A 56,357-nucleotide genomic window follows, 5' to 3' on the forward strand; every position below is an offset into this window, starting at 1 on the left:
CCTTTGCTCTCCTCGCAAAGGCCAAGAAGTGTTACCCATGTCTCCGGAATGAACTGTCACCCTTCTCTCGGGAAGGACATACAGAACTATGAACGCCGAACGCCGCCGATTGTCCGCTACAAGCGGCCACCAGCGTTCGCAGCAGTTCCGACTTCGATCCCATGATTCGGACTTCCTTGTCGGCAACCTCGACACGCTGCGCCAGAGCGCGCAGGTGATCGCGACGGTAGCCGCCGTTCTCCAGCCGAAGCCGTTCGCGGGCCTTGTGGGCGAACGCGCCTATCATCTCCGGGGTCACGACTTGGTTACCTGCGCTGCCCAATGCCGCTTCGATACGATCGGCGTCGCTCTGGGCCTGATCCCGTAGCGCCTTGAGCCCGGCGATGCGTTCTTTCAGGGCAGGATCGTCCAGATTGGCGACGCCCGATTCGATGGCGTCATAAAGCCGGTTGAGCCGCTGGTCGGTCTCGGTGATTCGTCTGTGGAGCTCGGCAAGGTGTTCGCGGCGGCGCTCGGTGCGCTCTTGGCGCCGGTCGAGGACACTGGAGAGGACGACTTCCAGCCGCTCCGGCTGGAGTTCCGGACTAGGGCAGACGACCGGGCCGTTGCTGCCGCGCCTGGGGCTCCATGCACGGACCATCGGCAGTTGCTGGATGTGGAAAGCTGTTCGGTTGAGGCCGCGTGGCAGAAATGCTGCACTTCTGCTAACATGATCAAACGAACCAGTTCCTGCATTGGGCCTTCCAAAGCAGAGCCGGGTTCGGCAGTCTGGTCTTCGAAGAGCCTTCTTCACGATCAGGACATGGCCGCAGCCTCATGGGACAGGTGGAGGAGCGGAAATGAAGAGCACTCTTGTGGCAGCCATTGTTTCGGCTTTCCTCGTGACCAGTGCATCAGCGCAGTTCATTGGGCCGAGCCATTATGAGGACATCACCACGGTTGAACAGGCTCAAGCCGCGCGCCGGGGCCAAGCCGTCACCCTCGACGGGTTCGTCGTAGAGCATCTGCGCGGACGCTACTACTTGTTTCGCGACGCAACGGGCGAGATGCGTGTCAAGATCGGCCGCCTTGTTTGGAGGGACCACAGGGTGACTTCGAGGACGCCGATTCGGCTCACGGGGCAGATAGACCGCGACTTCCGAGAGATTTACATTGACGTAGATCGCGTGGAAGTCCTGGGATAGTCTGTCCGCACTCCGGGGCTGGATTGGATGTTGTTCCTCGGGAGCCGGGGCTGCAAGTCTCCAGGAAATGGGAAGCGAAGAGCAGACGCAAATCCAGCGCGTCTGCTCAACGTCCAGATGCTTGCACTGGAGACAATCTCCCGTCGCATCTAATTTTTCATAGATCTTCCAATCAGATAAAACAAAAGTATTCCCGCAAGCGGCATCGACCAGAATATCAGCAGATCCATCGTCTCCTCGCATGGCAATCGAACAGGGCCGTGGTGCTATCTGCGGCGGCATATTGAATTGCGACAAGATCGCGAAACCAGCCGCAAAAGGAACGAAGGCCCCAGAACATGCCTATCAGTGTGTCCCGTTTTCGTTGCGCAGGCAGCAGCAGCAACAACTGGGCAACCCTACCTCAAATGGAAGATTTTCACACTCCGGACGCTGGCGTGGCAGGAGACAACCCACATTGCGTTGCCTTCGCCACTTCAGGGATGGGGCATTTCGTCTTGCAATACAGCCGCTTGCACGTCATAGTTTAGCAGGGTGGTAGTTGGACCTCTCAGGCGTTGCCTGCAGGTAAGGGATTTACCATATGGCGGCCAGTACCCCACAAAAGCTCTCCCTGTTTGCCCTCACAGGCATGGTTGTTGGCTCCATGGTCGGGGCAGGGATATTTTCACTCCCCCGCACATTTGGAACGGCCACCGGACCGTTTGGAGCAATCATCGCTTGGATAATTGCCGCCGGCGGCATGTACATGATGGCTCGCGTCTTCCAGTCGCTTGCCGAACGGAAACCCGATCTCGATGCAGGCGTCTTCGCGTATGCAAAGGCCGGCTTCGGCGATTATCCCGGTTTCCTTTCCGCATTCGGGTATTGGATCGGGAGTTGCATTGGCAACGTATCCTATTGGGTGCTGATCAAGTCGACGCTCGGCGCGTTCTTCCCCGTCTTTGGCGACGGAAACACTGTGGCAGCCATCGCAGTTGCATCCGTCGGCATCTGGATCTTCCATTTCATGATCCTGCGTGGCGTGCAGCAGGCGGCGTTCATCAACACCGTCGTGACGATCGCCAAGATCGTGCCCATCCTGGTGTTCATCCTGATCCTCTTCTTCGCCTTCAAGCTGGACCTGTTCCAGGCGAATTTCTGGGGAGGCGAGGGGATGCCCGAGGCGAGCCTGTTCGAGCAGGTGCGCGCCACAATGCTGGTGACGGTGTTCGTCTTCCTTGGCATCGAGGGCGCGAGCGTCTATTCGCGCTATGCGCGGGAGCGGTCCGATGTCGGCAAGGCAACCCTTCTTGGCTTCGTCGGAGTGACGGCCTTGATGGTTCTGGTCACATTGCTTCCCTACGCGGTTCTCGCCCGGCCGGAGATTGCCGATATGCGGCAACCCTCGATGGCTGCCGTGCTCGAGGCCGTGGTCGGACAGTGGGGGGCAGTGTTTGTCAGCATAGGGCTTCTGATTTCCGTGCTTGGGGCCTATCTCGCCTGGTCGCTGATTTGCGCCGAAGTCATGTTCGCGGCGGCGAAATCCAAGGACATGCCCGCAATCTTTGCGACGGAGAACAAGAACAAGGTGCCGGCGGCGGCGCTGTGGCTGACCAATATCGTCGTCCAGCTTTTCGTCATCAGCACCTATTGGTCGCAGGATGCGTTCACCCTGATGCTCAGCATGACGAGCGTCATGTCGCTGATCCCGTACCTCCTGGTCGCCGCCTACGGAGCACTGCTCGCCCGTCGAGGCGAGACCTACGAAGCGGGGCAGGGTGAACGGGGGCGCGATCGGGTCATCACCGGGATCGCTGTCTTCTACACCATTTTCCTGATCTTTGCCGGGGGGCTGAAGTTCCTCTTGCTTTCGGCCATTCTCTACGGGCCTGGAACTTTGCTCTATTTCTGGGCCCAGCGGGAACAGAACAAGGCACTCTGGTTCGAGAGGCCGATCGACTGGGTGCTCTTCATTGCGGCCGTACTGGGCTGTGTCGGCGGCATTTATGGCCTGGCCACGGGGAACCTCACGATTTGACCTGAATTCAGAACGCCACCGCGAGGAGAAGGCTCATGAGCTCGACCGAGACAACATTCGGTGTCCACTCCGAAGTGGGCCAATTGCGCAAGGTGATGGTGTGTTCGCCGGGCCGCGCGCACCAGCGCCTCACACCAAGCAATTGCGATGCGCTCCTTTTCGACGACGTGTTGTGGGTCGACGTCGCCAAGCGCGACCATTTCGACTTCATCACCAAGATGCGCGACCGCGGCGTCGAGGTCGTCGAAATGCACAATCTGCTCGCCGAGACGGTGGCGGTCCCTGAGGCCAAGAAGTGGATTCTGGACAACCAAGTGGTGCCAAACCAAGTCGGCATAATGCTCGTCGATGAAATACGTAGCTACCTCGAAGGGCTCTCGGACCGGGAACTCGCCGAAACCCTGATCGGTGGACTCTCCACCCATGACTTTCCCGAGGACGTCGACGGAGAGGTCCTGAAGCTGATCCGTGACGCATCGGGTGTGGCGGAATACCTGCTGCCGCCGCTGCCCAATACGCTCTACACGCGGGACACCACATGCTGGATCTATGGCGGCGTCACGCTCAATCCGCTGTTCTGGCCCGCGCGCCATGAGGAGACTATCCTTGCCGCAGCAATTTACGAGTTCCACCCCGATTTCGCGGGCAAGGCCAATGTCTGGTGGGGTGATCCGACCAAGGATTGGGGCCTTGCCACGCTCGAGGGGGGCGATGTCATGCCGATCGGCAAGGGCAATGTACTGATCGGGATGAGCGAGCGCACCTCGCGCCAGGCGATCGGGCAACTCGCCGCCCAGCTTTTTGAAACGGGTGCGGCCGAACGCGTTATCGTTGCCGCCATGCCCAAACTGCGTGCGGCGATGCATCTCGATACGGTATTCACCTTTGCCGATCGTGATTGCGTTCTTGTCTACCCGGACATCGTGAACGGTATCGAAGCCTTCTCGTTGCGCCGGGGTGACAAACCCGGTGCGATCGAACTGCATGAGGACAAGGGCTCCCTTGTCGACACTGTTCGGGACGCGCTCGGTCTCAAGAAGCTGCGCGTGGTGGAGACGGGCGGCAACGCCTATGTCCGTGAACGCACCCAATGGGACAGCGGGGCCAATCTCGTTTGCCTCTCCCCCGGCGTTGTGGTGGCCTATGACCGCAACACCTACACCAACACACTGCTGCGCAAGGAGGGCATCGAGGTGATCACCATCGCCGGAGCCGAACTTGGGCGCGGGCGCGGCGGCGGACACTGCATGACCTGTCCGATCATCCGCGACGCCGTCGATTTCTAGCTGAGGCAACGGAGACCACGGTCAACAATCGTGCCCATTGCTTGCAAGACCATCTGGGAGGTCCCTTATGGCCACAGACGATGAACTGTCCAGACCATTCGCCTACACGCTCGGCGCACTGGGGCTTGTTGTTCTGGGTCTTCTGCTGGTGGTGGCGGGTTTCAGGTACGGACAGACCTGGTATCTCGCAGGAGGGATCGTTTTTGTTGTCGTTGGCTTGTTCATTTTGGCGCGTACGTTCGTGCTACGCAATCGGGGCCGCCGGCGGTGATGGAGCGAACGTCCACAAGAATTGACGCAATGCCCGTCGCCGCGTTCCGCTCCCGTGATCGGGATCGCAATGCAATGTCCGATTGTCCGCAACGCCGTCGACCTCTGCCTCTACTGCCGGGCGACGCACAATGCGAGACGCGCCGATGACAGGCACTGAGCCGCTGGATCCAAGAAACAGCGCGGCAGTCCTGCAGTCGAAATGGGCATGGTTTCTTGTCCTGGGCCTGGTCCTTGCATTATGCGGCGTGGCCGCAGTCGCCTTGCCCGCGTTATCCACATTCGCCGCGAGCACCGTGCTGGGAGCAGGGCTGGTGATCGCAGGGAGTGTCAAAATGATACAGTCGCTTCAGGTCAAGGAGTGGAGCGGGTTCCTTTGGCAGGAATTCGCGGGCGCGGTGGAGGTGGTCGGCGGCATTCTGATCTACTTCTTTCCCTTCAAAGGTGCATTTGCGATCACCCTGCTCATTGCCCTGGTGCTTCTCGTCCATGGGATCCTGCAGATCGGCCTCGCCGTCAAGCTGCGCAATCAGGAGGGCTGGAAATGGTTGGCCGCATCGGGTCTGATTGCCGTGTTGGCCAGTGCCGCACTGACATTGAAGTTGCCGTATACCCGCTACTTTACGCCCGGTACCATTGCCGGGATCGCCCTGCTTATGGCCGGATGCGCCTACGTCGCAATCGCACTGACCATGCGCAGAGCCAAGCCATGACGTATTCGCCAGCAACATCCCCGAACACTTGCTTGGACCAACCTCGATGTCTGGAGTTCCTTCTGTCATTCGCTTGACGGCCCTCGGCCTGACTTCCGTCACCATCCTTTCCACCGGCTGGGCTGGTCTGGCACAACAACCGGGTCAGGCAATCCCGCCTCCCGCTGTCGTCGTGGAGGAGGTCGTGGTCGAGCTGGTGAACGATCCCATGACGTTCACGGCGCGCGTCGAGGCGATCGAGGCGGTTGACGTGCGGGCACGTGTCACCGGCTTTCTGGCCTCAGTTGGGTTCAGAGACGGACAGGCTGTCAATGCTGGCGATCTGTTGTTCGAAATCGAGCCTGACAGGCTGGAGGCCTCTGTCGCTTCGGCACGGGCCCAGGTTGTCCGCGCCGAGGCGACACGGGCATCGGCCGAGCGGACGCTGGCACGCAACCGCGACCTGTTTTCCCGAAACACGGTCTCACAAGCGGCCCTGGACGAGGCCCAGGCCGCGTTCGATGTTGCGACCGCCGATCTGCAGGTCGCCGAAGCGGCACTGAATACGGCAGAGCTGGATCTGTCCTATTCCCGCATCGCCGCGCCAATTTCCGGCAGCATAGGCTTGGCGACGTTCACGGTAGGCAACCTGGTCGGGCCGGACTCCGGGTCGTTGGCCCACATCGTCAGCCTGGACCCGATTCGTGTTGCATTTGCCGTGCCGGAGGGACTGCTGGTAACCATCCGACAACAGGAGGAGCACGGCGTCACAGTAGACCCGGACGAATTGAAGCTGGCGCTCCGTCTTGCGAACGGAACCGACTACGGCCCTGCAGGGCGTATCGAATTCATCGAAAACGAGGTAGACCCCCAGACCGGAACCGTTGCGGCGCGGGCCGTCTTTCCCAATCCCGACCACATACTGCTTCCCGGGCAGTTCGTGACGATCTATGTGCGCGAACGCGACATGCCCGAAAGGCCGATCATACCCCAGTCGGCAGTCCTGCAGGATCGCCAAGGCCGGTTCGTCTATGTCTTGAACGATGGCAACACTGTTTCGCAACGGCGAATCGAGACCGGCGCACGGGTGGAGAACGGATGGGCCACCACCGAGGGCCTGGAAGGTGGCGAGATGGTCGTCGTCCAGGGTGTCCAGCGCCTCACCGACGGAATGAACGTGCAGCCGAGTGCAGGCCAACCTGTCGGTGACGGCCTATGATCTCCGATCTCTTCATCTCGCGGACGAGGATGGCGATCGTCGTTTCGATCGTCATTTCCATCGCCGGCGCGATCTCGCTGCTTTTGTTGCCGGTCCAGCAGTACCCCCAGATCACGCCGCCGACGGTTACGGTTTCGGCAACCTATCCCGGAGCCAGCGCCGAGGTGATCGCTGATGTCGTCGGTGGCCCGCTGGAGACAGCCATCAACGGCGTCGACAACATGATGTACATGTCGTCGAACAGCTCGAATGCGGGGCATTATTCGCTTTCCGTGACGTTCGAGGTGGGCACGGACCCGGATATCGCACAGGTCAACGTGCAAAACCGTGCCCAATTGGCGATTTCGCAACTGCCGAATCCGGTTGCGCAACAGGGCGTGTCGGTACGGTCGCGGTCTCCCGATTTCGTGCTTGGAATCGCCTTCTACTCTCCGGAGGGCGCGCTCGGCGCGCTGGAAATCACCAATTTCGTTTCAACGAGCATCGTTGATGCGCTCGCCCGTGTGCCGGGCGTTGGCGAAGCATCGGTCGCCGGCGCGTCCGAATTTTCGATGCGCGTGTGGTTGAACCCGACCCGCATGGATGCACTTGGCATCACCGCCGACGACATTGCTGCCGCAATCGAGAGGCAGAACATCCAGGCCTCCCTCGGCCAGGCAGGTGCTCCGCCCGCGCCGGAAGGAACCGCATTGCAGTACACGCTTGTTGCCCAGGGCCGTCTGGCAAGCCCGGAGGAGTTCGGCGACATTGTCGTGCGGACTGGCGGGGCAGGGGCGGTCGTACGGCTGCGCGACATCGGCCGCATCGAACTGGGCGCTCTCAACTACTCCACCAGTGCGTACTTCGCTGGACACGAAACGGCCATGCTGCAGGTCAACCAAGCCCCCGGGGCGAATGCCATCCAGACCGCCAATGCCGTGCTTGCCGAGCTCGAGCGCCTGTCGCCCAGGTTCCCGCCGGGTCTCGAATACCAGGTGGTCTATGATGCAACGCGGTTCGTGCGGGCAAGCCTCTCGCTGATCGCCCAAGTCCTGGTCGAGGCTTTCCTGATCGTGCTTCTCGTCACATTCGTGTTCCTGCAGGATTGGCGGGCAACGGCCGTTTCGGCACTGGCCATCCCCGTCTCGCTGCTGGGTGCAATGGCCGTCCTCCTGGCGCTCGGTTACTCGATCAACACCATCTCGCTGCTGGCGCTTGTGCTGGCAATCGGACTGGTTGTGGACGACGCCATCCTGGTGGTCGAGAACGTCAAGCATGTCATGGAAGACGAACCCGAAATCGGTCCGGCCGATGCCACGCGCCGGGCAATGCGGCAGATCACCGGACCGATCATCTCGACAACTTTGGTCCTTCTGGCGGTGGTCACGCCGACGGCCTTCCTGCCCGGCATCAATGGCGAACTCTACCGCCAATTTGCCGTCACGCTTTCGGCCGCGCTTGTAATCTCTTCAGTTGTGGCCCTGACATTGAGCCCGGCGCTCAGTGCAACGCTGCTCAGGCACAGTCGTGACGGCCATCGGCGCGGGCCGCTCGCCTGGTTCACGCGCCTCCTGGATGCGACGCGCGATGGCTACGGGCGGGCGGTGGGATTCCTGGTGCGCCACTGGGTCATGCCTGTTTCGGCGCTTGCTCTCTGCTTCCTGGGTGCATTCCTGCTGTTCACCAACCTTCCGACCACCTTTCTCCCGGACGAGGACCAGGGAGCCTTGTTCCTGGACATCCAGTTGCCGGACGCGGCGTCTCTGGACCGTACGCGGGCGATCGTCAGCGAAGTCGAGCGTTCACTGGCTGCAACAGAAGGTGTGGAAAACGTCATAACCGTCGCCGGGTTCAGCATCCTGCAGGGCACTCTTTCCCCCAATGGAGCCATGGCCGTCGCGGCCTTGGAACCCTGGGGCCAGCGCAATGCACCCGAACTGCAGCTCCACGCCATATTGGCGAAGTTGCGCGCGCAGTTCTCCACCATTCCCGGGGCCAACATTGCCGTCTTTGCACCCCCTGCGATTTCCGGCATCGGGGCGGTCGGCGGCCTTGATCTGCGGCTCCAGGCGCTTGAGGGACAGCCCCCCGAGGAGATCGCCCAGGTGGTCCGCGCGTTCGTTGCGGAAGCAAACCAGCAGCCTGAGATCGGCGGGATGGCGACGACCTTCAGCGCGGACGTGCCGCAAATCTATATTGACGTCGACCGAACCCGGGCGGAGGCGGTGGGTGTAAGCGTCGCCGATGTCTTTTCAACAATTGGAGCCAACTTCGGATCACGCTACGTCAACGACTTCACGCTTCAGGGGCGTGTGTTTCAGGTCAACCTCCAAGCCGACGCCGAGCATCGTGCCGACGCTGAGGACATCCTCAGGCTCCACGTGCGCAGCCAGACTGGCGCGATGGTGCCGCTGCGGACCATTGTGTCAACCACCACTGTCCTCGCGCCCTTCGTCATCTCCCGCTACAACCTGTCGGCGGCGGCACCGATCAACGGGCAGGCCGCGCCCGGCGGCAGTTCCGGGGCGGCTATGGATGCCATCGAACGTGTGGCGGCTGCGGAACTGCCCGCGGGCTACGGATATGAATGGTCCGGGCTGTCCTTCCAGGAACGGCGCAGCAGTGGCCAGGAACCAATCATATTCGCACTGGCCTTTCTGTTTGCGTACCTGTTCCTGGTCGCCCAGTATGAAAGCTGGATGCTGCCCATCGCCGTCATCCTGTCGCTCGGGGCCGCCTTGCTTGGCTCAACGGCTGCATTGGCGCTGACTGGACTGCAAAACAGCCTTTATGCGCAGATCGCCATCGTGCTGTTGATCGGGCTGGCCTCGAAGAACGCCATCCTGATCGTGGAATTCGCAAAGGTGCGCCGGGAGGACGGGCGGCCGATCGCGGAGGCCGCCCGCCTCGGAGCCGAGCAGCGTTTCCGGGCTGTCCTGATGACCGCCTCCAGTTTCATATTCGGCATCATTCCTCTCGCTGTGGCGACGGGAGCCGGCGCGGGCGCGGGCCGGGCAGTGGGCGTCACCATACTTGGCGGCATGCTGGGCGCGACGACCGTCGGCCTCTTCATCATCCCGTCCCTGTTCGCGGTGTTCCAGCGGCTCGCGGAATTGGGCGATCGAGGCAGTCGAGTTGACAGCGAAGCAGACGCTGAAGAGAGGAGCAGGGCCTGACGAGGGCATTTGTTCGGTTCTACCGCTATTCCCAGCCGCTGCAATACAGGTCGAGTTGAGGTGGGCGGATCTTACAAGAGACCGTATTTGACGCGGCGCGACGGAAGGCGAGACATGAATCCTTCGTTCAATGCAGGCCGACGATGGCGCATGTAGATCCTCCGCTCAGGTTAGCGGGTTACTGTTGTTTCGGGACAGCAAATTCGTATTTGCCTTTTGCCTGCATCTTCGCCGTGATGCGGCCGTCTTTGGTGAGCCGCTGAAGGATCCCGTGGATGCTTCCCTTTGGCACTCCAGCGAGTTGCGCAAGGTTGCCTTTCGGCATCGGATTGGCCGGAGCACCCTTTTGCCCGATCCGCATTACGGCTTCCAGAACCTTCGCATCATTTTCGGCGGCGGCAACCACGGGGCGGCGGATGCTTTTCCTGGGCAGAGCCGCAGTCCGAGCCTTTTGGAGTGCTTCCGCCTTTGCTGCAGTCTTCCCGGATCTCATTCCTGTGGTCCGTCTGGCGATCCGTTTGCGGGGCAGGGTGGCCGTTGACGGTTTGGGCTGGCCAAATTTGCCGGGCGTGAATGTGAGGCTGATGTCGCCCCTGTCGGATGTCTCGATAATCAGAGGATGCGCCTTGGCAAGCGCCAGAAGCTCTGCCCAGAGACCGGATTCGCTCGTGGCGAGGCTGGCAGCGATGTCTTGCAGTGAACATCGTAACCGCCCTTCCTCGTTCACGGAGTTGAGCGTGAAGGCCGCGCCAATGATTTCATACAACCCCGAACACGTCATTCGGCATTCGGCACCAGACTGGAGAGCTGGGGGCGACCGTCCGAACGCGGCGGACACAGAGGTATGTCCTGATCGATGCAGGTCAGGTTTTCGCGGCATTAGGTAGCAATTGCGGGAATCGCAGTTTTCGAGGGGCTGGCGCTTTTGGTTTATCTGAGGATCACGCGTGATTTCGGAGCGACCTTTGTTTCGCATGCAAACTACATCTCCATGGTATTCGCAGCGATCCTCGGCGCGGTCTTGTTTGGAGATCGATTGACGTGGCTCTCGATTGGAGCCGCACTTGTTCTGGTGGTCTCGCTGACGCTAAACCAATTCGAGCCACGGAAGTAACCGCGGAAATTGTCTGCGGTGCTGTTGTTCAATGTGATTATGCCGGCCGTCCGCTCGCCGCCCATTGCAGTGGCCGTAGGAAGAGGTCCGGCGCATTGGACGGCCGAGACCACGGGCGTAGGAGGCGACGGCCCGCGCCGTCGTCCCTTTTCAGCGACCGTCAATGCATTTGCCTTCCAATCGGACCCAGCGACAGGGGCCGATCGTCGTGGGACCGTCCGAATGTCACGCCAACATCCGCTCCGACCGTACACGGGTTCATGCCTCGAGGATGCGCTTGACCTTGGCGCAATAGGCCGCGGACGTCTTGTTCATCCGCTTTGCGCCATGTCCTGCATTGTATTTCAGGATGGTACCGCATGTTGAACCGTCGGCCAGTTCGTGTGCCTTGGCGAGATATTTCATCCCGTACTTGATGTTGGTCTCGGGATCGTAAAGCCCCTCCACCGAACCGGTATAGCCCATCATGCGGGCTGTTGCTGGCTTGATCTGCATCAGCCCGACTTCACCTGCGCGCCCGCGCGCATTGGGTTTAAAATTGCTCTCGACGCTCACCACGGCATGTGCCAATTGCACCGGCACCCCATAGCTCGTAGCGTAGCGAGCAATGAGATCGGAGTACGTATCGTGCTCCCTCGATGCGCCGTTCGCGATCTCTTGCGGGTTTGTTGGATGGTGATTGCCTGCTGCTTTTGCCCCATAGCTTGCCATGCCCGCAGCCAATGCCGCTGCAAGTATTGTCAGTCTCATCATGCTTGGATTTTGTCTTTCCTTGTTGCCCACGTTCCGTGGACGTTGTTTTCTGACCACCCGGGCAACACGTAAACGGCCCCCGGAACTGCACGGCCCGTGCAACTGGGCCACGAATGCGTGCCATTCATGTCCACCTGCATTCACGTTTTTGTGAACGATGGTGTTGAGAGCGTACCCTTACATACTGTCAGGCGTCAGCGGGCCGGGGACCCAGTTCGGCAATGTTTCCGCGGTTGACGGTCTTCAATGCAACGGCGGCGCATTTTTGACCACATCTTGGAATGAGGGGGGCACTTCGACCAGGACGGCCGCGGAAGAAGTGATGCCGACCGCATGTCTTTCCGCCGCTGCGCAAAATCCGACGTTGCGGTCTTCTTTGCATCGTTCAATAGTGCACGCTGCCAGTCTTTCCGAAGCGGAGAGCGGTTACGGATTACAGACCCGGTTCCGAGCACCGACGCCAATCAGACCCAAGCTTGCCGCTTGGCGGCGAGAAGGAGCTGCGCTGTCCGAACACGGAGCCGCCCGAAACGTAAGGAGACTCCCATGCCCCAAATGGGTACAGTCAAGTTTTACAATTCATCCAAGGGCTTCGGATTCATCACTCCGGAAGACGGCGCGAAGGATGTTTTCGTGCACGTCTCCGCGCTCGAAGCCTCGGGCCTGCGCTCGCTCTTCGAAGGTCAGAGGGTCGAGTTCGATGTCGAGCCGGATCGCACAGGCAAAGGGCCGAAGGCCGTCAACCTGCGCATCGTCTGACATCGTTCCGCTCGGTGCCTCCACGGCGCAACCTTTGGTCTGGTTCGTCGCCATGTTGAATGCCTTGCCTTTGCGGTGCCCCGGCTGTTCCATTTGGCCGCCCGGGTGCAACCCGAATGTTCCGATCAAATCGAATGCTGCATGCGGACGCGGAAGGTATGCGGCGCACGGCGTTACAACGTTATGGCACCGGTCAAGAGTCCGTAGACGCCGACGATGCAGCCGATCGCGGCAAGGAGGAAGATGCACCACTCGGGCCGGGAGAATACACGCATCCGCCTTTCGTGGCGGGCCCACACATAGAGCAAGGTGCCGGGCGCGTAGAGTACTGCCGAGAGCAGAACGAAATTCATGCCGCCCGCATACACCATGAATGCGGCGTAGAGTGTCGCCAGGCCAGCAAGAAACAAGTCGCGGCGGCGCTCCTGCGGCCGAGCTGCATAGTCCTCGCCGCGGCGGACGACGTCGAATCCGTATGCCGCGGCAAGCAGGTAGGGGATCAGTACCATTGCACTGGTAAGTTTCAGCATCAGCGTGAACGCGTCCTCCGAAAACAATGTGCTGATGAGAAAGAGCTGGATCGTAGCGTTTGTGAGCCAGAGAGCCGCCGAGGGAACCCCGTTGGAGTTCTCTTTCCCGAGGAAACTTGGCATGTCACCGCTCTTTGCGGCCCTGGAGGGCACCTCGATGCAGATCAGGGACCATGCAAGATAGGCCCCCAACACCGAGACAATCAAACCGATGCTGACAAAGACCGCGCCCCAAGGGCCAACGACCGCCTCCAGGACACCTGCCATTGAGGGCTGCCGCATGCCTGCAATGGCAGCGCTATCCAGCACGCCGTAGGGCAGGAGGGTGACCAGAACCATCAAGGCTGTAACCCCGATGAAGCCTATGATCGTGGCCGCCCCAACGTCGGAGCGGCGTTGGGCATGGCGCGAATAGACACTCGCCCCCTCGATACCGATGAAAACGAACACGGTCACCAGCATCGTGGCCCGTACCTGCTCGAACAGGGGCTCTTCCGGCACCGCGTTGCCGCCCCAGAAGTTCTCGGCAAACTGGTCCAGATTGAAGGCCACGGAGATGATCACGATGAAGACAAGGATCGGGATGATCTTGGCTGCCGTGACAACCATATTAATGAGGGTTGCCTGTTTCACGCCTTGCAAGATCATGAAGTGAAAGAGCCAAAGCGCTATCGACGAGACCAGTACGGCGGGGACCGTGTTGCCGTCCCCGAAGGCGGGAAAGAACGCCCCGAGCGTTGATTTGATCAACACCCAGTACGACACATCCGCAATACACCCGACCAGCCAATAGCCGTAGGCCGACAGAAACCCGGCATAGTGGCCGAATCCCGCTCTTGCATATGCGTAGATGCCGGCGTCCAGTTCCGGCTTTCGCTCGGCCAGCACACGAAAGACGTGCGCCAACGCGTACATCCCCGTGCCGGCGATGCCCCAGGCGATCAAAGCGCCGAATGCGCCTGTCGCGCCGCCGAAAGTCCTCGGGAGCGAGAATATCCCGGCTCCCACCATTGAACCCACCACCATGGCGGTCAGCGCTGCCAACGAAATCTTCTGGTCTGTCCCGACTGCCATGCTTATCCCCGTGGCGGAATTGGCGGCTGACCCACCCTGGCAGCATACATCGGCCTATCGGAAAAGTGGTAGTCGTTCCCGGCAGCTGGACGGCTGGATGCAATTTTGGAACGTGGAGCAAATCTGCGGGATTCATGACCAACCGTTTCGAGGGAGTTCCGTATTAGGATTGCCGCGTCCTTTCTCGTATCAATGGAGGCAGCTGTGTCAGATCTCATCGCAATTGTGTACCCCAGCGAAACCAAAGCAGAAGAGGTACGCCAGCGATTGCTGGAACTTCAGAAGGAATACTTGATCAGCATGGGTGACGCCGTCGTTGCAACCAAGACGGAATCCGGCAAGATCAAGCTGAATCAGATCTTGAATACGACCGCGGCCGGGGCCGTGACGGGCAGTTTTTGGGGCCTGTTGATCGGCGTTCTGTTTCTCAATCCTCTGTTGGGTGTTGCGATAGGAGCAGCTTCGGGTGCGGTTGGCGGCGCACTTACAGATGTCGGCATAAATGACAAGTTCATGAAGGACCTGGCGGCCAATCTACAGCCCGGCAATGCGGCTCTCTTTCTCCTTGTTCGTCAAATGACGGCGGACAAGGTGCTGAAGGAGATCGAGGGTTTCGGAGGCGTGATCCTCAAGACTTCACTCGATGAAACCAAGGAACAGACTTTGCGTGACGCGCTCGAGCGTGCCTCGGAGGCGGATGCCGGTGCGCAGTCGGCAATGTAGGTATATGTAGGGCTCTGTGCGTTCCCCGTCAGACCGCCGAGGTTAGGGGCAGCAACCCCGATGAGGGCTCCAGGCCTGTGCACCAGCCGATCGGGCCTGGGGAGGTTGTATTTCCATGTGCCCTTCGCCGCGGCCGGCGAAATGCTGACGTTCGGAAACGCAATTGGAGCGGATTGTCAGCCGATGGAGGACAAGCAAGCACCTTCAAGCAGGCTTACCTAATCGATCTGGTCAGCAGCTGATGTCTGCTGCCTTGAGGCGGGCATTGCGGAACAATCAAATCAAGCTGTTGGCCAGCAGGTAGGCGATGCCCGCCACGAGCAATATGCCTCCGAAGATGAGCATTGATTTCACTTTGGGCTCCATCGAGGTCTCCTCCCCGCAACTATCGCTAGCCGAGCGGTTCGTACCCCGCTCCTGAGTGGCGATCTTTCGGGCGGGGCGCAACGTGGAAGCTCATTTGATTGCATTTCGGCATCGTTTTCCACGTTAGGGAGGTGTCGGGTTCTCCGGGGTGAGGTGACTTCGTCGGACGCAACCTCCCAGCCCCTTCTCCGCCTTTGTCAATGGCTTGAGAAAATCCTGCGGTTCGACTACAAATTGAACCGGACGTGGGCAACTTCTTCTTGTGAGGTGGAAGTGTCACCACTGATCCTGACTTTGCGACAAGAAGCCGACGGATATCCGGCAGTGGGGAACGGTTGCTCATGAGTACCGTTGCCACAGAGATGCTGGAACCCGATAGGGATCTCAGGCCGTTCCCGGCCCCACCGCCAAATCATCTGCTGGGAGGATCCGGGATTCCTGCGTACGAATTCTCGACCCTCCATTTCGCTCCAGGGAACCAATTCGCTGCCTGGCGGAGAAACTTCGCACCGGTCGTCGAGTTGTCTGTGGCCGATGGTCACACAGACTTTTTCTCGGGAAAGCAAACAATCTGGGACCTCGGCAGTTTCGCGGTCATGAAGGTCAAGAGCGACACCTGCAACTTTACCAGTCTGGCGAGGCACGCACGGCTGGACCCGCTCGATATCTGGCAGATCACCTTGGTCCTTCACGGGCGTTCGGTCACTGACACGCCTTTCGGACGCTTCGCCGCGGGTCCCGGTACCGTACAGATCCAGCGGCTCGGTACCGCGTTCAGCGGGTCCTTCATCGAATGCGAATTGCTGCATCTGCTGGTTCCACGGCAATTGTGCCACGGAATGGTCCACCTTCTCGAGGCCGCAGAATTCACCGCACAGGACCAAGGAATCGCCGGGCTGTTTGGCGACTACATGTTGAACCTGTCCCGCCGGCTGCCATCCTTGGACATCAAGGACACCGCCACACTGGCAAGTGCGACGCGAGGCATGATCCGGGCCTGCTTCTCGGATATACCTGACGGGATGGATACGGCAGCCGATGAGGCCGACTATCCGCTCTTTCAGCGGACCCACCGTTTAATAGATTGCAACCTGTTCGCTCCCGACCTCGGCGCTGCCAAGCTGCTCTCCGAGTTGTACATATCACGCTCCCGGCTTTATCGGCTTTTCAGGCCCTATGGAGGAGTGTGGCGCTACATCCAGCGCCAACGCCTCCTTCATGCGCATTCCGTTCTGGCGAATCCCGGCGACCGCCGTCGGATCCTGGACATCGCCGATGCACATGGATTTGCAGATTGTGCGGAGTTCAGCCGCGCCTTCAAACGTGAATTTGGATACAAGCCCAGCCAGGTACGGGCGAGCGGACGCATACAGCCACGGACGAGGAGACCAGGGGCGGATTTGCGGCGGGTCGAGCCGGGTAGCAGGTTGGGTGCGATATTGCGTCGGCTGCAGAACTGACCGTTGGAGTTCCTGGGCCGCCGGACAGATACGGGCGACGCCGGCCCGGCCCGGTAGGCAAATCGGAGCGCAAGCAAAATGGACGAGAGCAGAATTGCCGGGCTTGAAGCAAGCATGACAATGTTTCGTGGCGTCGTGATGGTCGTTGCCGCACTGCTCGCCTCCATGTTCCCTCGCGAAGCCTTCCGGTTCGTTTTGCTGGCCGGCGGTGTCCTGCTATTGGCCGACGGCATGCTGTCCATAGCGTCGGCCGGATTCTCTGGACGGCGGCATGGCGCTTTCTGGCTCGATTGCATCCGCAGCCTGCTGTGTATCAGTGCCGGGTTGGCACTGCTTGCGAAGCACATATACCGTGATCTGTTCATGGTAGGTCCGGTCGGATTCCTTGCAGCCGGCGTTGGCGGGATGATTGCACTGGCTGGCTTCTGCGAAATCCTGGCGGCGGTCTCGGAACGAGAGCGACATGCCAATTTGGTGTCGGCCACACTGGGTGGCGGGCTCTACATCATTTTTGGCATCATGCTGATGTTCGTTCCGCTGGGTGAAGGCGCAACCCTGATCCGGATTGCAGCAATCCTGGTCTTACTCTACGTGCCCACTCTGTTCTATCGGGCCTGGCGCGCCTGGCCCGGCAGCTCATACTGATCAGGTTGGCGCAATGGAATGTTTGGTCGAAGGTGCTCGCCAGTGTCGCTCGGGATCCAAGTTGGCGCGCTCAGTTGGTGGTGCCGGCGTTAACCCAATGGAGATCGCTATGACTAAAGAAGCCCTGTCTTCACTGCTGGCCAACAAGCTTGTTGCCTTAGCCCTGGTCGTTCTTGGATTTCTCATCCTGTCCTCAAGCTACAGATATGGATCTTTCATTGGCTTTCTCGGCGGATGCCTTGTGCTGGTCATTGGTATCATTCTTATGGCTGTGAAGATTGGTCGCAGAAACAGACCGCGGCATCCTGAATGAAAGGGCAGTGAGGCTGCCGAGGCGCCCGTTTCGAATTGCTCTCATGCCTTGCAATGCTTGCCGCGGCTTCGATTGGCCGAAGTCACAGCGATGCTCCTGTCGATTGGCAACCCACATTGACCCTGTTTTAAAAACTCCCGATGAAGGTCCCCAGCACGATGATTACGGCGAGCGCGATGAACGGCCCCACCACCGCAACCATCGCGAGGTCGAGATAGGACTGCCTGTGGGTCAATCCGCAAATCGCCAGCAGCGTGATCACTGCGCCATTGTGCGGCAGCGTGTCGAGTCCGCCTGTCGCGATCGCCGCTACCCGGTGCAGAAGCTCCGGGTTGATGCCGTTTGCTTCGGCCAATTGCAGGTAGGTATCGCCAAGGGTCGAAAGTGCAATGCTCAGGCCGCCTGAGGCCGAACCGGTCATGCCGGCCAGAACGTTGGTGGCAACCGCGAGTGAAATCAGCGGATTGTCGCCTCCGAGACCCAAGACAGCGTCGCGGATCAGAACAAACGCTGACATGGAAGCAATTACCGCACCGAAGCCGACCAGGCTGGCCGTATTGAAGATCGGCAGCAGCGAAGCGTTCGCACCGGAATCGATACTCGCCGTGAGCTGTGGCAGTCGCCGCCAGTTGAGGCCGATGACGGTCAGGATTGCGAGCGCTAGCTAGCGCGGCGATGACGGCCCATATGCCACGCACGTCGTCGATTGTGGTCGATCCGAACTCGGGCAGTGCCAGGAAGGCCGCATCCATTCGCGGGATGATGGAAAAGGTGAAGAGCAGGTTGAGGCCGATAACCAGGAACAGTGGCATAATCGCGACAAAAGGACCTGGCAGATTCACCGGCTCGGTCTCGACCGACACCTCGCGCAAATCGAACCCTTCGCCCGCCGCACGTTCGCGCAGATAGCTGTCTTCCGATAGCGGATCGCCAGCGACCGCCACGGACAACGAGGCGGGCTCTGCGCCATAGCCTTCATGCGCCAGCGCTTTTGCGCGGTGGGTCAGCCACCACATTCCGAACCCGAACATTACGAGGGCCGCGATGATACCGAGCCCGGGGGCTGCGAAGGCCGACGTACCGAAAAAGGGCATCGGGATGGTGTTCTGGATGGCGGGCGTTCCAGGCAGGGCTGTCATCGTGAAACTGAAGGCCCCAAGCGCGACCGTGGCCGGAATAAGCCGTTTCGGGATGTCGGCATTGCGGAAAAGCGAGGTCGCGATAGGGTAGATGGCAAAGGCAACGACAAACAGCGAAACGCCGCCATAGGTCATCACTGCACAGGAGAGAACGACTGCCAGAATGGCGCGGTGCTCGCCAAGCACGCGGATGATCGAACTAGCCATCACTTCGGCGCTTCCCGAGTCCTCCAGCAGTTTGCCGAACACGGCTCCAAGCAGGAATATCGGAAAGAACTGGACGATGAAGCCACCCGTGGCTTCCATGAATATCTGTGTGTAGCTCGCAAGAACCGGTCCGTCCCGCGTGGCCGCCACGGCAAGGATGGCCAGTGCAGGTGCCAGAATCAGCAAGCTGACCCCGCGATATGCCAGAAAGATGAGCGCGCCAAGTACCGCGAAAATGATGAGGATCCCGAACATCCTTCACTCCCTCGCGGGGTTGTCGGTTGGTACGTCGTCGATCCATGGCAGCTTGAAACTGTCGCTGAACAGCTGGCCGAGATCGAGGGTCGAGCGGACGCCGAGGTCGTCGAAGTGCCGGTCAAGAAAACGCTCTGCCCAATTACGCCCGCGCTCCTTGAGATAGAGGAGATAGGTCCACTCGGCCGTAAGTTTGCTCGAGGCCTTCAGGTGCTGGATTTCTTCGTGGGCGTGGATCAGATGAAGGTAGCTGTCACGATAGCGTTCGGATTCCAGTCCCTCCGCGTCGATGAGTTCATGCAGCAGATGAATCGAACGCAATTCCTTCAGGAGCGCAGAATTGAACGTTACTTCGTTCAACCGGTTTATGATTGCGCGGCCGGTTGTCGGCAGTTCCTCACGGACAAGCGGATTGATCTGGACGATGACGATGTCCCGGGTGGCCCGGTCGTCGACGAGCGGATAGAGCGCGGGGTTGCCAATATAGCCGCCATCCCAGTAGGCCTCGCCGTCGATCTCCACCGCCTTGAACATGAAGGGCAGGCAGGCCGACGCCATGACAGTGTCGACTGACAGGCCAGGTTGGGTGAACAGCTTGGCCCGGCCCGTGCGCACATTGGTGGCGGTCACGAACACCCTGAGTCCGGTACATCGGTTCACTGCCTCGAAATCGATTGTTGCCGCAAGCAGGTCGCGCAGCGGATTGATGTCGAACGGGTTCAGTTCATAGGGAGAGAACTGCCGCGTGAGCTGTTCGAACCACAGATAGGCCGGGGAGTGGTCGAGGCTGAAATTGCTGAACATCCGGTCCCACATCGTGGGTTGAAGGGGGGACCAGCGTGCGGCGTCGCTCACCGCCTTCCAGAACCTTTCCAGTGCAGCGCGGCCTCCGTCGGCACCACCCTTGTCGAGCCCGTCCGCGACTACGACGGCATTCATCGCGCCAGCGCTCGTACCACTGATGCTGCAGACGCGGATGCGGCTGTCTTCGAGCAGACGATCCAACACGCCCCAAGTCAGAGCGCCGTGGGATCCTCCACCCTGAAGCGCGAGATCAATGCTCTTTGGTGTCGCTTGGTCGGGCATGGTGTCATACCAGGAATATGTGGCCGTCGGCTAATCGCGGTCGTCGGTCCCGCGCCTTTGAGATGCTTCGAGCGATTCCAGCATCCGGTCAGTTGCCGACAGATGCCGATACAGCTCGTCCAGCAAGTCGTCGACCGTATCCATCTTCTCGCTGGCAACGGCGAAGACTTCTTGCGATGCAGCTCTGAGTTTGGGATCGGCAACCTTCTCCATCAACAGATCCAGTGCGTCATACCGATAGCGTGCGTGGGCGAGTGCATCCTTCAAGTCGATCACCTGCTTCCGAATGGGATCGAGTACTTCGCCCAAGTTGACCATTTCGATTTCTCCAGGCAGTTGGCGACAGACTACCGCGTTGGCCGCAATTGCGCATGACAGTGTTCATTGGGCGGCCCTGCGATCTGTGAACGAGCCAAGTCAAACTCCCGAAAAGGCATTCCCCGCGCCTCCGCCCGACCTAGGTCCGCTGGACGAGCGCGAAAAGGCCCTATTGCGGCAATGCATAAGCAATGACGTAGTCGCCGGCCTTGGTGCCGATGGAGCCGTGACCTCCGGCGACGATGACGACAATCTGCCGTCCATCCGCAGTCTCATAGGTCATGGGTGTCGACTGGCCGCCAGCCGGCAGGCGCGCCTGCCATAGGACGTCACCGCTGGTCAGGTCATAGGCGCGGATATAATTGTCAACGGTCGCTGCCAGGAAGGCCACGCCACCCGCAGTGATGATCGGCCCGCCGATTCCCGGAACGCCGACCTTGAAGGGCAAGGGCAGGGGCGTCATGTCGTAGACGGTGCCGTTGCGGTGCTTCCAGGCGATATTGCCCGTACGCAGGTCTGCTCCCGCCACATAGCCCCATGGCGGTGACTGGCAGGGAATGCCGATCGGTGACAGGAATGGCCCCATGACGATGGCATAGGGTGCACCCTCGTTGCGGTTGAGCCCTTGTTCGCTGGCCTTCTCATCGTCACCGGGCGGCGGAACCTCGGCACGCGGGACGAGGCGCGAGGTGAAGGCGAGATAGGTCGGCATGCCGAACATCACCTGGCGCACCGGGTCGACCGCGACGCCGCCCCAGTTGAAGACACCGAAATTACCCGGAAAAACCAATGTTCCTTCGAGCGAGGGCGGCGTGTAGCGGCCCTCGTAACGCAGCCGGCGGAAAGCGATGCGGCAAACAAGCTGGTCAAAGAGCGTGATGCCCCACATGTCCTTGTCGGTGAGCGGGTCGGGCATGAAGGTGAGGGCGGAAACGGGTTGCGTCGGGGCGGTGAATTCCCCCTCGATCGCCCCGCCCGGCGCATCCACCTCCGTCACCGGCAGGATGGGTTCGCCAGTGCGGCGATCGAGTACATAGATGTCGCCCTGCTTGGTCGGCCCCACCAGCGCCGGAACAAGACCGTCGTCGGTAGTCACGTCGACCAGCGAAGGCTGCGCCGGCACGTCCATGTCCCAAAGGTCGTGGTGGACGGTCTGGTGAACCCAGCGCAGCCGGCCAGTATCAAGCTCCAACGCGACGATGGAAGAGGAGAACCGCTCCACATTCTCACTGCGTCCAGCGCCCAGCTGGTCAGGCGTCTGGTTGCCGAGCGGCAGATAGACGAGGCCGAGTTCCTCGTCCGCGCTCGCGGTCGACCACATGTTGGGGGAATTGGCGGTATAGGTCTCGTCGGGCCCGAGTGGTTCCGTCTGATCCGGATTGCCGGAATCCCAGTTCCAGACCAGATCGCCTGAGCGTGCGTCAAAGGCACGGATAACACCGGACGGCGACTCGACAGAATAGTTGTCGTTGACCGCACCGCCGACGATGATCTTTCCACCTGCAATGAGCGGCGCTGAGGTGGAATAGTAGTAGCCGGATGGCTTGAAGGGCATGTTCTCATAAAGGTCGACCGTGCCCAGATTGCCGAATTGCGGGCAGATCTCGCCATTTTCCGCATCAAGCGCGATAAGTCGCGCATCTGATGTCGGGAGATAGACACGCGTGGCACAAGAGGTGCCAGGGGTTGCCTCTTCGTCGGCGAAATACGATACGCCCCGGCAGGTCTGGTGTTGTCGGTCACTGTCGAGGCCGATCTCGGGGTCGAAGCGCCAGAGTTCTTCGCCAGACGTCGCATCGATGGCAATGGCGAAGTTGTGCGGTGTGCAGATGTAGAGCTTGTCACGCACCTTCAGCGGCGTCACCTGATAGGTTGTCTCCGGTACATCGTCAGAAGTGCGGACATCGCCAGTCTGGTATGTCCAGACGACCTCCATATCGGCGACATTCTCGGTTGTGATCTGGTCCAGCGGTGAATAGCGCTGACCGGCTTGGGTGCGTCCGTAGAACCACCATTCCTCCGCCGGCACGCCGCCAATGCCCGGCGCGCTGTTAGCCGCTTCGACAGGCAAGGCTCCGGATATGCCATGCGGATCCGTCAGCAACGAATAGCCGGCGGCCACGATCGTGGCGAGCACCGCGACGCCGAGCGCAGCTGTGCCCGACCCTTGCAGTTTCCTGCGGATCACGGGCATCAGCAGCCAAAGTCCGATCAGTACGATGACGCCGCCGCGCGGACCGAGTCTCCACCAGTCGAATCCCACTTCCCAGACCGCCCAGGCGAGGGTCCCCACGATCAACAGCGCATAGACCCAGAGCGCCGCACCACTGCGCCGGAAAAGCAGTGTCGCCGTAACCAGGAAGGCAAGCCCGGCGATCAGATAGTACCAACTCCCTCCGAGCGCGATCAGCCAAATGCCGCCGGCACCGACCGCCAGCCCGATGAGTGTCAGAATGAGCGACGTGACAGCAATCGCCATGAGTGCGTCTCCTTTTTCTCTATGGGAAGACGTCGGCGTGCGACGGCCGTGCTCCTTTGACGGCGCATTGCAGATCGCGCGGACTTCCTAATCCTAGCGCGTGATTCAGGATGAGCAGCCGAGTACAGAGAGGGGATCTTGATATCGATAGGCGGCATTGCCTACTCTCCATCAGCCCGTGCGCACCCCGTTGCAAGACCGTGCTACAACCTTACGATGAAATGCCGTGCAACACAATGTTTGTCCGTATGGACGATGTCGCGGAAGGGCGCGAGAGATCGCTTTGTTTGTCCCATCGCGTCGCATGCGTTTGCTCCCTGTCGTCAGGACTGCGGGACAAATGACGCGACAAATAGGTCGTGGATCGAGCCCACTAAACGGGGTGCAGCCGAAACGGAACCGAACTGGTGACTCAGAACCGTGACAACCAGACAAGTGAAAGAAGCGGGTCTGCCTGGAGGAATCCGCTAGAACAGCGTGAAAATGAGATCCGACTCCTTGCCAAGCTCGACCCCGTAAGGACGTGTATTCTCATCCAGGAAGTCGAAACTGGCAAACTGAAACGAGTGTAACGCGCTCATGTCAGTCAATCGTAATATTGCCGATAGGGGGTGAAAGGTCTAGAATTAAAGCTGTGGTTGTACTTTAGAGTTTACGCATATGCATCGATGATTGAACAGAAACTCCGTTCCAACCAGAGCATTCTGGTTGCACGTATGCCATGTCGATTCCAGCCTTGGAAGGTTCTCGCATGAGGATGAATACCTGGCCCCGTTGGCTTCAAAAGGTTTTCCTGGCGGTGGCAGCTCTCGCAGGTGGCACTGTGTGGGGGCTGAGCGTAGCAATGATGCATGCTCCAATGTGGTTGATCTTGTCGGGAGGAGTCGTTGTCGCAGTGTTCATATTCACCTTCTTCGGAAAGGAGGACCCGGACTGATCGACCGGTGATCGGTTCGACATCGATCCGCGCAGGAATTCAGTCAGGACCGAACATGTACGAATTGGTCTATCGTATATCGATACTCTTCCAACGTCCGCGGAAGGTGCCGATTCTTGTGCAGCAAGAGGAGAATCGCATGCGATTTTCAAGCATAGTTCTTGCGCTGTTCCTGGTTGGCTGCCAGAGCCAAGGCGGGTCGATCTACCGCGCCCCCTCGCAACAGAACGAAGTGGCATGTCTTGCCGGAACTGCCACGGGAGCGGTTGTTGGTGGCTTGGTCGGCAGTACTATCGGCGCAGGCCGCGACCGCACTCTGGCGACAGCGGCAGGAGTTGGCATTGGCTCGGTTGCGGGCAACCAACTCTCATGCTGACTGATTGGGAGAACGTGATGCACCACAATCAAATTGCACTGGGTTTCGTCGCAGCCATCTTGCTGGCTGGGCCGGCCACGGGTCAGGTCAGTGCGCCGCTTACGCAACAACAGGCCGACTTCCTCGACCGGAACAGCGACGGTGCCGTCAGTCCTGATGAATACCACGACTATCTGGGGAATGCCTTCCAATATCTGGACACCGACAGGAACGGATCGCTCGGTCGCAATGAGGTGGAAGACCTGATGTCCGACGACCAATTCTCTTCCATAGACAGTGATGGAAACGGCCAGGCGAGCCGGCAGGAATTCCTGAATCAGGGCCAGAGGGACTTCGCAACAGCGGATAAGGATGCCTCCGGGCAGTTGGAGTAGCATTGCCACACCCGTTGTCGCAACGGCATGCCGTGCGCCACTACGGGATTGAGGTGGATGACGTGTAGCAAGATTTGACTGGAGGTTACCCTTATAAGAATGGAGCGACGGTTTGCCAGTACTCCTGCTGTAGCCAATGAGGGAGCTCAAATATGTCATATGCTTCGTGGTCAGCAAATGCTCCCGGCGGTTCGATGGCCGCGGCTCAGTCAAAATGGCAGTGGCCGGCCAAACAAATAGGGTAGGAACTTGGCGGCGGGTACGCCGACAATAATCAGCGCCAAAACGACCAGCGCAATGATCCTGAACGTCGAGAACCGGCCGTCTGCTTGCTTCCGGCTGATGCGCCTCCATAGGCCCAACCGTTGATCGTGAGGCATGGTCGCGCACTCCCGTCTTTCGCGTGGATTGTCCTCCAAATGGCACCCAAGGTCCATCCCGATGGAGGGACTCGAAGATCTCGGGCCGATTACTGCGTCAGCAATCGAATGAAGACTTTCGTTTTTGCCGACTTCATGGACGAAGATGGCGGTTCTCGGCGCGTGGAAGAGACGGTTCTGCGAGCTCCGGTCCGTGCGCTTATGAGTGCCTGCAACGCCGCCTGGTAGCTCCCAAAGGTCCAGCAAGCCTGAAGCTTTTGGAACAGGCTCTGGCCGAGCCAGATATCGATCTGCCCGGCCCGGTGCGCGAGATGGGCCCGCCCTACCTGAAACAGATTGGTGGTCTGACCGATATCATCGAACAACTCGCCGATGACCTCGAAAGCGCATCCAAGACAGATGGGGAGCTGCGACGCTTGTGCACCGTGCCCGGGATCGGCCCGGTGACCGCCGGCGCGATTGCTGCCTTCGCGCTGGAGCTCGAGACCTTCGAGAACGGGCGAAACTTTGCCGCCTGGCTCGGCTTGGTCCCTCGACAGAGATCGACTGGGGGCAAGGCCCGACTTGGGGCCGTAAGCAAGATGGGTCAATGCGACATTCGCAAGCTGCTGATCGTTGGAGCCATGAGCGTGATCCGATGGGTTGTGCGCAAGGGCCGCAGTGCAAATCGCTGGCTGGCAAATCTCGTTGCGCGCAAGCCGAGGATGGTGGCTGCGGTTGCATTGGCCAACAATATGGCGCGCATGATCTGGGCTATGACGACAAAGGGACAGAACTACAGAATGGCGTGAACTCAGCCGGTGACGACTGAGGAAACGGCATGGCCGCAAGGCCAGGGGGCAAGGTGATCGACCGACGGAGTAAGCGACACGGACTTCATAGTTCAAGGCGGGGACACCCAGTCCCGGGGCTCGAGCGTTATAGCTCTCTGAACCGATGTGGGCCTTGCCTTCCGAACAGCGTACCGGCCCGTGGCGTCAGACTTGCCACATCGAGAGGCCTGACACACGACCGATTGAAGCCCTGCCGGAACGTCGAAAAATCAGCTTGCAAAACCGGGGGCATCGACACACATGCCGGGATTGTCCACGGGCGTTTCGTCTGAGTCACGACGCCATGGCCGGCTCTTCCAGCATGGCGTGGTAGCGTTCCTCGGTTTCCGCCTGCGGGATGTTGCCGATGGGCTCGAGCAGCCGGCGATTTTTGAACCAGTCCACCCGTTCCAGCGTCGCGAACTCGACGGCTTCGAACGTCCCGATCTCGACGGCTTCGAAGCTCCGCCACGACCCGCGGCGGCGAATGCAAACTGCCGAACCGCCTCGCGGCTCTGACCAGGATGCCACGTTCCGCAAGGAGATCGGTCACGTCTGCCGTGCTCAGGGCGGGGAAGAAGATCTTCCCTACTCATGCTCCATCAATATGGACCCAGGAACACTGGCGCAACTTGGCAAAACCCGACAGGAAGGTTCTTGTCCAACTATACTAAAGGAGGCATAATGCAATTCGAGGTGGAATTGACCTGAACCGTGGGCGGCAAAATCGGCTCCTTCAGTCGAGACCACAAAGTGGAGGGACGTTTGCCATCGGCGTTGTGCACATCGGATATGATGCTTGTTAGTGGGCGGCAGTTGGTCGCTTACCTTTAGACAGACATATATCACTGTTGTTTTCCGGGCGGGCTTGGGCAGATCGAGGGGATAACCAGATGTCCTCACTGACAGACCGTATCGGTGGTCATGTGTGCGCAAATCGCACATCCCACGTTAGCGGAAACACCGCTGAGCCCGAACTCTGTACCGACACACGTGCCGCTGCTTTTGGTTTCGCCGACATCAGTCCGCTTCGCCCCGCCGCAGCCCACTTTCCTCCGGCCATCCGTCGCGGGCTGAGAGTCCTGCTCCTGGCCACGACGGCGTTTGTCTCAGCCCCCGCCGCAGTGAGGGCGCAAACCGCGGACTGGACCGGCCAGACATCCACCGACTGGTTCACGGGGGCCAACTGGAGCACGGGAGATGTGCCCGATTTTGACGACGATGTCCGGATCAACACGCAAACGTCGAATCCCGCCGTTGTCGCGGCTTCTCCATCGCAAGGCGCAAATGTTGACGCGAACTCGCTCGTAATCGGTGACGGTGCGGACGCCGACGGGCGTCTGTCGATCGAGGCACTGGATCCTGACAACAGCTTCGCCTTTATTTCCGTACAAACCCAGGAAGTCGAGGTTGGCACTGCTGGCGGCTCCGGGATCCTCGATATTTCTATGCTTGCTGACGGGTCGAATATCTTCTCCCGGGTGCATTCCTTTACGAATCTGGTCGTTGGAGGCGGCGACGGAAGCGTCGGTACAGTGAACATTCTGTCGGGCGGAAAGAACAGGTTCGTGAGTTGTGATAGTTGCACGAATGTGTTCCTCTCGGCGACGGGAACTGTCGGCCAGAACGGCGGAACCGGTACGGTCAATGTGATCGATGCAGCGTGGAGGATCGACCAATCTAACCGGAATGGGTCCGGCCCGGACGGGCTGCATATCGGCGTCGGTCCCGGCAGCGCAGGGATGGTCAATGTCCTTTCCGGCGGAAAGATCAGTTATTCCACTGAGTTCCTGACTACAAGCTTTCCCGCCACGGAGCCCATCGGCATCGTCATCGGCGAGGCGGGCGGAACGGGCACACTCACTGTTTCCGGATCAAACGCTGCTGGCCCCAGCCTCCTCACAACCGGCGCCGGTCTGATCGTCGGCCATGGCGAAGGCAGTGTAGGCAGCCTCAATATTTTGGGCGGTAGCCAGGTCTCCTCATTCAATGTCAACCAGTTCGAGCCTGACCGCCCGACAGGCGGAACCGAGGTCGGCGTAGACGGCGGCACCGGCAGCATCCTCGTTTCAGGTGCCGGGTCGGTGCTCTACGTGGCGGGAACGGGCAACCCCTCTAATGCCTTTGATCCCGAGCGAGCAGAAACGGGGACGGAGGACCTCATTATCGGCGCATCGGGCAACGGCTCGCTGACGATCGCCGATGGCGGCCTCGTGCATGTCGGGACCGTAAGATTTACGAGGATACAGTCGGCCGACCACGAAAACACCATCCTCGAAGCCGGCACCCCCAACGGCATCGTCGTTCTCGGACAATCGCCCGGGTCGATCGGCACGCTGAACTTCGGGGCCCCGGCCGGACAGACGTCGGCTGCCCCGGGCACTCTTGCCGCCGCCGGCATCGTGTTTGGAGATGGAACAGCTTCGATCGTCTTCAACCACACCGCGAACAATTTCCAGTTTGATCTGCCCATCAGCGGCGAGGGGCAGATCGATGTCTATTCCGGCACGACCACGGTATCGAGCGACAACAGCGCCGGCTTCTCGCGCACACGTCGGGTCTTCGACATGGAGACGTTCGAATTCGTGGAGGTCGCTGACGTCTTCCCGGAGGGTTTCAGCGGCTTGACCAACCTTCACGGTGGAGCGCTGATTCTGGCCGACGATTTCGCCGTCGGCACCAGCGCCATCCAGGCGCTCGGCAATTCGACGCTCGGCTATGGCGTAGACGCCCAGGCCGGGCGGGGCGTGTCGATCGCCAACACGATTGCCGTCGATCCTGGCGTTACCCTCGCGCTGCAGGCAGCCAGCGGCATTTCGGCCACGCAGACTGGCCTGATCTCTGGCGAAGGCAACATCAACAAGACCGGTCCCGGTACCTTGACGCTGACGGCCAATAGCAGCCTGACGGGTACGGCGGCCATTACCGACGGTGTGCTCGCTCTTTCCGGCGCGGGCGAGCTCTCGCAGGCGGAGAGGGTCGTCGCCAACGCAACCTTCGACATCTCGGCGGCCGCGGGCGGCGCATCGATCAGAAGCCTGGCCGGGAGCGGCACAGTGGAACTGGGCGCACAGAGGCTGACGATCACCGCGGCGAACGATCTCTTTTCCGGTATCATCCAGGGGACCGGCGGGCTGACATTGACCGGCGGCACGGAGGGGCTCTCGGGGCCGAACTCCTATTCCGGACCGACCTTCGTCAGGGCCGGCACGCTGCGGGCCGAAGCTAGCGACACCTTCAGCTTCTTTTCGGCACATAGGGTGGCGAGCGGTGGCACACTCGATCTCGGCGGCTTTGACCAGAGCATACCGAGCCTGACCAATGCCGGGCTAGTCCGGACAGGTGGCCAGGCGGACACAAGTCTCACCGTCACAGGCCCCTATGTCGGGCAGGGTGGCACCCTGAATCTCAACACCTTCCTCGCGGGCGACGGCTCTCCGTCGGACAGGCTGGTCGTCGACGGCACGGCGACCGGCTCGACCGGCGTAATCATCACCAATATCGGCGGTCCGGGCGAACTGACGACGGGCAATGGCATTCTCGTTGTGGACGACATCCCCGGCCAGACCACTGCGCCCCGCTCCTTCCAACTTGCAGCGCCAGCGGTCGCCGGCCCTTACGAGTACACGCTCGAGCGCGGCAGCCTTGACTCTACCGGACCCCACGACTGGTTTCTGCGCTCGGCCCTCGATTGTGCGCACGTCCCGAACCACCCGGGCTGCGCCGGACCTCCGGGACCAACACCGCCTGGGGATGATCCCGGGTCATTGCCGCCGCCAATTCCGAACTACCGGCAGGAGGTGTCCCTAGACATGGCGATCCAGCCGATGGCGGTGATATACGGTCGACAGCTTATCGGTACGCTGCACGCGAGAGTGGGGGCCGAGGAGCAGTTGAAGGGCCGCGCCGACCTCTGGCAGAACCCGGCCTTCAACGGTTCTTGGGGCAGGGTGTTCGGCCGCTTCGGGCACCGCGACGGCCACCCCCTCGGCATCTACGGCGGCGGGCCGGAGTTCGACTACGCATTTGGCGGGTTGCAGACAGGCATGGATTTCTATGCGGATGAGCATCAAGACGGCTCGCGCGATCATGCCGGTCTTTATTTCGCTTATGGCTACGGCACGATGGATGTGAACCACAACCTGCGCGAAGTCGAGTTCGACGGCGGGGACGACAGGTTCAACGCGGTCTCGGTGGGTGGCTATTGGACGCATTTTGGAGCCACTGGCTGGTACATCGATGCCGTGACGCAGGCCACCTTCTATGACATGACGAGTTCAAGTTCTCGCGGCCTGCCGGAGGGGCAGACCGATGGTACCGGTCTCGCGGCCTCCCTGGAAGCTGGCTACCCGTTCGACCTCGGCGGCGGCTGGATCGTCGAACCGCAGGCGCAACTCATCTACCAGAACATCCAGTTCGACGACATCAACGACGGGGCGGCAATCGTCCGCTTCGATGACGTCGATTCGCTCGTCGGGCGCGTCGGAGCGCGGACAGCCAAGACCTGGTCGCTCGACGCGGAGGACCAAGGTAATGGTGGCTCTTCGCCGAGGCTCCTGACGGGCTGGGGCCAGGTCAATCTGTGGCAGGAGTTCCTGGGCGAGGCGACGACAGAATTCTCTTCCGCCTCCGGCTTCATCCCGTTCAGCCAGGACTTGGAGGAGACCTGGATCGAGGCGGGTTTCGGGGCCAGCCTGCAATTGTCTGTCGCAACAACGCTGTACGGCAGCATCAACTACGATACAACATTCGACGGCGATGCCTGGGGTGTCGACGGCAAGGTCGGGCTCAGGGTGAACTGGTGACAGCGACCGAAGACTCCGGCAATTGGCGCACGCTTCCCTCATTCTACAAGCGCCCGGTCGTCCTGTGCGCGGATGCTCATCGGCATAGCGGACTCTCGCCGAGCCTGGATTTCGCTTTCGCGTCGAAAAGCACGGCCATTCCGCTCGGCGTTGGAGAGTTTCAAGAGGCGTTGCAACATTATCCCATCGTATTTGCGCCCGCGGATCTCCCCGTTCCCCTGGCTGTGACCGGTCTCGTCAAGGGCGGCAACCTTTTCGTCTCGCCGGATGGGAGCTGGCGGTCTGGCGCTTATGTGCCGGACTATTTGCAGCGCTACCCGTTCATTCTCGGAACCGGGGTGAATGCCGAAACGGCACCTCTTGTCGTCGATGAAAGCTGCGCGCGGTTTGTCGACGCTCGCGCGGATCGGTCCGCTGTCCGGCTATTCCACGACGACGGGAGCCCGACCGAACTGACCGGGCAAGCCGTTTCCAACTGCCTCTCAGCGCATCATGAACAGGCCCGGACGATGGAATTTGCCAATGCCTTGCGCGAAGCGAGGATTCTTACTGCAGGGCGGGCGCGGATCACTTCGCCGGACGGAACATCGCAAACCCTTGAAGGGTTCTCGAACGTGGATGAACGCGCCTATCGCACGCTTCCCGACAGCGTACTGAGCCGATGGTTCGAAGCCGGCTGGCTGGATGCGCTCGCACTGCAAAGAGCTTCGCACCACAACTGGGAACGGCTCGCCGACCTCTATCTTGAACGCGCGGCCGAACGATCGGGAGCCTGAGAGCATGAGGACGCCAATCAGACCGGTCCTGGTTTCCCTGACAGGATCGCCGCCGGCAGGCCAGCAACGGACGGACGTGAACCTGCGGGGCGAGCCGATCTTTCTCGAGATCCATGGATTTGTTCTACGCAGTCTTGTACCAGACGATGTGACGCCGCGGGTCCTGGAATGGCTCTCCGATGCCGAAATGATGCGCGGCCTCAATCTTGGCGGGCTCAACTTCACGATCGAGCAGCTTCGCAATTTCGTCGCCAGGTTCGACAACCGCACGCACTATTTCATCGGCGTTTTCGACCAGTCGAACGGTCTTCTCGTCGGCTTCTACACGATGGATGTCGGGCTTGCGCACAAGATCGGGCAGATCACCACAGGCGTTGGCGAACCATCCTACGACGGTAAGAGGACCCTTTGGGCCACCATAGACGCTCTGCTTGATCATTTTTACGCCGAAAGAGAGGTCGAGAAGATTTCCGCCAGGGTCCTCGCAAACAACTACCGCATGCTCTTCCTCTTCAAGGAGAATTCGCGATTTGTCCTGGAAGGCTGTCTTAGGCAGGAGTGCCTGTCGCCGAGCGGGGGACGTCTCGACATACTGGTATTTTCCTCTTTCAAGAACGACGGCAAGAAAGGGGTATTCTCAAAGACATGACAACGCCGTCCGCTATCCCACAGATATTGGGGGACTTCGGTACAATCGCCGACGCGCTGGACTATGCGGGGGATTCCGCTGGCCGAATTCGCTTCCACTCTTCTACCGGCGAATGCGAGCGAGAGATGAGCTATGGCGAACTGCGTGACGTCGCCCGCGACGTCGCGCGTGGAATGGTTTCTCTCGACCTGGAGCGGTGCGCGCGCATCGGGCTACTGGCCGAGACGGGACCGGACTTCTTGATCTCCTTTTACGCCTGCCAGTACGCCGGGTTGGTGCCGTGTCCGCTGCCCCTCACTCTCTATTTGGGCGGCAGGGACGCCTATGTCGCCCAACTCGCGAAAATGGCGTGGATGGCGAAGCTCGCTCTCATGATCTCGCCGCGAGATTTCCTGGGATGCGCGAGAGAGGCTGGGTTGCGCGTCGGTCTCGAGGCGCTCCCCTATGACGATCTCTTCAACCTTGCGCCCGGTCCAGAGCCGCAAAAACTTGCAGTGCGCGAACCGGCTTTCATCCAATATTCATCCGGGTCCACGTCCGATCCCAAAGGCGTTGTTGTTACCCAGGAAGCGGTCTGCGCGAATGTCCGAACGATCCTGCGGGACGGCCTGAAAGTCGGACCGGACGATCACACCTTCTCGTGGCTGCCGCTTTACCACGATATGGGACTCGTTGGCTTCTCTCTGGCACCGATGTTCGCCCAGATTGACGCCGACTATACCTCGCCCCATACGTTTGCCCGCCGCCCGGCGCTTTGGCTCAAACTAATGAGCGCCAACCGATCCACGATCACTTTCGCCCCGAGTTTTGGCTACCGGCTTGCGGCGGAGCGCTTCAAGGGTGACGCTTCCGTGCTCGACATGTCTCATCTGCGGGTGGCGGGGGTCGGGGGAGACATGGTTCGTGCCGAGGTGCTCGATGTTTTTGCGGCCAGATTTGAGGCGGCAGGCTTCCGGCGGAGTTCTTTTTTGCCGAGTTACGGATTGGCCGAAGCGGTTCTTGCCGTCACCTTCAGCGACCTCGGGGCGGAACCAGTCACGGATGGCCCGAGTAATCTCGGCCAGTTATACGTCTCATGCGGACGGCCATTGCCGGAGGTCGAGATCGCGATCGTCGACAATGCAGGCAGGAAAGTTGCAGATGCGATCACTGGCAACATCCGGGTGCGGGGACCAAATGTGATGACGGAGTATTTTGACAACCCTCTGGCCACGGACAACGCCATCGGACAGGATGGTTTTCTGGAGACCGGAGACATCGGTTATCTGGTGGACGGTTGGCTGTTCGTCACAGGCCGGAACACGGATGTCATCAGCTGTCGGGGCCGCAATATCTGGCCGCAGGACGTCGAATGGGCGGCGGAACATGTCGAGCCGCTGCGCCCAAGGGACGTTGCGGCGATCGGCGTAGAGAATGGTGTTGAAGAAGAACTCGTGCTACTTGTCCAGTGCGGGTTGCGCGACGGCGCAGAGCGCGCAATCCTGACGAAGCGGGTCGGCGTTGCCGTCAGGAAAGCTGTTGGGGTTGCCGGCCGCATTGTACTGGTTCCGCCCCGAAGCCTGCCCTTTACCTCGTCCGGCAAATTGGCCCGCGCGCGCGCCAGGGATTTTTATCTCAGTGGGCGATTCTGGAGTGCGGAGCGGCAGAATTCGGAGCTTGAGGTTCGAGGATGACGAATGCGATCGACGAGGCCAGGGACATACTGGCCGGATGCCTGTTTATGCCGAAGGAGAAAATCGCCGCCGATGCGGAGATCAACGCCATCGGTGAGCTGGACAGCCTGACTTTCGAAATGATCGTCCTGGAAATCGAGCACCGGATCGGGCGCACCGTCGATCCCGTGCAGCTGCTCGAAATGCGATCGGTAAAGGATCTCGCGGAGATCTTGGAAACGCCAGCATGAGTCCTGCGTCGCAAATCTGCGGCACCCTCTACGAGTTGTCGAGAACGGAAAACGGCCGCAACGTCTTTCTCGACCTCAGCGGCGTTCAAGTCCTCGTGGTTCAGAGACTGGAGGAAGCCGACCACATTCTCAGGCTGAACGCCGTCAACTACAGGAAGAACATGGCATGGTTCCGCCAGGGGCTGGGCACCTCGCGCTTTTCTGAGGACGGGAATCCATGGGAAATCCGCCGAGATCTGACGCAGTCCTACTTCTCAAGGTTCGACCGGGAGCGCACCTTCGCGCTCTCCGAGCATCATGCAAGGATCGCGCTCGGCAAGATGATCGACAGAAGCGCGACCGGTGCATCGACGATCGACATCGACGTTCTTCGGGAAATGACAGCAAGTGTCCTCGTCGAGAATTTCCTCGACGTCAAATTAGTTGACACGGGCCTCGATCTGGCTGTGCTCGCCCAGATCATGGAACGCGCTTCAGAATTTTCATTTGTTCCTGCGGGAAAAGCCGGCGCTATCTACCGAGAACATCTGGCGGTGCTGCCGGCCCTACGACGGCAGGCTCTGGAGTCGATGCGGTATTTCCGAAGTGAGCACATGCCGCTCACGCCCATGCTCTCGGATATGAAGACGGCGGACCTGGATTCGGCCAACAATTTTGTGCTCGAACAGGAGTTGATGAGTTTCCTTGCCGCGGGGATCGAAGCCTCCGCAGCTGCTGTGAGCTGGGCATGCTACCTTCTGGCTGCCAATCCGAAAGTCCAGGAAAATCTGCGACCGCTTGCACATGATCTCTGGCGGGACGGCAATGCGAGCTGGCACAGTCTCAGTCGCCTGAAGCCGTTCGGCACCTTCATATCCGAGACGCTTCGGCTCTTTCCGCCGACGCCGATCATTACCCGCCTCGCCAACGGGCCGGACAGGCTCGGCGATCAGGACATTGCCGAGGAGCAGAGCGTGATCATTTCCTTTATCGGAATTCAGCACGACAAACGTCATCGCGCGGATCCCTGGAGGCTTGACATAGGCGAGCAGGCGCTTAAGCCTGCTTCAGGGGATTTCACTGCCTTCAGCTTCGGGCCGCGCATCTGCGGCGGCAAGCAGTTCGCCTTGGTAGAACTGGCGACCTTTCTCAGCGTCTTTGTGGCGGGCGCAAGGTTTGAGTTGACGTCGATGGAGCCGCCGCGATTCCGGTGGAGATCACAGCTGCTTTGCGAAGGAGGACAGCCGGTGCGCGTCCTTCCGTGCTGAAGGCAGACCGAAAACCTGCGTGAGGGGGCGACGATGCGAACCTGGTTTATGACGGGAGCAAGGGGCGGCATCGGCAAGGCCTTGACGGAGCGCCTACTCGACCGGGGCGAATGAGTGGCGGCTGTGACACGCAGCATCGGAAAACTCGACGTGTTCGCGGGCGTTCATCGTGACAGGCTGTGGCGCGCTGTTGTCTATGTCACGATCCAGATGGAGCACTTTCGAGCAACGGGAGAGGGCTGGATCGTGCGGCTCTCCAGCGAGGCCGGCAGATGACCCATCCCAGCCTGACGCTTTATCATGCCACGAAATGGGGCATGGAGGGGTTCTCTGACTCGGATGCCAATGCGGTAGCGCCGCAGCTGGAGGCCTATAGAAATGGCCCGGTCGAGATGCTTCTATTGCCGCCTCGGAACAGAAAACGCCGCCCCAGCGGCTGACACTCAGGAGCGACGGTCATCGCAACATCCACCGCGCGCTGTCGCGACGATTGTCGGAGCTCGAAGCACAAAGTAGATCGCTGCGTCGACGGACTTAAGCTGAGCAGGCGGTCCGTGCCTGCGTGCTCCGGTTAATCAGCCAAATCCAGAAAGCTTTCGATCTTTGCCGCGAAACCGGCCGGGTTGCGATATGGGCCGTCGTGATTGACATCCGGCATGGTGACCAGCAAGCCATTTCCCAGACAGGCAGCGAGTTGCTCCGCCACCATTGAAAATCGCGCATATGTATTCTGGCCCTCGACAACGAGGGTCGGGACCTTCAATCTCCCCAACTGCCGGCACGAGACCGGAACACCAGGACCGATCTTGAGCGAAGGTAGAACTGTGCGCGCGTTTTCTCGCCAGATGGTGGGCCAGGGTTCGGGCTGGACGGCTGCAGCGCCGTCAGGGAGCTTGAAAACGGCCTCGACCAACCGCAACGCGGCATCCTCGGGCTTCCCGGCCTGCAGCGCCGATTCCGTCGGTCCGAAGCGGTTGAGCATTTCCGAATTGGCGGAACTGCCTCCAGGCAGGTCCGCAAGCAGCGTATCGAATGTGGGCTCGAAATGGACCATTGAGCGGAACAGGTTCGGCTGAACCAGCGCCGCATAGGTACCGACTTGGCCGCCGTAGGACCAGGTCACAAGGTGAACCGGTCCGGAATTGAAGCCCTGGACGAAGGCGATCAGGTCCTGAACATGAGTCTGCAGCGAGAAAAGCTTGCCCTCGTCCGGCCAGTCGACCGTTCCGAAGTAGCGTTGCGTGTAGGCAATGAAACGCCGCTGATCAGCAATCTGCGGCCTGTGGGCGTCCCAAATGCGTAGGTCCCCCACCGCACCGTGTAAGAAGACCACTGGATCGCCGGAGCCCTCCTCCACATACCTCAGCGTCGTGCCGTTTACCTCCATTTGCTTCGTGACCGGTTCGGCCTGCGCCCGTGACAGCGCGAAGAGTCCGCCAATGATCGACGCTACGGCTAACGCTGCATATCCACGAACCATCTGATCCTCCCCTTCATTCGACTGCAGCGCGCGTCGGCAGTCGAAATGTTCCGACTGCCTCGAACGATAGCATAATTGGGCCGTTACCGCCTCCGTTCGGTCTATTGCGCTTGCTCGGGCTTGGGTGCTGTGCCGCTGAACCCAATGGCTTGCTCCTCGAACCCGACGAGGTTGAAATAGCCCAGTGTCGAGTGTCGCCGCCGGTGTTCCGTTAAGGATTTTGGGCTATCTCGTTATTGCCTGTTGCTGATAGCTTTGGGCAGGCGGGTGGTGATCGCTCGCTATTTCTGCGGCCGACAGATAGCTTGGAACTACCTGTCGACCGATTGAAGTGTTGCGTTAGCTAAGCGGCCGACAGGTAGTTGACCCTATCTGTCGGTCGCAAGCGTTTGACTTTGGCCTTCAGGTATTCCGCCTGACACCACCTGTCGGATGTCACATCGTAAATTCCCGGAATGCTAAAGTACTCGTTTATCGCCAAGTATGCTTTGATACCCGCCGCGGCGATAGGTAATTCGTGTACAATTGCGGCCGCCGCAGTCGCGGCATGTACCCCATAGGAAGGATGCTTAGATTTCGGATCCGGAAGCCAGATGTATTTTAGGTGACGACATTCTAGGATGGCAGCCAGCATCTTAGAGGTTTCCCGTGCCCGACCCGTCAAGATGACGCGTCTCGCGCGCTCCTGAGCAAACCATTCTCGCAGTGCGGCCGCTTTCGCAGGGTTGGTCTGTGTGACCCGCAAAATTCCTCTTTCAATATCAATGAGGGTTGCTGGGGTGAATACCATCTCGTTGGATGCGATGAAATCCAGGATATGCTGTCTTGGGCGTGGCTTGTGCGTCTCGCTGATCAGGCAGGTTGTTGCGATAAATTTCAATTCATTACTCCTTTCAATTCATGATAATTTTTAGCAGGACAGCCAAGGATTCAGCCGTCGATGCCGTAATGCCCGACAATCACCGGCATTTCGTAAACGCCCCAGACCGTCCTCTGCGAATCCTTCAACTTTTTCCGTAGAGGAGCTTCTCGACTGGGATCCAGAATTCCGCCACGTGCTTATCGAATCCAACGCCGCTTCCTTGCTAGCAGCAGGATTGTCCGCTGTGCGGCCATGGAATCAGCCACCAACATGAGGCTGTATCAAGTTCTTTGCGGACACGCCCTTTGCATGCAAGCTTCAGCCGGATCCATCAATTTGGAGCAAGGGGTACATGGCTCGGATCGTCATACTCGGGAACACGGCGGACGGATAATCCACGCTCGCCCGGACGCTCTCAAAGGCGAGGGAACTCCGTATTTCGAGATTGATCGCCTCTACCGGCAACTGGATTGGTCGTTGGCTCCCAGGGATCTGAATCGAACACGGCCGCCCTATGGCTGGCATCACCTCCGATTGCCGAACGGACTAGCTCCGGCACTGGGTAACGTTCCATTGGCCGCTTCCTCGGTCGCGAGCCGTTGGAGAAAAGAGGCGAAATCCGGATCCTCTCCTGGCAACAATAGCGGCAAGTTGTCACGAAAATCCTCGCGGCGGCACCACTCGCGCATGAAGACTTCCCACGAGCGCCAACGGCGCATCTTCTGAGGTGCCATCTTTTCCTCGTAAGTCACCAGATAGATGCGTTCGAAGAGGGTAACCAGAATCCCGAATATCCCGAGCATCCGTTCGCGCTGATCTTCGGTGAGATTTGGAGTTGCGGTGCTGGACTGCAATCTCAAATCCGGATTATCGATGGTGAGCTTCAGAAAGTCGATATAGCCGTCTGAGAGGATTTGATTGATTTCCTCCTCTTCGTTTTCGCGCGCTTTGCGCTGCTCATAGATGAAAACATAGATCGCCAAAGGCAGGCCAACAACTATCGAGATGGAGCTCAGCAATTCCAAAATCTGCGTAAGATTCATCGTCATGTTCCGCAATGCAGTCGATCGCCGTATTAGCAGCCAATCGCTTCAATCTGAAGGAAGAAATTCGAGCGAAAACGTGATGCCTATTCGGATGATTTTGCTTGCTCATGAGATGTCCTTTCGAAGCTGATTTTGTGCTTGTTTGAAAGGACGATCTGAACCGCGCCGGGTTTGCCGGAGGCTCCAAACCTTGAGAAGGTGGAGCCATCATGAGCAAGACGACGGACAGTCAGGAAAAAGCCGGATCAGGTCGGCTTCGTCGTTCTGCCAAGGCGGTGGGTGGTGGAGCGGTTCTTCGCCTGGATCAATCGTAACAGACGGCTGGCAAAGGACTTCGAGGCCACCGTCAATTCCGCCGCAGCCTTCCTCTACGCCGCATCTGCCATGCTGATCATTCGCCGATTGGCTCGATCATCATGAGTTTCGAAACCGACTCTTATGGCTGGGGAAGGAAACGCTACTTCGGTGGCGTTCGGTGTCGGCTACGAAAGTCCAAACCAATTCAGCAGGGAATATGCCCGGCAGTTCGGTTTACCGCCATCCAAGGATGTACTACGTCTTCGAGGCGAGACCGTGTAACTGTGCCTATGCGGGAGAAGTCCATTTTCGACCGCTTGGGCCGATCCCAGACCATAGCATCCGATGGTTATGTGTCCGCTTTCATCTTGGATATCCCAGCAGCGGACAGTCGGTAGTCGGCCTCAATCCGGTCATGTCCAAGTAAAAAACGAAGTTGGCTATGGCGTGTTGCCGGCGGTTACACCGGTAGGACTTCCTACTTGGCTGGGCGTGTGAGAACCACTCTCCGCAAGCAAATCGCCTCGTAGAGATCTATTCGCTTGATAATAAAAGAAATAACCACTCAATTTGTGCGGCAATCGGCGGTTTATGGAGGGCCGTGCGGGAACCAGATGGGAACGACATTTACTCTATAGCCCTCCCGATTGAACACTGAATCGGCTGCCAACCTTATGAAACGGCAAGGAAGTTTCGCCTTTCGTGGGGGCAATCGGCGGTTGTTGCGGGTTGCTGCGTTCGGTTTGCCGTCATGCGGGCATCTCGTCGCGCCGAAAGCGGGCCTCCCCCTTTCAACTTACGTTGTGACGGCGCTTCGAGTTGTCGCGGCGACATGTTCCACTTCTACAGTGACATGCCCATTATGCCGTAAGTCGGATTATGCCGACTTCGTGAGCGCAATACTGAAATTGCAGGCCATGGTCGTCTTTACGCTCGGCATAATCTGCCGCCCCAATGAAGCTCAAGGTACGCTGAGCAATCCAGTTGGGGTTAGCGTGGTCGCGATCCGATCTTCCGAATGCGGCTTCCACGAAACCGGCAGCAGGCCACCTTTATCGATCTCGCGACGGCGCCATTGGCTCTCGCTTGGATCGCGAGAGCGGATCACCGTTATGCAATGTTGGCCACCCCAAGAACTAGGCCAACCGCTGCGCACCCGGCAAGAACCGTCACCGGGCCGAGCTTGAAGCGGAACACCGCGATAAGGGCGGCCAGCACCAGCGCCGCAGCAGATAGGTCTATTGTGGACCAGACGGGCACATCGATATTGAGACCGAAGGACGTGATCGTCCGCACCTCGTCGAAGACCACGTGCAGACCGAACCAGACGGCGAGGTTCAGGATGACACCCACCACGGCTGCGGTGATGGCAGTCAAAGCGGCCGTCAGCACTTTGTTGTCGCGCAAACGCTCGATGAAGGGGGGCGCCGAGGAAGATCCACAGGAAGCAGGGCGTGAAGGTCACCCATGTCGTCAGAAGTCCGCCCAGCGTTGCCGCCATCAGAGGCGACAAGCCACTCGCGTCGCGGAAGGCGCCCATGAAGCCGACGAATTGTGTCACCATGATCAGTGGCCCGGGCGTGGTCTCGGCCATGCCGAGCCCGTCCAGCATCTCGCCGGGGGCGAGCCAGCCGTAGTTCTGCACCGCCTCCTGCGCCACATAGGCGAGAACTGCATAAGCGCCGCCGAAGGTAACCACGGCCATGACGCTGAAGAAGCCCGCGATCTGGGAAAAGACATTTGCAGGGCCGAAAACGGCGAATAGCAGGGCGACAGGAGCCAGCCACAGCACGATGAACACGGCAGAAATGCGAAACGCCCAGCCTCGGTTGACCTGCGTGTGATCCGGCGACTCCTCGCCGAGCAGCGTATCGGCGTCATCGACTTGGACCTTGCCCACCATGCCGTGTCCGCTGGCGCCATGGAATGCGGGCAGGCCCGCGCGAGCGCCGAAGAATCCGATCAGGCCGGCAATCAGAATGATGAGCGGGAACGGTACCGCGAAGCCGAAGATCGCTACGAACGAGGCGGCGGCGATGGCGACCATCGCGCCGTTCTTCAGGGCGCGGGATCCGATACGGATGACAGCTTGAACGACGATCGCCAGGACCGCCGCCTTGAGTCCGAAGAACAACGCCTCGACCGGGCCCACATTGCCATAGAGCGCGTAGATCCAACTCAGCGCCATGATGGCCACGACGCCAGGCAGTACGAACAGGACACCGGCAATGATGCCACCAAGCGTGCGGTGCATGAGCCAGCCGATGTAGACGGCCAACTGCATCGCCTCCGGGCCCGGCAGCAGCATGCAGTAGTTGAGCGCGTGCAGGAACCGCTTCTCGCCCAGCCAGCGTTGCTCTTCGACGAGGATGCGATGCATGAGCGCGATCTGCCCGGCCGGGCCGCCGAAACTCAAGAGGCCGATGCGGGCCCAGATGCGGGTAGCCTCGGCCAGAGTGGGATAGGCGCGGTCCTGCATCATTCCGCCTTCGGCTTGTTCGTGGGCCAGTTGTGCGTCTCGTCGGTTGCGTCCCGGGCCCAACGATAGAAGGCGTCATAGAGCAGCATCCCGGCTTCGAGCTGCTCCAGGTCGTCGGAATACATCCTCGACAGGCCGAGAGAGGCTGCCAGCAGACCGGCGGCCTCGGGCGCCAGATCGAACCGGGCGGTGTCGGCGCCGCGGACGATGGCGGCCAGCCGGTCGAGCGCGGGAATACTCAGGCCGAACTCGGCCAGCATCACGTCGAAGGTGCAGAGCTCGCTCCGATGGCTCCAGAACACGTCCTCAATGTCGAAGGGCGACGCGTCGTAGCGTTCGGCGACGCCGATGACTTCGGCGGGCGCCACGAACAGGATCACCGCGCGGGGATCGAGAAACCGGCGGATCAACCAGGGACAGGCGATGCGGTCGATTTTTGGACGGGAGCGCGTGACCCAGACGGTGCGGCCTTGTGCATCACGTGCGGGCAGCTTGGCCGGATCGATAAGAGGCAACCCGGCCGCGCGCCATGCTTCGAAACCGCCCTCGAGATATTCCGAGGAGCAGCCCTCGGCGCGAAGCCAGGCGGCCGTGCCCTGACTGCGCCGGTGGCCGGCTTGGCAGACAGCGATGGACGGCTGCTCGCCGAGCTGCGCTGCGAGGGCAGTGAGCGCCTGATCGTCGATCCGGGTCGCACCGGGGAGCAACCGCGGATCGGCGGCGAAATCTTCCTCGGACCGCACGTCCAGCAGGATCGGCGCGCGAGGCGTTCCTATAATGCGGGTGAGTTTGTCGAACGAAATGGCATTGGGCGCAGACATGTGCGTTCCTCCGTCGCCGGGGTTGATGTGGAACGCGATCTTTGGCTGGCGCCTCGTGGGGAGTTCGCAATCCCCATAATTTTAAATACGAAAGACGAGGACGCCCCGTCAAGAACTCTATATGTGCGTCTGCACATCAGACATGAAACCGAAGGAAAGTCTTGGCCACCGCATTTTCCGTTGGCGCATGGGGTGCCGAGGGTCGATGACCGGCGTGTAGTGAGCGGGATCGTTTATGTGATCCGCAATGGCTTGCAGTGGAAGGATGCGCCCAAAGCTTATGGGCCACACAAGACGCTGTATAATCGCTTCATGCGCTGGAGCCGGTTGGGTGTGTTCGACAAAATCTTCGTGGCCCTCAGCCAGGACGGTCCCAGGCCGGAGCGGATCATGATCGATGCGACCTACCTCAAGGCACACCGCACCGCGGCGAGCCTGCTAAAAAGGGGATGTTCCCCGCCATATCGGAGCCGGTTCGCATCGGGCTAACCAGCTATGGAGACGACCCAAGCACGGCCCGACGTCTTTACGCTTCAGGTCGATGCCCGGCCGCAAAGACCGCTTGAATTCAGCCGGTAGGCCCAGCCTCACTTGAACAAAGTCAGAGGTCTCTGCCAGGTTTAGATCATACTTGCTGTCTTTGAACCGATGCTCGTACCGCAGATGTGCGAAAGCCCTGATGCCTCAGACCCGGTCGTTTGCAAGGGCACGTTGAGCATCCGAAATTGGCGGGAAACCGAAAGTACGCCAAGTCTCCTGATCACCGATCGGCCCTTCGACCCACGTCACGACTGCGACAGAACGCATATCGACAGGGCACAGGGTTTCAGGGTATTCAGTGTGGTATGGTAAGGTATGTCCGCATTCTCACGATCCTGATGCTTGCCGCTTTCGCGGCGGGATCGGTCGTGCATGCCGCGAATGCCGCCAGCATGAACATGAAGATGGCGCTTACCGCTTACGACAGTGGCGATATGGGCGACTGCCAGGATTGCCCTGACGGCAGCGACGACATGCAGGCCTGCGACAATGTCTGCGTTTCTCCCATACTGGCCGTCGTGCCATCCGGCCAAGCTGGCCTGCCTAGGGCCGAGACGGCTACTGAAAGCCTGGTTCCTCATAGCGTGGTCGGGCGCACCGGACTGCCAGACCCTTACCCTCCAAGATCCATCATCCTGAGCTGACGCCGCCCGGACTCCGTTCCGGCTAGCGGCTGACGTCGTGCGCGGTCAGTGTGATCGCCCACGATCCTGCTTCGCATCGCGCGGGTCGCGTGCTGCGGCTCGAACGCCCCCTCAGGATGGTGGAACATCATGATTTTGCATCTGTCAACGCCGACGCGTCGGACCTTTCTCACATCCGCCGTGGCCTTAGCGGCCAGTGTGGCGTTCCCGGTCTCGGGACTTCGGACCACTTTCGGCGCACTCGCCATCGCCGCAATGAGTCTTCTGTCGTTCAGTTCGGCCGCACTTGCCGACGGGGACGCACGGCGTGGTGCACAGGTCTACCGCGCCTGCGTTGCCTGCCATGCCCTTGAGCCCGGCCTGCACCTCAGCGGTCCGAGCCTCGACGGCTTCATGGGGCGCATGGCGGGCACGGCCGAGAGGTTCGTCCGCTATTCGACGGGACTGCGGGACGCAGGCTTCTCCTGGAATGCGGCCGCGCTCGACGGTTGGCTGAAAGACCCGGCGGGCATGATCCCCGACACCTACATGACGTTCCGCGGGATCGACGACCCTCAGGCGCGCGCCGATCTCGTCGCCTTCCTCGAAATTGCCGGCCAGTCCGGCGGCGGCAAGAAAGTCGTTGATGAAGGTCTCATTCCGGCCGGATGGTTGCGGGCCGGAGCGCCCCAGTCGATCGGAGGTGCGCCGCCCGAAATGCGTGTCACGGCAATCCGCCATTGCGGCGACAGTTATTTCGTCACCACCGGCGACGGCCGGGAAACGCCCTATTGGGAGAAGAATATCCGGCTCAAGATCGACAGCGTCGAGACCGGCCCGCCGTCCGGCGTCGCGGTGATCCTCGGAGCCGGCATGGGCGGTGACCGTTTCTCGGTGATTTTCTCCAGCCTCGCCGACCTCGATCATCTCGTCACGGAGCGCTGTGAGGCGCGTTGAACATGAAAGACGCCAACATGACAACCACGCGCAGATATTCCACTCGTTTTTCCAGACGTGCCTTCCTTGGCGCGATGGTGGCGGGCGCCGGGCTGATCGGTCTGCCGTTCAGCCTTCGCGCCGCACCCGGAGCAACCGGTCCCGCAATCGCCTTCGATGGCGACGCGTTGATCCTGGCCGAAGGCAGCCTTTCCCGCAGCGATGGCACCGACGGCTGGATGGAGCTGTCCGGTCCGACGGCAGGCGGCATCCTCTCGCTCGCGACGCATCCGCGCCGGCTAGGCCGGATAGCGGCGGGTCTCACGAGCGGGGGCATCGCCCTCTCCGAAGATGGCGGGCACGGTTGGGAGTCGAGAAGCCAGGGCTTGCCCGACGCCCCGGTGGCGGCGGTCACCGTCGCAACGGCTGAACCGGATACCGTCTATGCCGCCATTTGCGGCGACGGCCTATGGAAGAGCGAGGATGCCGGCCGATCTTGGGTCTTCGCGATGGACCGGCCGTGGCTCGCAGACGCCGAGCGTGATCTGACGGCGTTGGCTTCGGTCGATCTGGCAACGGGCATGGGCGGCATCTGGATCTATGCCGGGACCGAATTGGGTCTCATCCGCGTGCCAGATTGCTTCTGCCGCTGGCAGGACGTGCAGCCGGGCGATGCGATGGACGCGCTTGTCTCGGGGAAACCGGCACCAATGGAGGCGCCCCTTCCCGAAGGCGAGACGATCAACGCATTGGTCAGTGCGGCTTCATCGCCCACTCGGCTTTACGCCGCGCTGCCTTCGGGCATCTGGGAATCGCAAGACGCCGGAGTCGTGTGGTCGCAAAAGTCGAGCACGCGCGCGCTGGCCGTCGCTGTCCACCCCGCCAATGCCGATCATGTTGCCGCCATCACCGGCGATGGCCTCGTTGAGAGCCGCGATGGCGGCGCGAACTGGACCGCGCTCGCGCGCGGATAATGGAGAAAGTCATGAACAGAAAAACAAATGCCGCAGCCGTCGTCGCCGTGGTTGCCATCGGCGGTATCGCCTACTGGTCGCTGGGTTCGGCGAACGCTCCCCTGCAAGGATCATCCGTTGCAGCAGCTTCGGGCAACAAGGCGATCACGATCTGGCGCGATCCGGGCTGCGGATGCTGCGATGCCTACGCCGACTATCTGGAAGGCAACGGTTACACGGTGACGCGCATCGATGACTCCAATTTCGATCAGCGCTCGATCGAGGCCGGCGTTCCGCGGCAGGGGATCGGATGCCACCTGGCCGAGATCGACGGCTATGTCGTGAGCGGCCTCGTACCGGTCGAGATCATCGAGCGGCTGGTCAGTGAACGCCCGGACATCACCGGGATCACACTGCCCGGTATGCCGGCCAACGCGCCTGGAATGGCGCCGGCAAAGACCGGGACGCTGAAAACCTACGCCTTCGATGAGAACGGCGTCACCGTCTACACAGAGGAGTGATCTCGTGAGCGGAACAATGATGGATGGGTCCATGATGGGGTTGATGATGGTCGGAGGTGGTCTCGTCGCGCTTCTGGTCCTTGCTGTTCTGATCCTCGGCCTCTTCGCGCTGGTGAAATATCTGCGGGGGCCGCGATGAAGCGCAACTTGGTCATCCTTTCCGCCATCGCGGTCTCGGCCCTGGCGGCTGTCGCCGCGCTTACGCAAGTGCAGGGTGGTGATGTGCGAACAGAGGACGTGACCTTTCTTGGCCAGCCCGTGACGAGCGAGCAAATCGCCCTCGGCCAAGAGGTCTATGCCGAGAACTGTGCCTCCTGCCACGGCGCAAGCCTCGAAGGCCAACCGAATTGGAAGCGTCGGCTGGAGAACGGCCGCATGCCCGCGCCGCCGCACGATGAAAGTGGTCACACCTGGCACCACTCGGACCAGGACCTGTTCGCCATCACCAAGCTCGGCGTCGGCGGTGTCGTCCCGGGCTATGAGAGTGACATGCTCGCCTTCGGGGAAATCCTGACCGACGAGGAGATCGCCGCCGTGCTCGCCTTTATCAAGAGCACCTGGCCCGAGCGCCAGCGGGACGTCCAGGCTCGCATTACGGCTAGCGACGGGGGTGGCTCATGAGCAGGGTTGATGAATATCCCACGGACCCAATGCGCCGCCGCAATGTCCTGGCCTTCCTGCCGCTTGCTGTAGCGGCCCTGCTCGCCGTGGTGCTCGCCTGGGGGCTCACGCGTGATCCAGGCAACCTGCCGTCAACCCTCATCGGCAAGGCGGTGCCCGATTTCGCGCTACCGCCAGTCAAGGGCCGGACGCTTGGCCTGTCGAGCACCGATCTCAAGGGCGAAGTTTCGCTGGTCAATGTTTTCGCGTCCTGGTGCGTTGCCTGCCGGGAGGAGCACCCCCTGTTCATGAAGCTTGCGGCGCAAGGCACCGTGCCGCTGCATGGCCTCAACTACAAGGATCAGCCGGACGACGCGGCGAAATGGCTGGACAGCCTTGGCGATCCTTACACGCGCACCGGGGCCGACATCAGCGAGCGCGTGGCGATCGACTGGGGCGTCTATGGCGTGCCCGAGACCTTCGTCATCGGCGCCAACGGACGTGTTGCCTACAAGCATATCGGCCCGGTGAGCGAAGAGGCGCTCAACGGCACCATCCTGCCGCTCGTGGAGGAACTGCGCCGTCAGCCGGAAGGCGATAGCGCCTTGGGAGGCGGCCAATGAGGAACCTCCTGCAGGGACAGCGTCCAATCGTATTTCTGGCGGCAGGCACGCTCGCACTGGCCGCGATCGCGATCGTTGGCGTGATCTATTTCAGCGGAGACACGCCAATGCGTGCGCCTCAAGGCGGAGGACAGGCTGAGACGGTCTCGTCCCGGTCCTTCGTGATGCACGAGGTGCCGCGGCCGCTCCCCGAAATCAAGTTTGAGGACGGGAACGGTGAGGCACTTACGCTGGCCGATTTCAGCGGCAGGACGGTTCTGCTCAACATCTGGGCGACCTGGTGCGTGCCTTGCCGCGAGGAAATGCCGACGCTCGACGCGCTTGAGGCGGATCTCGGCGGCCCCGGTTTCGAGGTCGTGGCTCTTTCGGTCGACCGGGCCGGACCAGATGTGGTTCGGAAGTTCTATGCCGAGATCGGTATCCGGCATCTCGGCCTCTACATCGACGCCTCGATGCAGGCCTCGTTCGACCTCGGAGCGCCAGGACTGCCGACGACGCTTCTCATTGACGGTGAAGGCCAGGAGCTGGGGAGGCTCATCGGCCCGGCCGAGTGGGACACGCCCGAGATGATCGCATTTCTCAAAAACCATCTGACCTCGAACTGAAATGGAAATCCTCATGGCCACGACACGACAATCCAATGCAGAAGACGGCTCGCTTGGCCGGGACCTGCTCTACGCTCTTCGTTACTATCTCGGCGGCCGCCGTGGCCTCCTCATGCTTGCGGCGATCGCGCTCGTCGGCGGCCTCACGTTCAATTGGAGCTGGTTGGTCGCGGCGGGAATTGCGCCGCTGCTCCTGACTGCCCTGCCGTGTGTCGCCATGTGCGCGCTCGGCCTCTGCATGAACCGGATGACCGGCCGAGCCTGCGCGCCAAACCAGGCCGAAAACACCGCTGCTACCGGCGATGAAACGGCACTACCCGGCGGATCCCCGGATGGCCTTCCGACGGACGCCGGCGCTGGAGACGCACAGACTGCACGCGTAGCGGCTTCGCCCCGGCATTCCCAACCTCAAACCACCCAGACAAGGAGAACAACCGATGCGTAATCCGATCAAGGCACTCGCAATGGCCGCCATGCTCATTACCGGCTTCGCCGCAGTCCCGATCCTTCACGCCCAGGAACCCGAAACTCCAAGCGAACAGGGCTCCATGATGGGCGAAGGCGGCATGAATGGCATGGGCGATATGAACGGCATGATGGGCATGATGGCCCAGATGGGTCCGATGATGGAGCAATGCACCAAGATGATGGCCGATATGACAGAACACATGAAGGCGTCGCCAGACCAATAGGATGCGGAGACCCGCCTCGCCTGGACCACAGGGTCCGGGTGGGAGGGCTCCCGGGAAGCTGACATGACATCAACAAGAACAAAGCAACTCAGACGCATTCGCTATGGCCTGTGGATTCTGGTGGCCGTTGCCGCGCTGGCGCTTGGTGGCGCATATCTCGTCCGAACGATCGGCTTTCGCGATCCGCCGAGCCCGGTAACGGTCGGGGAAGCGGCAGTCCATTCCGAGTTTTCATTGACCGATCACAACGGCAGCCGCGTGACCGACGCGGATTTCCAGGGACGCTGGCAGCTCGTCTTCTTCGGCTTCACCCATTGCCCCGACATCTGCCCGACCACGCTTGCCTATATGGCCGAGGTGCTGGATCGGCTGGGGAGCGAATCTCCAAATATCGCGCCGCTCTTCATAACAGTCGATCCGACGCGCGATACGCCCGAGGTCATGGCGGAATACGTCCAGGCCTTTCATCCCGATCTGATCGGCCTGACCGGCACCGAAGTGGAGATTGGCGCGGCTGCGGACGCGTTCCGCGTCTACTACGAGAAAATGGAAGAGGCCTCCGCTCCGGACGGCTATCTGATGGCTCATTCGGGGCACATCTATCTGATGACGCCCGAGGGCCGCTATGAGGCTGTTTTCCGCGAGGGAGACCAGTCGGCACAAGAGATGGCGTCCGAGGTCGTCACGCGAATGAACAGGTGAGAAGAATGAAGAAAGCAATCCTCCTCCTGGTGGCGATCTGGTCGATATCGCTGCCCGTGGCCGCCGATGAGTCCGTGCGCATTCTCGATGCATGGGCGCGGGCGAGCATCCTCGCGTCTCGGCCGGGCGCCGCCTACGCCACGATCGAGAGCGCCTCGGATGATCGGCTTCTTGGTGTAACGACGCCCGCCGCCGATCACGTCATGATTCATGCAGTCGAGAGCGACGGTGACGTGAGCCGAATGAAACATGTCGAGGTGCTTGAAATACCGGCGGGTCAGCGGGTCACGCTCGCGCCTGGCGGCATGCACATGATGCTGATGGGACTGCATGACAAGCTCGATGAGGGCACGACGTTTCCCATGACGCTCAGCTTCGAGAAGGCCGGAGAGATCGCTGTTGATGTTCCCGTACTCGGCATAGCCGCCGAGGGGCCACGGAACGCGGAGAAGGAACCGGGGCAATGATCCGATTTCTGTTTCTGGCTCTGCTGCTCGTTGCGCAACCGGCATTCGCGAACCACCCCGGAGAGCGTCTTGACGAAGTGATGACCGAGCAGGAACCGGCCTTCGAGCTCGCGGATCGTCCGTCCGTGCCAGACTTGGACGTCAGGGATCAGAATGGCAACCCGCTGCGGCTTGGCGACCTTCACGATCAGATTGTAGTCTTGAGCTTCGTTCCCCAAGGCTGTGGCAACCCATGCGCGGAACAGCAGGTCCTTCTCGCCGGAGTGCAGGGCCAAGTGAATGTTTCGCCAATGAAGGAGATGGTGACCTTCGTCACTGTTCAGGACGCCGATGCGTTGATCGAGGCCTCGTGGGACGACGCAAACTGGAATCTGGTAGCCCCATCTGACGGCGCAACAACGGCTGCCGCGGCCGATCGTTCCGCCGCGCTGAGCAGCCGCGACGCAGCGTTGCCGATGGTGCACGTCATGGACCGCAATGGGCGGCACGCCGGGATTTTCCATGGTGCTGAATTCCGGAAGACAAATCTGACGCTTTACGTCAACGGGCTCATCAACAACGCCCACGCACCGAAGCCGCCGGCCGAAAAGACATGGTGGCAGCGGCTGACGGACTGGTTCTGAAAGTCCGCCCGAATGCCTGAACTCTCCAATATCGGTATCCTCAGCGCCTTCGTCGCTGGTATCGTCTCATTTCTGTCACCCTGCGTGCTGCCGCTGGTGCCGGGATATGTTTCCTATATCGCGGGACGGTCGACCCTTGCTTCGCCATCCGGTGAGGTCACTGCCACCCGAAGCGCAACGCTCGGCCTCAGTCTCTGTTTCGTGCTTGGCTTCACGACCGTCTTCGTCATCCTTGGCGCCAGTGCCACCGCACTCGGACAGATACTGCTCCGCTACCGGTTCGAGATGAACATCGCCGGCGGGGGCATCGTTACGCTGTTCGGGTTGTTCATGCTCGGAACGATCCGGCCCATGTGGATGATGCGCGAGGCGCGGTTTAATCTGGACATGCCGGGCGGCAAGGCCGTATCGGCCTATGTGCTCGGCCTGGCCTTCGCTTTCGGCTGGACCCCTTGCATCGGCCCGATTCTCGGGGCCATCCTGACGGTCAGCGCCGCGTCGGCGACGATTGCGAACGGTATGGCGCTGCTGACGGTCTATTCGCTCGGCCTCGGCGTGCCGTTCCTGCTTGCCGCCGTGTTCACCGACACCCTGTCTGCCAGACTGAAGGCATTCGGACGCCTCGGACGTATTCTGCGAACTTTCGCTGGGGTCATCATGATCGTCATGGGCGTTGCCATGATGACCGGCTATCTCTCCACCTTTGCCTTCTGGCTCCTGGAGACGTTTCCGGTGTTGTCTGCAATCGGATGAGATCGCCCCGGGCCATTGAAGAGATCATGACTTGACCTTCCCCTCGCTGGAAGGCGCACGCTCGGCCTGAGTAAGGAGGTGCTGACGATGGCCTCAAAGACCGATCAGTTGGAGCATGATATTCTGCGCGTGTTCAGGTGTGCCTGCCGGCAAGGCCGGGCGGACATCGCCGAATTCATGCTTCTCGCGCTGGAGAAACTCGATCGCGACGGGATCGAGTGCCCGCAATGTGGCGGTGCCTTGATCGAGGCCTATCGGGAGATTGCAAAGACGAACGGCGGCGGAAGAAACTGAACTCGCTCCGGGATCGACTGGGGATATCACCTTATTGCCCTTGCGATGCCAACGCCTCCAGGACCGGGCATTCCGGCACGTCGTCCCCAGAGCATTGCGCGGCGGTCGCCGCCAGCACTTTTTCGATACGCCTGAGATCGGCGATCTTGGCGCGCACATCGGCCAGATGCTGCTCGGTCCGCTCGTTCACCTCGGCGCAGGTCTGCGTGCCGCCATCGACGAGATCGAGCAGGCCACGGATCTGCTCGATGGAAAAGCCCAGTTCCCGTGCGCGCAGGATGAAGCGCAGGCGGGAAATGTGTATCTCGTCATAAACGCGATAACCTGACGCCGTGCGCGGCGGATCGGGCATCATACCGATCTTCTCGTAGTAGCGGATGGTTTCGAGATTGCAGCCCGTGCGCCGGGCGAGTCCGGCCCGCTGCAACCGCTTCCCGGAAACGTGATCGGGCATTGGTTCGAAACCCTCTTGAGCCTGTAGTTGCTACAGACTGTAGCCTGTTCCCGATTGAAATTCGAGGGCGTACCGCATGAGCAATGCCGATATCAAATCAGCACCACTGGACCCACCGTCGGCGTCGGTGGATGCAAGGAAGAATTGGTTCGCGGCTGGTGGTGTGATCGGGGCGATCCTCGCCTCAACCTGCTGCGTCGCGCCGCTTGTGCTTTTGACGCTCGGAATATCCGGGGCCTGGATCGGCAACCTCACGGCGCTCGAGCCCTACAAGCCGATCTTCGCCGGGGTGGCGCTGGTCTTCATCGGGTTCGGGTTCCGGCAGGTCTATTTCAGAGCCAGGCCGGCCTGCGAGGACGGAACCTACTGCGCTCGTCCGGAATCGGCCCGCATCACCAAGACCGCCCTCTGGCTCGCAACCGTGCTGGTCGTCCTGGCGCTGACGATCAACTGGTGGGCGCCGTTTTTCTATTAGGAGACATTGACATGACGCGACTTCCCATCGTTATCGCCGGACTGCTTGCCATCGGCGTGTCCGGCCTTCCGTTTATCGCTTCGGTTTCCTTGCCGGTTCTCGTTTCGGCCGCACAGGCGGCTGAGACCGAACAGACCGCTACCTTCGATGTGCCGGGCATGACCTGCGCGCTCTGCCCCGTCACGGTGAGAAAGGCGATGGAAGCCGTCAAAGGTGTGCAGAAGGTCGAGGTTGCGTTCGAAGCCAGAACAGCGACCGTAGTGTTCGATCCGTCCGTTGCGAGCATCGAGGCAATTGCGAGGGCCTCCGAGAATGCCGGCTATCCGGCATCCGTGCGGAACTGAGTCTCATGGACAATTGCTGCGCGCCGCGCGCTGACCGCACCTACGACCTGGCCGTCATCGGGGCCGGTTCGGCTGGCTTTGCCGCCGCGATCACGGCCGTCGAACAGGGCGCGAATGTCGCCCTCATCGGTCACGGCACGATTGGCGGTACCTGCGTCAATGTCGGCTGTGTGCCGTCCAAGACCATGATCCGCGCTGCCGAAGCCGTTCATGGCGCCGGCGCGGCAGGACGGTTTCCGGGACTTGTCGGGGAAGCACACGTTAGTGACTGGCGGGCGCTGGTCGCGGCCAAGGACGATCTGGTCGGCTCACTGCGGCAGAAGAAATACATCGACCTGCTGCCGGAATACGGTATCGCCTATTTAGAGGGAGTCGCGAAGCTGAACGGGTCGGGTGTGTTGGTGAGTGACAGCCAGGTCACTGCCGGCAAGATCATCATTGCCACCGGCGCATCGCCGGCCATCCCTTCCATCCCCGGCATCGAGCGTGTTCCTTACCTCACCAGCACCACCGTGCTGGAACTGAACGAACAGCCTCGCTCGCTTCTGGTCATAGGCGGCGGCTATGTCGGCTGCGAACTGGCGCAGATGTTCGCGCGCATGGGCAGCCATGTGACACTGGTCACCCGCTCGCGCCTGTTGCCGGGGAGCGAGCCGGAAATCGCTGAAGCGCTTGCCGGCTATCTCGCCTACGAGGGCATCACGGTCCGCACCAGGCTGGGCTATTCCGGGATCGTAAGCCAAGATGATGAAATCGCCCTGACTATCGATGTGGCTGGTTGTGCCGAAACGCTAACCGCCGAAAAGGTACTGGTGACGACCGGGCGCGAGCCCGTCACGGCCGATCTTGGGTTAACGGAAGCCGGTGTGGAACTGGCCCGCAATGGCGGCATCGTTGTCGATGACCGGATGCGCACCACGCGTGCCGGCATCTACGCCGCAGGCGACGTGACGGGGCGCGATCAGTTCGTCTACATGGCTGCCTATGGCGCCAAGCTCGCAGCAAAGAACGCGCTGAATGGCGATAGCCTCGCCTATGACAACAGCGCTATGCCCTGGGTGGTGTTCACCGATCCGCAGGTTGCCGGCGTCGGCCTTTCGGAACGCCACGCCCGCGAACTCGGCTTCGAGGTGAAGACATCGGTTGCGCCGCTCGATCAGGTGCCGCGGGCACTAGCCGCCCGCGATACACGCGGGCTCATCAAGCTGGTGGCGGATGTGAAAACGGATCGGCTGCTAGGCGCCCAGATACTTGCCCCCGAAAGTGCCGACGCCATCCAAACCATCGTGCTGGCGATCAAGTTCGGAATGACCACGAAGGAACTGAGCGAGACGATCTTTCCTTACCTCACCACGGTCGAGGGGCTGAAACTTGCCGCGCAAGGCTTTGCAAAGGATGTGGCGAAACTGTCCTGCTGCGCGGGGTGAGAGAGCCGCAACTCTTAGGAAGTGGAGGGGGGCGTGAACCTCAGTTTCAATCGCACCGGAAACGCCAGACTATCATGTTGATAATTAAGGGGATAATGGGGAATTTGTGCGGCGATCGGCGGTGTTCGGCGGAACGGGAGGGATTCGAACTAGGTGTTTGCCTGCCATTCGATGGGAGCAACCAACAAGATTGGTCGGTGAGATGGCCCCAGGGGGAGCGAACCTTCGCCATCCTGCAAAAGGAGGGCCTCAGAGGGCTATAGCGTAGACGAAGTTGTCTTCTTCACCCGGTGCGGCGCGCCAAATACCGCCGATTGCCCTCCATAATACGCTATAGCCGCCGAGCGTACGCAGTTGCATCTGAAAGAGGCCGGCCCGTGCGCAGAAAAGCGTAGAAACGGCGGCGTTCGGCGGCGGAAAAGTTCGAATCGCTTTCGGTTGGATGACTGCCAAACGAATACGTTGCGGCCTGGTATGGCGGGAATGCGCCCCCATCTCGGCCGTAGAGATCGGCTTCGCTGCTTCCTGAAAGCAGACCTTGTCCGCCATCACCCGACGTTCACGGCGCTTCTCAAAAGCTGTCCTTTGCGTAACGGCTTAAGTCGAGGACCCGAGGCTCTTGCAGCCTAACGAGAAGATTGTTCTTGGCACTCCTGTTATTCGACTGCCAAAGAGCCTATATGAGGGTGTGGCCCCCTATACCCGGCCGCAGAAAGAACCCTCATGAAATTCCGGCCCCTCCACGACCGCGTCGTCATACGGCGCGCCGAAGGCAATGACAAATCCAAGGGCGGGATCATCATTCCCGACAATGCAAAGGAAAGGCCGCAGGAAGGCGAAGTGATCGTCGCCGGCCCGGGCCTTCGTGACGAAGGCGGCAGGCCGATCCCACTCGATGTGAAGGCAGGCGATGCGGTTCTCTTCGGCAAATGGTCGGGCACCGAGATCAGGATAGACGGCGAGGATCTCCTGATCATGAAGGAGACCGACATCATGGGCATCGTCGAAAAGACGGTGGCGGCCGAGAAGGCCGCCTGACCGGCGGCTTCCGACCACTCAATTTCAGAACCAACGGATCGAGAAAGTCATGTCTTCAAAGGAAATCAAGTTTGGCACCGATGCGCGCGATCGAATGCTTCGCGGCGTCGAACTCCTGAACAACGCGGTCAAGGTGACGCTCGGACCCAAAGGCCGCAATGTCATCATCGACAAGGCCTATGGCGCGCCGCGCATCACCAAGGACGGCGTCACCGTCGCCAAGGAAATCGAGCTTGCCGACAAGTTCGAGAACATGGGCGCCCAGATGGTGCGCGAAGTGGCGTCGAAGACCAACGACCTCGCCGGCGACGGCACCACCACCGCGACGGTGCTTGCTGCTTCCATCTTGCGCGAAGGCGCAAAGCTTGTCGCGGCCGGCATGAACCCGATGGACCTGAAGCGCGGCATCGACATTGCTGTCGCCGCCGTCGTCAAGGACATTGCGGCGCGCGCCAAGAAGGTCAAATCCTCAGGCGAGATCGCTCAGGTTGGCACGATCGCCGCCAATGGCGACGCCTCCGTGGGCGAGATGATCGCCAAGGCGATGGAGAAGGTCGGCAACGAGGGCGTGATCACGGTCGAGGAGGCCAGGACTGCCGAGTCCGAGCTCGAAGTGGTCGAGGGCATGCAGTTCGATCGCGGCTATCTTTCTCCCTATTTCGTCACCAATGCCGAGAAGATGCGCGCGGAGCTAGAAGATCCCTACATCCTCATTCACGAGAAGAAGCTCGGCAATCTGCAGGCGATGTTGCCGATCCTGGAAGCCGTCATCCAGACTGGCAAGCCGCTGCTGATCATCTCGGAGGATGTCGAAGGCGAAGCGCTCGCCACACTCGTGGTCAACAAGTTGCGTGGTGGACTGAAGGTTGCCGCCGTCAAGGCGCCAGGCTTCGGCGACCGCCGCAAGGCGATGCTGGAGGATATCGCGGTGCTGACGGCAGGTCAGATGATCTCCGATGATCTCGGCATCAAGCTTGAGAACGTCACGCTCGACATGCTGGGTCGCGCCAAGCGCGTCCTGATCGAGAAGGACACCACCACCGTCGTGGATGGTGCCGGTGAGAAAGCCGATATTGCGGCTCGTATCCAGCAGATCAAGGCGCAGATCGAGGAAACCACCTCGGACTACGACAAGGAGAAGCTCCAGGAACGGCTCGCCAAGCTCGCTGGTGGTGTGGCGGTCATCCGCGTCGGCGGCGCGACCGAAACCGAGGTCAAGGAAAAGAAGGACCGCATCGACGACGCGCTGAATGCCACCCGTGCGGCGGTCGAGGAAGGCATCGTGCCTGGCGGCGGGGTCGCGCTTCTGCGCGCCAAAGCGGCCCTGAACGACCTCACTGGAACAAACGCGGACGTGTCCGCAGGCATTTCGATCGTGTTGCGGGCGCTCGAGGCG

55 protein-coding genes and 6 pseudogenes (1 of these 61 running past the window's edge) are annotated in these 56,357 nt (G+C 60.5%); 45 read left to right on the top strand and 16 right to left on the bottom strand.

Annotated features, from left to right (window positions below):
- Nucleotides 1–31 precede the first annotated feature (31 nt).
- Complete coding sequence (locus tag GM909_RS21850; protein ID WP_235912013.1) at nt 32–640, bottom strand: hypothetical protein; 609 nt, start codon at nt 638–640, stop codon at nt 32–34.
- Between the two features lie 199 nt (nt 641–839).
- Between GM909_RS21850 and GM909_RS21855 the strand changes: the two genes are divergently transcribed.
- The 7 genes from GM909_RS21855 (at nt 840) to GM909_RS21885 (ending at nt 9,826) form a co-directional block, all read left to right on the top strand.
- The gene (locus tag GM909_RS21855) at nt 840–1,184 is read left to right on the top strand and encodes a YgiW/YdeI family stress tolerance OB fold protein (RefSeq protein WP_157019345.1); all 345 of its coding nucleotides are present in this window, start codon (nt 840–842) and stop codon (nt 1,182–1,184) included.
- 583 nt (nt 1,185–1,767) lie between these two features.
- Complete coding sequence (locus GM909_RS21860) at nt 1,768–3,204, top strand: basic amino acid/polyamine antiporter (protein ID WP_157019346.1); 1,437 nt, start codon at nt 1,768–1,770, stop codon at nt 3,202–3,204.
- Nucleotides 3,205–3,239: 35 nt separating this feature from the next.
- Nucleotides 3,240–4,490: an arginine deiminase gene (gene arcA / locus GM909_RS21865; RefSeq protein ID WP_157019347.1), complete on the top strand. Its 1,251-nt coding sequence runs from the start codon at nt 3,240–3,242 to the stop codon at nt 4,488–4,490.
- Nucleotides 4,491–4,557: 67 nt separating this feature from the next.
- Nucleotides 4,558–4,761, top strand: a complete 204-nt coding sequence (locus GM909_RS21870; protein ID WP_157019348.1) for a hypothetical protein — start codon at nt 4,558–4,560, stop codon at nt 4,759–4,761.
- Nucleotides 4,762–4,906: 145 nt separating this feature from the next.
- A complete protein-coding gene (locus tag GM909_RS21875) occupies nt 4,907–5,473 on the top strand; it encodes an HdeD family acid-resistance protein (protein WP_157019349.1) in 567 nt (188 codons plus the stop codon).
- Between the two features lie 46 nt (nt 5,474–5,519).
- Entirely contained in the window at nt 5,520–6,671 is a 1,152-nt protein-coding gene (locus tag GM909_RS21880; RefSeq protein WP_157019350.1) for an efflux RND transporter periplasmic adaptor subunit, read from the top strand.
- On the top strand, nt 6,668–9,826 hold the full coding sequence (locus tag GM909_RS21885) for an efflux RND transporter permease subunit (protein WP_157019351.1): 3,159 nt from the start codon (nt 6,668–6,670) through the stop codon (nt 9,824–9,826). The genes GM909_RS21880 and GM909_RS21885 overlap by 4 nt, the downstream gene beginning before the upstream one ends.
- Before the next feature lie 178 nt (nt 9,827–10,004).
- Here GM909_RS21885 and GM909_RS21890 read toward each other — a convergent pair whose 3' ends face one another.
- Complete coding sequence (locus tag GM909_RS21890; protein ID WP_157019352.1) at nt 10,005–10,592, bottom strand: hypothetical protein; 588 nt, start codon at nt 10,590–10,592, stop codon at nt 10,005–10,007.
- A 606-nt stretch (nt 10,593–11,198) separates the two neighbouring features.
- Nucleotides 11,199–11,693, bottom strand: coding sequence for a lytic transglycosylase domain-containing protein (locus GM909_RS21895; protein WP_157019353.1), 495 nt, complete (start codon nt 11,691–11,693; stop codon nt 11,199–11,201).
- A 546-nt stretch (nt 11,694–12,239) separates the two neighbouring features.
- Between GM909_RS21895 and GM909_RS21900 the strand changes: the two genes are divergently transcribed.
- A complete protein-coding gene (locus GM909_RS21900; protein WP_157019354.1) occupies nt 12,240–12,452 on the top strand; it encodes a cold-shock protein in 213 nt (70 codons plus the stop codon).
- A 173-nt stretch (nt 12,453–12,625) separates the two neighbouring features.
- Here the strand turns inward: GM909_RS21900 and GM909_RS21905 are convergent, their stop codons facing one another.
- A complete protein-coding gene (locus tag GM909_RS21905; protein ID WP_157019355.1) occupies nt 12,626–14,056 on the bottom strand; it encodes a basic amino acid/polyamine antiporter in 1,431 nt (476 codons plus the stop codon).
- A 204-nt stretch (nt 14,057–14,260) separates the two neighbouring features.
- On the opposite strand from GM909_RS21905, the gene GM909_RS21910 reads away from it, so the two are divergent.
- The 4 genes from GM909_RS21910 (at nt 14,261) to GM909_RS21925 (ending at nt 17,563) form a co-directional block, all read left to right on the top strand.
- The gene (locus GM909_RS21910; RefSeq protein WP_157019356.1) at nt 14,261–14,779 is read left to right on the top strand and encodes a DUF1269 domain-containing protein; all 519 of its coding nucleotides are present in this window, start codon (nt 14,261–14,263) and stop codon (nt 14,777–14,779) included.
- A gap of 707 nt (nt 14,780–15,486) precedes the next feature.
- Nucleotides 15,487–16,605, top strand: coding sequence for a helix-turn-helix domain-containing protein (locus tag GM909_RS21915; protein WP_157019357.1), 1,119 nt, complete (start codon nt 15,487–15,489; stop codon nt 16,603–16,605).
- 78 nt (nt 16,606–16,683) lie between these two features.
- Complete coding sequence (locus tag GM909_RS21920; RefSeq protein WP_157019358.1) at nt 16,684–17,250, top strand: DUF308 domain-containing protein; 567 nt, start codon at nt 16,684–16,686, stop codon at nt 17,248–17,250.
- A gap of 109 nt (nt 17,251–17,359) precedes the next feature.
- Entirely contained in the window at nt 17,360–17,563 is a 204-nt protein-coding gene (locus tag GM909_RS21925) for a hypothetical protein (RefSeq protein ID WP_157019359.1), read from the top strand.
- A 127-nt stretch (nt 17,564–17,690) separates the two neighbouring features.
- Here the strand turns inward: GM909_RS21925 and GM909_RS21930 are convergent.
- The 4 genes and pseudogenes from GM909_RS21930 to GM909_RS21945 all read right to left on the bottom strand — a co-directional run bounded on the left by GM909_RS21930 (nt 17,691) and on the right by GM909_RS21945 (nt 23,047).
- Nucleotides 17,691–19,164 (bottom strand): annotated as a pseudogene (locus GM909_RS21930) (GntP family permease).
- 3 nt (nt 19,165–19,167) lie between these two features.
- On the bottom strand, nt 19,168–20,250 hold the full coding sequence (locus tag GM909_RS21935; RefSeq protein WP_157019360.1) for a patatin-like phospholipase family protein: 1,083 nt from the start codon (nt 20,248–20,250) through the stop codon (nt 19,168–19,170).
- A gap of 30 nt (nt 20,251–20,280) precedes the next feature.
- On the bottom strand, nt 20,281–20,568 hold the full coding sequence (locus GM909_RS21940; protein ID WP_157019361.1) for a hypothetical protein: 288 nt from the start codon (nt 20,566–20,568) through the stop codon (nt 20,281–20,283).
- 169 nt (nt 20,569–20,737) lie between these two features.
- Nucleotides 20,738–23,047: a glucose/quinate/shikimate family membrane-bound PQQ-dependent dehydrogenase gene (locus tag GM909_RS21945; protein WP_157019362.1), complete on the bottom strand. Its 2,310-nt coding sequence runs from the start codon at nt 23,045–23,047 to the stop codon at nt 20,738–20,740.
- A 1,076-nt stretch (nt 23,048–24,123) separates the two neighbouring features.
- On the opposite strand from GM909_RS21945, the gene GM909_RS26405 reads away from it, so the two are divergent.
- From GM909_RS26405 to GM909_RS21960, 3 genes are all read left to right on the top strand, one after another.
- Nucleotides 24,124–24,360 (top strand): glycine zipper 2TM domain-containing protein, encoded by a 237-nt coding sequence (locus tag GM909_RS26405; protein WP_157019399.1) that lies wholly within the window; start codon nt 24,124–24,126, stop codon nt 24,358–24,360.
- Between the two features lie 17 nt (nt 24,361–24,377).
- On the top strand, nt 24,378–24,734 hold the full coding sequence (locus tag GM909_RS21955) for an EF-hand domain-containing protein (protein ID WP_157019363.1): 357 nt from the start codon (nt 24,378–24,380) through the stop codon (nt 24,732–24,734).
- A gap of 637 nt (nt 24,735–25,371) precedes the next feature.
- A complete protein-coding gene (locus GM909_RS21960; protein ID WP_407941340.1) occupies nt 25,372–25,905 on the top strand; it encodes a transposase in 534 nt (177 codons plus the stop codon).
- 315 nt (nt 25,906–26,220) lie between these two features.
- Here the strand turns inward: GM909_RS21960 and GM909_RS21965 are convergent.
- Nucleotides 26,221–26,424 (bottom strand): annotated as a pseudogene (locus GM909_RS21965) (hypothetical protein); the annotation flags it as partial.
- Nucleotides 26,425–26,819: 395 nt separating this feature from the next.
- Between GM909_RS21965 and GM909_RS21970 the strand changes: the two are divergent.
- From GM909_RS21970 to GM909_RS22000, 7 genes are all read left to right on the top strand, one after another.
- A complete protein-coding gene (locus GM909_RS21970) occupies nt 26,820–30,731 on the top strand; it encodes an autotransporter family protein (RefSeq protein WP_157019364.1) in 3,912 nt (1,303 codons plus the stop codon).
- Nucleotides 30,728–31,507 (top strand): SapC family protein, encoded by a 780-nt coding sequence (locus tag GM909_RS21975; RefSeq protein ID WP_198174348.1) that lies wholly within the window; start codon nt 30,728–30,730, stop codon nt 31,505–31,507. Before GM909_RS21970 ends, GM909_RS21975 begins: the two co-directional genes overlap by 4 nt.
- Nucleotides 31,508–31,511: 4 nt before the next feature.
- Nucleotides 31,512–32,156 (top strand): GNAT family N-acetyltransferase, encoded by a 645-nt coding sequence (locus GM909_RS21980; protein WP_157019366.1) that lies wholly within the window; start codon nt 31,512–31,514, stop codon nt 32,154–32,156.
- A gap of 125 nt (nt 32,157–32,281) precedes the next feature.
- The gene (locus tag GM909_RS21985) at nt 32,282–33,829 is read left to right on the top strand and encodes an AMP-binding protein (RefSeq protein WP_198174349.1); all 1,548 of its coding nucleotides are present in this window, start codon (nt 32,282–32,284) and stop codon (nt 33,827–33,829) included.
- On the top strand, nt 33,826–34,059 hold the full coding sequence (locus GM909_RS21990; protein WP_157019368.1) for an acyl carrier protein: 234 nt from the start codon (nt 33,826–33,828) through the stop codon (nt 34,057–34,059). Before GM909_RS21985 ends, GM909_RS21990 begins: the two co-directional genes overlap by 4 nt.
- Nucleotides 34,056–35,306: a cytochrome P450 gene (locus GM909_RS21995; RefSeq protein WP_157019369.1), complete on the top strand. Its 1,251-nt coding sequence runs from the start codon at nt 34,056–34,058 to the stop codon at nt 35,304–35,306. The genes GM909_RS21990 and GM909_RS21995 overlap by 4 nt, the downstream gene beginning before the upstream one ends.
- Before the next feature lie 123 nt (nt 35,307–35,429).
- Nucleotides 35,430–35,582: a hypothetical protein gene (locus GM909_RS22000; RefSeq protein ID WP_157019370.1), complete on the top strand. Its 153-nt coding sequence runs from the start codon at nt 35,430–35,432 to the stop codon at nt 35,580–35,582.
- Between the two features lie 295 nt (nt 35,583–35,877).
- On the opposite strand, the gene GM909_RS22005 is transcribed toward GM909_RS22000, so the two are convergent.
- The 3 genes from GM909_RS22005 to GM909_RS22015 all read right to left on the bottom strand — a co-directional run bounded on the left by GM909_RS22005 (nt 35,878) and on the right by GM909_RS22015 (nt 38,697).
- A complete protein-coding gene (locus GM909_RS22005) occupies nt 35,878–36,786 on the bottom strand; it encodes an alpha/beta fold hydrolase (protein WP_157019371.1) in 909 nt (302 codons plus the stop codon).
- A 343-nt stretch (nt 36,787–37,129) separates the two neighbouring features.
- Complete coding sequence (locus GM909_RS22010; RefSeq protein WP_157019372.1) at nt 37,130–37,666, bottom strand: PIN domain-containing protein; 537 nt, start codon at nt 37,664–37,666, stop codon at nt 37,130–37,132.
- A gap of 506 nt (nt 37,667–38,172) precedes the next feature.
- Nucleotides 38,173–38,697, bottom strand: coding sequence for a hypothetical protein (locus GM909_RS22015; protein WP_235912014.1), 525 nt, complete (start codon nt 38,695–38,697; stop codon nt 38,173–38,175).
- A gap of 225 nt (nt 38,698–38,922) precedes the next feature.
- On the opposite strand from GM909_RS22015, the pseudogene GM909_RS22020 reads away from it, so the two are divergent.
- Both GM909_RS22020 and GM909_RS26520 read left to right on the top strand, forming a co-directional pair.
- Nucleotides 38,923–39,114, top strand: a pseudogene (locus GM909_RS22020) (transposase); the annotation flags it as partial.
- Nucleotides 39,115–39,129: 15 nt separating this feature from the next.
- Nucleotides 39,130–39,273: pseudogene (locus GM909_RS26520) on the top strand (AraC family transcriptional regulator); the annotation flags it as partial.
- A gap of 828 nt (nt 39,274–40,101) precedes the next feature.
- Here GM909_RS26520 and chrA read toward each other — a convergent pair.
- Nucleotides 40,102–41,470, bottom strand: a pseudogene (gene chrA, locus GM909_RS22025) (chromate efflux transporter).
- A complete protein-coding gene (locus GM909_RS22030; protein WP_157019374.1) occupies nt 41,470–42,291 on the bottom strand; it encodes a chromate resistance protein ChrB domain-containing protein in 822 nt (273 codons plus the stop codon). Before GM909_RS22030 ends, chrA begins: the two are co-directional and overlap by 1 nt.
- Nucleotides 42,292–42,414: 123 nt before the next feature.
- Here GM909_RS22030 and GM909_RS22035 point away from each other — a divergent pair.
- From GM909_RS22035 to GM909_RS22105, 16 genes and pseudogenes are all read left to right on the top strand, one after another.
- Nucleotides 42,415–42,741, top strand: a pseudogene (locus GM909_RS22035) (transposase); the annotation flags it as partial.
- 395 nt (nt 42,742–43,136) lie between these two features.
- Nucleotides 43,137–43,475 (top strand): hypothetical protein, encoded by a 339-nt coding sequence (locus GM909_RS22040; protein WP_157019375.1) that lies wholly within the window; start codon nt 43,137–43,139, stop codon nt 43,473–43,475.
- A 255-nt stretch (nt 43,476–43,730) separates the two neighbouring features.
- Nucleotides 43,731–44,411 (top strand): c-type cytochrome, encoded by a 681-nt coding sequence (locus tag GM909_RS22045; protein WP_198174350.1) that lies wholly within the window; start codon nt 43,731–43,733, stop codon nt 44,409–44,411.
- Nucleotides 44,412–44,413: 2 nt separating this feature from the next.
- On the top strand, nt 44,414–45,364 hold the full coding sequence (locus tag GM909_RS22050; protein WP_235912015.1) for a WD40/YVTN/BNR-like repeat-containing protein: 951 nt from the start codon (nt 44,414–44,416) through the stop codon (nt 45,362–45,364).
- A gap of 11 nt (nt 45,365–45,375) precedes the next feature.
- Nucleotides 45,376–45,864: a DUF411 domain-containing protein gene (locus tag GM909_RS22055; protein ID WP_198174351.1), complete on the top strand. Its 489-nt coding sequence runs from the start codon at nt 45,376–45,378 to the stop codon at nt 45,862–45,864.
- 4 nt (nt 45,865–45,868) lie between these two features.
- Nucleotides 45,869–46,003 carry a hypothetical protein gene (locus GM909_RS26325; protein ID WP_268890784.1) on the top strand — a complete coding sequence of 45 codons (135 nt, stop codon included), beginning with the start codon at nt 45,869–45,871 and terminating at the stop codon, nt 46,001–46,003.
- Nucleotides 46,000–46,485 (top strand): c-type cytochrome, encoded by a 486-nt coding sequence (locus tag GM909_RS22060; RefSeq protein WP_157019378.1) that lies wholly within the window; start codon nt 46,000–46,002, stop codon nt 46,483–46,485. Before GM909_RS26325 ends, GM909_RS22060 begins: the two co-directional genes overlap by 4 nt.
- Nucleotides 46,482–47,087 carry a DsbE family thiol:disulfide interchange protein gene (locus GM909_RS22065; RefSeq protein WP_157019379.1) on the top strand — a complete coding sequence of 202 codons (606 nt, stop codon included), beginning with the start codon at nt 46,482–46,484 and terminating at the stop codon, nt 47,085–47,087. The genes GM909_RS22060 and GM909_RS22065 overlap by 4 nt, the downstream gene beginning before the upstream one ends.
- Nucleotides 47,084–47,692: a TlpA family protein disulfide reductase gene (locus GM909_RS22070; protein WP_328600474.1), complete on the top strand. Its 609-nt coding sequence runs from the start codon at nt 47,084–47,086 to the stop codon at nt 47,690–47,692. Before GM909_RS22065 ends, GM909_RS22070 begins: the two co-directional genes overlap by 4 nt.
- Before the next feature lie 13 nt (nt 47,693–47,705).
- Nucleotides 47,706–48,137 (top strand): hypothetical protein, encoded by a 432-nt coding sequence (locus GM909_RS26410; RefSeq protein WP_198174352.1) that lies wholly within the window; start codon nt 47,706–47,708, stop codon nt 48,135–48,137.
- Nucleotides 48,130–48,384, top strand: coding sequence for a hypothetical protein (locus GM909_RS22080; protein ID WP_198174353.1), 255 nt, complete (start codon nt 48,130–48,132; stop codon nt 48,382–48,384). The genes GM909_RS26410 and GM909_RS22080 overlap by 8 nt, the downstream gene beginning before the upstream one ends.
- 63 nt (nt 48,385–48,447) lie before the next feature.
- Nucleotides 48,448–49,086, top strand: coding sequence for an SCO family protein (locus tag GM909_RS22085; protein WP_157019380.1), 639 nt, complete (start codon nt 48,448–48,450; stop codon nt 49,084–49,086).
- A 5-nt stretch (nt 49,087–49,091) separates the two neighbouring features.
- Entirely contained in the window at nt 49,092–49,553 is a 462-nt protein-coding gene (locus GM909_RS22090; protein ID WP_157019381.1) for a copper chaperone PCu(A)C, read from the top strand.
- A complete protein-coding gene (locus tag GM909_RS22095; protein WP_157019382.1) occupies nt 49,550–50,176 on the top strand; it encodes a cytochrome-c oxidase in 627 nt (208 codons plus the stop codon). Before GM909_RS22090 ends, GM909_RS22095 begins: the two co-directional genes overlap by 4 nt.
- 12 nt (nt 50,177–50,188) lie before the next feature.
- Nucleotides 50,189–50,929 carry a cytochrome c biogenesis CcdA family protein gene (locus GM909_RS22100; RefSeq protein ID WP_157019383.1) on the top strand — a complete coding sequence of 247 codons (741 nt, stop codon included), beginning with the start codon at nt 50,189–50,191 and terminating at the stop codon, nt 50,927–50,929.
- A gap of 87 nt (nt 50,930–51,016) precedes the next feature.
- The gene (locus GM909_RS22105; RefSeq protein ID WP_157019384.1) at nt 51,017–51,223 is read left to right on the top strand and encodes a hypothetical protein; all 207 of its coding nucleotides are present in this window, start codon (nt 51,017–51,019) and stop codon (nt 51,221–51,223) included.
- Between the two features lie 31 nt (nt 51,224–51,254).
- Here GM909_RS22105 and GM909_RS22110 read toward each other — a convergent pair whose 3' ends face one another.
- Nucleotides 51,255–51,677, bottom strand: a complete 423-nt coding sequence (locus tag GM909_RS22110) for a MerR family transcriptional regulator (RefSeq protein WP_157019385.1) — start codon at nt 51,675–51,677, stop codon at nt 51,255–51,257.
- A 76-nt stretch (nt 51,678–51,753) separates the two neighbouring features.
- Here GM909_RS22110 and GM909_RS22115 point away from each other — a divergent pair, with 76 nt between their 5' ends.
- The 3 genes from GM909_RS22115 to merA are packed head-to-tail and all read left to right on the top strand — an operon-like array spanning nt 51,754 to nt 53,923.
- Nucleotides 51,754–52,152, top strand: a complete 399-nt coding sequence (locus tag GM909_RS22115) for a mercuric transporter MerT family protein (RefSeq protein WP_157019386.1) — start codon at nt 51,754–51,756, stop codon at nt 52,150–52,152.
- An 11-nt stretch (nt 52,153–52,163) separates the two neighbouring features.
- On the top strand, nt 52,164–52,496 hold the full coding sequence (gene merP / locus GM909_RS22120; RefSeq protein WP_157019387.1) for a mercury resistance system periplasmic binding protein MerP: 333 nt from the start codon (nt 52,164–52,166) through the stop codon (nt 52,494–52,496).
- Between the two features lie 5 nt (nt 52,497–52,501).
- On the top strand, nt 52,502–53,923 hold the full coding sequence (gene merA, locus GM909_RS22125) for a mercury(II) reductase (protein WP_157019388.1): 1,422 nt from the start codon (nt 52,502–52,504) through the stop codon (nt 53,921–53,923).
- Between the two features lie 249 nt (nt 53,924–54,172).
- Here the strand turns inward: merA and GM909_RS22130 are convergent, their stop codons facing one another.
- Nucleotides 54,173–54,472: a hypothetical protein gene (locus GM909_RS22130; protein ID WP_157019389.1), complete on the bottom strand. Its 300-nt coding sequence runs from the start codon at nt 54,470–54,472 to the stop codon at nt 54,173–54,175.
- A 174-nt stretch (nt 54,473–54,646) separates the two neighbouring features.
- Here GM909_RS22130 and GM909_RS22135 point away from each other — a divergent pair, with 174 nt between their 5' ends.
- Together GM909_RS22135 and groL are read left to right on the top strand one after the other, a co-directional pair.
- Nucleotides 54,647–54,961, top strand: a complete 315-nt coding sequence (locus GM909_RS22135; protein WP_157019390.1) for a co-chaperone GroES — start codon at nt 54,647–54,649, stop codon at nt 54,959–54,961.
- 49 nt (nt 54,962–55,010) lie between these two features.
- A protein-coding gene (groL, locus tag GM909_RS22140; protein WP_157019391.1) for a chaperonin GroEL crosses the window boundary here: on the top strand, nt 55,011–56,357 show its 5' portion. The gene runs 288 nt beyond the window's last position; only the first 1,347 of its 1,635 coding nucleotides appear in the window; its start codon is at nt 55,011–55,013; its stop codon lies off the right edge, out of view.

The organism is Mesorhizobium xinjiangense, from assembly GCF_009749525.1.
Lineage (GTDB): Bacteria > Pseudomonadota > Alphaproteobacteria > Rhizobiales > Rhizobiaceae > Mangrovimarina > Mangrovimarina xinjiangensis.

Bases quoted from the DNA above. Each gene is read 5' to 3' on its own strand.
- GM909_RS22085 (WP_157019380.1), top strand. From the start codon at position 48,448: ATGACATCAACAAGAACAAAGCAACTCAGACGCATTCGCTATGGCCTG.
- GM909_RS22130 (WP_157019389.1), bottom strand. From the start codon at position 54,472: ATGGCGGACAAGGTCTGCTTTCAGGAAGCAGCGAAGCCGATCTCTACG.
- merP (WP_157019387.1), top strand. From the start codon at position 52,164: ATGACGCGACTTCCCATCGTTATCGCCGGACTGCTTGCCATCGGCGTG.
- GM909_RS26410 (WP_198174352.1), top strand. From the start codon at position 47,706: ATGGCCACGACACGACAATCCAATGCAGAAGACGGCTCGCTTGGCCGG.
- GM909_RS21850 (WP_235912013.1), bottom strand. From the start codon at position 640: ATGGTCCGTGCATGGAGCCCCAGGCGCGGCAGCAACGGCCCGGTCGTC.
- GM909_RS21995 (WP_157019369.1), top strand. From the start codon at position 34,056: ATGAGTCCTGCGTCGCAAATCTGCGGCACCCTCTACGAGTTGTCGAGA.
- GM909_RS22095 (WP_157019382.1), top strand. From the start codon at position 49,550: ATGATCCGATTTCTGTTTCTGGCTCTGCTGCTCGTTGCGCAACCGGCA.
- GM909_RS21905 (WP_157019355.1), bottom strand. From the start codon at position 14,056: ATGGCAGTCGGGACAGACCAGAAGATTTCGTTGGCAGCGCTGACCGCC.
- GM909_RS22100 (WP_157019383.1), top strand. From the start codon at position 50,189: ATGCCTGAACTCTCCAATATCGGTATCCTCAGCGCCTTCGTCGCTGGT.
- GM909_RS21900 (WP_157019354.1), top strand. From the start codon at position 12,240: ATGCCCCAAATGGGTACAGTCAAGTTTTACAATTCATCCAAGGGCTTC.
- GM909_RS21855 (WP_157019345.1), top strand. From the start codon at position 840: ATGAAGAGCACTCTTGTGGCAGCCATTGTTTCGGCTTTCCTCGTGACC.
- arcA (WP_157019347.1), top strand. From the start codon at position 3,240: ATGAGCTCGACCGAGACAACATTCGGTGTCCACTCCGAAGTGGGCCAA.
- GM909_RS21885 (WP_157019351.1), top strand. From the start codon at position 6,668: ATGATCTCCGATCTCTTCATCTCGCGGACGAGGATGGCGATCGTCGTT.
- GM909_RS21870 (WP_157019348.1), top strand. From the start codon at position 4,558: ATGGCCACAGACGATGAACTGTCCAGACCATTCGCCTACACGCTCGGC.
- GM909_RS22015 (WP_235912014.1), bottom strand. From the start codon at position 38,697: ATGACGATGAATCTTACGCAGATTTTGGAATTGCTGAGCTCCATCTCG.
- GM909_RS21945 (WP_157019362.1), bottom strand. From the start codon at position 23,047: ATGGCGATTGCTGTCACGTCGCTCATTCTGACACTCATCGGGCTGGCG.
- GM909_RS21955 (WP_157019363.1), top strand. From the start codon at position 24,378: ATGCACCACAATCAAATTGCACTGGGTTTCGTCGCAGCCATCTTGCTG.
- merA (WP_157019388.1), top strand. From the start codon at position 52,502: ATGGACAATTGCTGCGCGCCGCGCGCTGACCGCACCTACGACCTGGCC.
- GM909_RS22110 (WP_157019385.1), bottom strand. From the start codon at position 51,677: ATGCCCGATCACGTTTCCGGGAAGCGGTTGCAGCGGGCCGGACTCGCC.
- GM909_RS21920 (WP_157019358.1), top strand. From the start codon at position 16,684: ATGGACGAGAGCAGAATTGCCGGGCTTGAAGCAAGCATGACAATGTTT.
- GM909_RS21935 (WP_157019360.1), bottom strand. From the start codon at position 20,250: ATGCCCGACCAAGCGACACCAAAGAGCATTGATCTCGCGCTTCAGGGT.
- GM909_RS21985 (WP_198174349.1), top strand. From the start codon at position 32,282: ATGAGCTATGGCGAACTGCGTGACGTCGCCCGCGACGTCGCGCGTGGA.
- GM909_RS22135 (WP_157019390.1), top strand. From the start codon at position 54,647: ATGAAATTCCGGCCCCTCCACGACCGCGTCGTCATACGGCGCGCCGAA.
- GM909_RS22030 (WP_157019374.1), bottom strand. From the start codon at position 42,291: ATGTCTGCGCCCAATGCCATTTCGTTCGACAAACTCACCCGCATTATA.
- GM909_RS21990 (WP_157019368.1), top strand. From the start codon at position 33,826: ATGACGAATGCGATCGACGAGGCCAGGGACATACTGGCCGGATGCCTG.
- GM909_RS22055 (WP_198174351.1), top strand. From the start codon at position 45,376: ATGAACAGAAAAACAAATGCCGCAGCCGTCGTCGCCGTGGTTGCCATC.
- GM909_RS21895 (WP_157019353.1), bottom strand. From the start codon at position 11,693: ATGATGAGACTGACAATACTTGCAGCGGCATTGGCTGCGGGCATGGCA.
- GM909_RS22040 (WP_157019375.1), top strand. From the start codon at position 43,137: ATGGTAAGGTATGTCCGCATTCTCACGATCCTGATGCTTGCCGCTTTC.
- GM909_RS22080 (WP_198174353.1), top strand. From the start codon at position 48,130: ATGCGTAATCCGATCAAGGCACTCGCAATGGCCGCCATGCTCATTACC.
- GM909_RS26405 (WP_157019399.1), top strand. From the start codon at position 24,124: ATGCGATTTTCAAGCATAGTTCTTGCGCTGTTCCTGGTTGGCTGCCAG.
- GM909_RS22070 (WP_328600474.1), top strand. From the start codon at position 47,084: ATGAGGAACCTCCTGCAGGGACAGCGTCCAATCGTATTTCTGGCGGCA.
- GM909_RS22105 (WP_157019384.1), top strand. From the start codon at position 51,017: ATGGCCTCAAAGACCGATCAGTTGGAGCATGATATTCTGCGCGTGTTC.
- GM909_RS22115 (WP_157019386.1), top strand. From the start codon at position 51,754: ATGAGCAATGCCGATATCAAATCAGCACCACTGGACCCACCGTCGGCG.
- GM909_RS21970 (WP_157019364.1), top strand. From the start codon at position 26,820: ATGTCCTCACTGACAGACCGTATCGGTGGTCATGTGTGCGCAAATCGC.
- GM909_RS22050 (WP_235912015.1), top strand. From the start codon at position 44,414: ATGAAAGACGCCAACATGACAACCACGCGCAGATATTCCACTCGTTTT.
- GM909_RS22045 (WP_198174350.1), top strand. From the start codon at position 43,731: ATGAGTCTTCTGTCGTTCAGTTCGGCCGCACTTGCCGACGGGGACGCA.
- GM909_RS21880 (WP_157019350.1), top strand. From the start codon at position 5,520: ATGTCTGGAGTTCCTTCTGTCATTCGCTTGACGGCCCTCGGCCTGACT.
- GM909_RS21940 (WP_157019361.1), bottom strand. From the start codon at position 20,568: ATGGTCAACTTGGGCGAAGTACTCGATCCCATTCGGAAGCAGGTGATC.
- GM909_RS21980 (WP_157019366.1), top strand. From the start codon at position 31,512: ATGAGGACGCCAATCAGACCGGTCCTGGTTTCCCTGACAGGATCGCCG.
- GM909_RS21915 (WP_157019357.1), top strand. From the start codon at position 15,487: ATGAGTACCGTTGCCACAGAGATGCTGGAACCCGATAGGGATCTCAGG.
- GM909_RS22005 (WP_157019371.1), bottom strand. From the start codon at position 36,786: ATGGTTCGTGGATATGCAGCGTTAGCCGTAGCGTCGATCATTGGCGGA.
- GM909_RS21860 (WP_157019346.1), top strand. From the start codon at position 1,768: ATGGCGGCCAGTACCCCACAAAAGCTCTCCCTGTTTGCCCTCACAGGC.
- GM909_RS22065 (WP_157019379.1), top strand. From the start codon at position 46,482: ATGAGCAGGGTTGATGAATATCCCACGGACCCAATGCGCCGCCGCAAT.
- GM909_RS22060 (WP_157019378.1), top strand. From the start codon at position 46,000: ATGAAGCGCAACTTGGTCATCCTTTCCGCCATCGCGGTCTCGGCCCTG.
- GM909_RS22090 (WP_157019381.1), top strand. From the start codon at position 49,092: ATGAAGAAAGCAATCCTCCTCCTGGTGGCGATCTGGTCGATATCGCTG.
- GM909_RS21875 (WP_157019349.1), top strand. From the start codon at position 4,907: ATGACAGGCACTGAGCCGCTGGATCCAAGAAACAGCGCGGCAGTCCTG.
- GM909_RS21925 (WP_157019359.1), top strand. From the start codon at position 17,360: ATGACTAAAGAAGCCCTGTCTTCACTGCTGGCCAACAAGCTTGTTGCC.